This window comes from Pseudomonas frederiksbergensis (genome assembly GCF_003732665.1).
Lineage (GTDB): Bacteria > Pseudomonadota > Gammaproteobacteria > Pseudomonadales > Pseudomonadaceae > Aquipseudomonas > Aquipseudomonas frederiksbergensis_G.
In genome coordinates this window covers 400,286-441,055 of the sequence record NZ_MOBP01000005.1, presented here as the reverse complement: position 1 = coordinate 441,055, position 40,770 = coordinate 400,286, and the positions used below count along the sequence as shown (strand labels likewise).

Annotated in this window: 36 protein-coding genes and 1 pseudogene; 22 read left to right on the top strand and 15 right to left on the bottom strand. The window is 60.0% G+C overall.

Translation table 11 applies throughout. From position 1 onward, the window contains the following. Positions 1-199 (top strand): annotated as a pseudogene (locus BK665_RS34610) (hypothetical protein); the annotation flags it as partial. Between the two features lie 114 nt (positions 200-313). On the opposite strand, the gene msrQ reads toward BK665_RS34610, so the two are convergent. From msrQ to BK665_RS09845, 6 genes are all read right to left on the bottom strand, one after another. Continuing rightward, a complete protein-coding gene (gene msrQ, locus BK665_RS09870) occupies positions 314-934 on the bottom strand; it encodes a protein-methionine-sulfoxide reductase heme-binding subunit MsrQ (RefSeq protein WP_123404992.1) in 621 nt (206 codons plus the stop codon). Then, the gene (gene msrP, locus BK665_RS09865) at positions 934-1,947 is read right to left on the bottom strand and encodes a protein-methionine-sulfoxide reductase catalytic subunit MsrP (RefSeq protein ID WP_123404990.1); all 1,014 of its coding nucleotides are present in this window, start codon (positions 1,945-1,947) and stop codon (positions 934-936) included. The genes msrQ and msrP overlap by 1 nt, the downstream gene beginning before the upstream one ends. 63 nt (positions 1,948-2,010) lie before the next feature. Next, a complete protein-coding gene (gene pssA, locus BK665_RS09860; RefSeq protein WP_054055323.1) occupies positions 2,011-2,868 on the bottom strand; it encodes a CDP-diacylglycerol--serine O-phosphatidyltransferase in 858 nt (285 codons plus the stop codon). Positions 2,869-3,012: 144 nt separating this feature from the next. Further along, on the bottom strand, positions 3,013-4,029 hold the full coding sequence (ilvC, locus tag BK665_RS09855) for a ketol-acid reductoisomerase (RefSeq protein ID WP_123404988.1): 1,017 nt from the start codon (positions 4,027-4,029) through the stop codon (positions 3,013-3,015). Between the two features lie 48 nt (positions 4,030-4,077). Continuing rightward, a complete protein-coding gene (ilvN, locus tag BK665_RS09850; protein WP_003176102.1) occupies positions 4,078-4,569 on the bottom strand; it encodes an acetolactate synthase small subunit in 492 nt (163 codons plus the stop codon). Positions 4,570-4,571: 2 nt separating this feature from the next. Further along, the gene (locus BK665_RS09845) at positions 4,572-6,296 is read right to left on the bottom strand and encodes an acetolactate synthase 3 large subunit (protein WP_123405014.1); all 1,725 of its coding nucleotides are present in this window, start codon (positions 6,294-6,296) and stop codon (positions 4,572-4,574) included. Positions 6,297-6,697: 401 nt separating this feature from the next. Here BK665_RS09845 and BK665_RS09840 point away from each other — a divergent pair, with 401 nt between their 5' ends. Beyond that, positions 6,698-7,120, top strand: coding sequence for a DUF4124 domain-containing protein (locus BK665_RS09840; RefSeq protein WP_123404986.1), 423 nt, complete (start codon positions 6,698-6,700; stop codon positions 7,118-7,120). 110 nt (positions 7,121-7,230) lie between these two features. On the opposite strand, the gene BK665_RS09835 is transcribed toward BK665_RS09840, so the two are convergent. From BK665_RS09835 to mrcB, 3 genes are read right to left on the bottom strand one after another with little or no spacing between them, the layout of a single operon-like run. Then, the gene (locus tag BK665_RS09835; protein WP_123404984.1) at positions 7,231-7,566 is read right to left on the bottom strand and encodes a YqcC family protein; all 336 of its coding nucleotides are present in this window, start codon (positions 7,564-7,566) and stop codon (positions 7,231-7,233) included. Then, positions 7,566-8,303: a tetratricopeptide repeat protein gene (locus BK665_RS09830; protein ID WP_123404982.1), complete on the bottom strand. Its 738-nt coding sequence runs from the start codon at positions 8,301-8,303 to the stop codon at positions 7,566-7,568. Before BK665_RS09830 ends, BK665_RS09835 begins: the two co-directional genes overlap by 1 nt. 16 nt (positions 8,304-8,319) lie before the next feature. Beyond that, on the bottom strand, positions 8,320-10,644 hold the full coding sequence (gene mrcB, locus BK665_RS09825) for a penicillin-binding protein 1B (protein ID WP_123404980.1): 2,325 nt from the start codon (positions 10,642-10,644) through the stop codon (positions 8,320-8,322). A gap of 118 nt (positions 10,645-10,762) precedes the next feature. On the opposite strand from mrcB, the gene BK665_RS09820 reads away from it, so the two are divergent. From BK665_RS09820 to BK665_RS09805, 4 genes are all read left to right on the top strand, one after another. After that, positions 10,763-12,319 carry a bifunctional aminoglycoside phosphotransferase/ATP-binding protein gene (locus BK665_RS09820; RefSeq protein ID WP_123404979.1) on the top strand — a complete coding sequence of 519 codons (1,557 nt, stop codon included), beginning with the start codon at positions 10,763-10,765 and terminating at the stop codon, positions 12,317-12,319. A 91-nt stretch (positions 12,320-12,410) separates the two neighbouring features. Continuing rightward, complete coding sequence (locus BK665_RS09815; RefSeq protein WP_123404977.1) at positions 12,411-12,755, top strand: pentapeptide repeat-containing protein; 345 nt, start codon at positions 12,411-12,413, stop codon at positions 12,753-12,755. Between the two features lie 272 nt (positions 12,756-13,027). Beyond that, the gene (locus BK665_RS09810; protein WP_007971093.1) at positions 13,028-13,300 is read left to right on the top strand and encodes a TfoX/Sxy family protein; all 273 of its coding nucleotides are present in this window, start codon (positions 13,028-13,030) and stop codon (positions 13,298-13,300) included. 16 nt (positions 13,301-13,316) lie between these two features. Continuing rightward, complete coding sequence (locus BK665_RS09805) at positions 13,317-14,117, top strand: Crp/Fnr family transcriptional regulator (protein ID WP_123404975.1); 801 nt, start codon at positions 13,317-13,319, stop codon at positions 14,115-14,117. A 219-nt stretch (positions 14,118-14,336) separates the two neighbouring features. Here the strand turns inward: BK665_RS09805 and BK665_RS09800 are convergent, their stop codons facing one another. Genes BK665_RS09800 through BK665_RS09785 form a run of 4 tightly spaced genes read right to left on the bottom strand, consistent with a single transcriptional unit; the run spans position 14,337 to position 17,883 of the window. Beyond that, the gene (locus tag BK665_RS09800) at positions 14,337-15,188 is read right to left on the bottom strand and encodes a ChaN family lipoprotein (RefSeq protein WP_123404973.1); all 852 of its coding nucleotides are present in this window, start codon (positions 15,186-15,188) and stop codon (positions 14,337-14,339) included. Positions 15,189-15,209: 21 nt separating this feature from the next. Beyond that, positions 15,210-15,977: a heme ABC transporter ATP-binding protein gene (locus BK665_RS09795; RefSeq protein ID WP_123404971.1), complete on the bottom strand. Its 768-nt coding sequence runs from the start codon at positions 15,975-15,977 to the stop codon at positions 15,210-15,212. Further along, a complete protein-coding gene (locus tag BK665_RS09790; RefSeq protein WP_185076492.1) occupies positions 15,977-16,960 on the bottom strand; it encodes a FecCD family ABC transporter permease in 984 nt (327 codons plus the stop codon). Before BK665_RS09790 ends, BK665_RS09795 begins: the two co-directional genes overlap by 1 nt. A gap of 50 nt (positions 16,961-17,010) precedes the next feature. Continuing rightward, the gene (locus tag BK665_RS09785; RefSeq protein WP_123404968.1) at positions 17,011-17,883 is read right to left on the bottom strand and encodes a heme/hemin ABC transporter substrate-binding protein; all 873 of its coding nucleotides are present in this window, start codon (positions 17,881-17,883) and stop codon (positions 17,011-17,013) included. Between the two features lie 162 nt (positions 17,884-18,045). Here BK665_RS09785 and BK665_RS09780 point away from each other — a divergent pair, with 162 nt between their 5' ends. Continuing rightward, positions 18,046-18,363, top strand: coding sequence for a Rieske (2Fe-2S) protein (locus tag BK665_RS09780; protein WP_123404966.1), 318 nt, complete (start codon positions 18,046-18,048; stop codon positions 18,361-18,363). Here BK665_RS09780 and sfsA read toward each other — a convergent pair. Both sfsA and BK665_RS09770 read right to left on the bottom strand, forming a co-directional pair. Next, complete coding sequence (gene sfsA / locus BK665_RS09775) at positions 18,360-19,073, bottom strand: DNA/RNA nuclease SfsA (protein WP_123404964.1); 714 nt, start codon at positions 19,071-19,073, stop codon at positions 18,360-18,362. The genes BK665_RS09780 and sfsA overlap by 4 nt on opposite strands. Next, the gene (locus tag BK665_RS09770) at positions 19,073-20,245 is read right to left on the bottom strand and encodes a pyridoxal phosphate-dependent aminotransferase (protein WP_123404962.1); all 1,173 of its coding nucleotides are present in this window, start codon (positions 20,243-20,245) and stop codon (positions 19,073-19,075) included. The genes sfsA and BK665_RS09770 overlap by 1 nt, the downstream gene beginning before the upstream one ends. A gap of 334 nt (positions 20,246-20,579) precedes the next feature. Here BK665_RS09770 and dksA point away from each other — a divergent pair, with 334 nt between their 5' ends. The 15 genes from dksA to BK665_RS09680 all read left to right on the top strand — a co-directional run bounded on the left by dksA (position 20,580) and on the right by BK665_RS09680 (position 40,550). Then, entirely contained in the window at positions 20,580-21,020 is a 441-nt protein-coding gene (gene dksA / locus BK665_RS09765) for an RNA polymerase-binding protein DksA (RefSeq protein WP_007902025.1), read from the top strand. A 212-nt stretch (positions 21,021-21,232) separates the two neighbouring features. Continuing rightward, on the top strand, positions 21,233-22,126 hold the full coding sequence (gluQRS, locus tag BK665_RS09755; RefSeq protein ID WP_123404960.1) for a tRNA glutamyl-Q(34) synthetase GluQRS: 894 nt from the start codon (positions 21,233-21,235) through the stop codon (positions 22,124-22,126). A gap of 77 nt (positions 22,127-22,203) precedes the next feature. Further along, positions 22,204-22,380 carry a hypothetical protein gene (locus BK665_RS09750; RefSeq protein WP_003176118.1) on the top strand — a complete coding sequence of 59 codons (177 nt, stop codon included), beginning with the start codon at positions 22,204-22,206 and terminating at the stop codon, positions 22,378-22,380. After that, complete coding sequence (locus BK665_RS09745) at positions 22,364-25,318, top strand: sensor histidine kinase (protein WP_185076482.1); 2,955 nt, start codon at positions 22,364-22,366, stop codon at positions 25,316-25,318. Before BK665_RS09750 ends, BK665_RS09745 begins: the two co-directional genes overlap by 17 nt. Before the next feature lie 22 nt (positions 25,319-25,340). Beyond that, on the top strand, positions 25,341-26,777 hold the full coding sequence (locus BK665_RS09740; RefSeq protein WP_123404956.1) for a sigma-54-dependent transcriptional regulator: 1,437 nt from the start codon (positions 25,341-25,343) through the stop codon (positions 26,775-26,777). A gap of 740 nt (positions 26,778-27,517) precedes the next feature. Beyond that, a complete protein-coding gene (locus BK665_RS09735; protein WP_054616641.1) occupies positions 27,518-28,918 on the top strand; it encodes a polynucleotide adenylyltransferase PcnB in 1,401 nt (466 codons plus the stop codon). Between the two features lie 3 nt (positions 28,919-28,921). Continuing rightward, positions 28,922-29,407: a 2-amino-4-hydroxy-6-hydroxymethyldihydropteridine diphosphokinase gene (folK, locus tag BK665_RS09730; protein ID WP_123404954.1), complete on the top strand. Its 486-nt coding sequence runs from the start codon at positions 28,922-28,924 to the stop codon at positions 29,405-29,407. A gap of 360 nt (positions 29,408-29,767) precedes the next feature. Beyond that, a complete protein-coding gene (gene panB, locus BK665_RS09720) occupies positions 29,768-30,568 on the top strand; it encodes a 3-methyl-2-oxobutanoate hydroxymethyltransferase (RefSeq protein ID WP_123404949.1) in 801 nt (266 codons plus the stop codon). After that, positions 30,565-31,425 (top strand): pantoate--beta-alanine ligase, encoded by an 861-nt coding sequence (panC, locus tag BK665_RS09715; protein WP_123404947.1) that lies wholly within the window; start codon positions 30,565-30,567, stop codon positions 31,423-31,425. Before panB ends, panC begins: the two co-directional genes overlap by 4 nt. A gap of 195 nt (positions 31,426-31,620) precedes the next feature. After that, a complete protein-coding gene (gene panD, locus BK665_RS09705; RefSeq protein ID WP_003228271.1) occupies positions 31,621-32,001 on the top strand; it encodes an aspartate 1-decarboxylase in 381 nt (126 codons plus the stop codon). 228 nt (positions 32,002-32,229) lie between these two features. Continuing rightward, entirely contained in the window at positions 32,230-33,894 is a 1,665-nt protein-coding gene (gene pgi / locus BK665_RS09700) for a glucose-6-phosphate isomerase (RefSeq protein ID WP_123404945.1), read from the top strand. Positions 33,895-34,086: 192 nt separating this feature from the next. Beyond that, positions 34,087-36,024: an acetate--CoA ligase gene (acs, locus tag BK665_RS09695; protein WP_123404943.1), complete on the top strand. Its 1,938-nt coding sequence runs from the start codon at positions 34,087-34,089 to the stop codon at positions 36,022-36,024. 157 nt (positions 36,025-36,181) lie between these two features. After that, positions 36,182-37,198, top strand: coding sequence for a class I SAM-dependent rRNA methyltransferase (locus tag BK665_RS09690; protein WP_123404941.1), 1,017 nt, complete (start codon positions 36,182-36,184; stop codon positions 37,196-37,198). 116 nt (positions 37,199-37,314) lie between these two features. After that, a complete protein-coding gene (locus BK665_RS09685) occupies positions 37,315-40,254 on the top strand; it encodes a DUF748 domain-containing protein (protein ID WP_123404939.1) in 2,940 nt (979 codons plus the stop codon). Next, positions 40,254-40,550, top strand: a complete 297-nt coding sequence (locus tag BK665_RS09680) for a DUF2845 domain-containing protein (RefSeq protein WP_123405012.1) — start codon at positions 40,254-40,256, stop codon at positions 40,548-40,550. The genes BK665_RS09685 and BK665_RS09680 overlap by 1 nt, the downstream gene beginning before the upstream one ends. Positions 40,551-40,770 lie beyond the last annotated feature (220 nt).

Sequence of the window (40,770 nt, the reverse complement as noted above, 5' to 3'; positions counted from 1 at the left end):
CTTTCGTCTCAACCGAGGCGCGCATTCTACAGCAGCACCGGTTACTGTCAAGCGGTTATTTTCAGAAGTTTTCAAAGTTTCCTTTGCAACTTCAACCACTTGCGCTTTCGATCTCTCGTTAGCGGGAGGCGAATTCTACAGCGTTACTCGCTGCTGTCAACACCTCTTTTTCAACCCCTTTCGCGCTTCGATGACCTGAAGCAACTCACTGCCGAAACCTGCGTAACTCTTTGTTTACCAAGGAGTTTTCCGTTTAGACTGCGCCGGAAGTGGGGCGAATTATAGACTTCCAGAATCTGCCGTCAACCCTTAATTACGCCTTTCTTGCAGAAGGTGTCTTTTTAGCCGTTAAACGCGGGATTCGACGCGCTACAGGTGGTATCCGCAGCACTATCAGCAACGCCCCTATAGAAGCATAAACCGCCCACTCCTTCAGATCGGCGCGAACGATCCACAACATATGCAGCAAACCCAGCCCGAGAATCACATAGACCAGTCGATGCAATTTCTTCCAGCGCGCCCCCAAACGGCGCTGACTGTAGCGATTGGACGTCACGGCCAGTGCCAGCAAACACAGAAACCCCAGTGTCCCGACAATAATGTAAGGGCGCTTGCGCAGCTCAACGCCTAGCTGCGACCAGTCGAAGCCAAGAATGAACGCCGTATACCCACTCAAATGCAGGACGACATAGGCAAAGCACCACAACCCCAACTGCCGCCGGACAGCAATCCAACCCGCCCACCCGGTCAGCTTCTGCAAGGGCGTCATGCTTAACGTAACGAGCAGCAGGACAAGCGTGCCCAGCCCCAAGCGATCAACCAGGACTTTGCCCGGATCAGGTCCGAGCACATCCGCCCAGGCTTGATACAGCCAAAGAAGCGGCCAGACCGCGATAGCTACAAAGACAAAAACCCGCCAAACCGCAAAACGCATCAGTAGTTCTTCCGCAAATCGAGCCCTGTATATAGAGAAGCGACTTCATCCGAGTAGCCGTTGAACATTTGCGTGTCGCGCACATTCGGCTTGAACAGACCACTGGGCAAGCGCCGCTCCCGCGCCTGGGTCCAACGCGGATGATCGACCGTCGGGTTCACGTTCGCGTAGAAACCATACTCATCCGAAGCAATGCTCTGCCAAGTCGTCTTCGGCTGCTCGCTGACCAGACTGATGCGCACAATGGATTTAACACTCTTGAAGCCATACTTCCACGGCACCACCAAACGCAGAGGTGCGCCGTTCTGATTCGGCAGTTCACGGCCATACATCCCTACCGCAAGAATCGCCAACGGATTCATCGCTTCGTCCAGGCGCAGCCCTTCTACATAAGGCCAGTCGATCAACGCAAAACCGGATCGTTGCCCGGGCATGCTCTTCGGATCTTCCAGGGTTTCGAAGCGGATGTATTTGGCATTCGACGTTGGCTCGACTTCCTTGAGCAATGCCGAGATGGGAAAACCGATCCAGGGAATCACCATCGACCACGCCTCCACACAGCGAAGACGATAGATCCGCTCCTCCAGTTGGTAAGGTTTCATGAAGTCTTCCAGCGCATACCTGCCCGGCTTGCCCACCTCCCCATCCACCACCACGCTCCATGGCTCAGTCTTCAGTGCGCCAGCATTGGCCGCCGGATCACCTTTATGAGTACCGAACTCATAGAAGTTGTTGTAGTGGGTCGCATCCTTGAACGGGGTGATCGCCTCATCCTTGACGTTCACTGCCCCCCATTTAGTAGAAGGCAGTTTTTCGGCAAACCAGGACGGCGCCTTGCCAGGTTCGACATCGGCATAGCGCGCAGCCTCATCGGCGTTGGCCCAGCGAGGAAGCGTGCTCACGGCCAAGCCGGCCACGGCAGCACCGAGCACATTACGACGAGACAGATAGAAGGATTCAGGCGTAACGTCCGACTCATAGCAGTCGGACGCTTTGGGGACTTTAATCAGCATGGCTACTCCGCAGCATTGGAGGACAGATGCACCAACAGACTGCGGAGTATGAGGGAAATTACATCACTCGGCGTTTTTGTGCCGACGAAGACGCAACAGGTATTGAACCGGACCAGAGGCCGCATACCCGAGGAACACCAGCAGCAGAATGCGCGGCGGGTCACTGAACACAACGGCAAACACCAGCACCACTGCCAGGATCGCCACGAAAGGCACGCGTCCTTTCAAGTCCAGCTCCTTGAAGCTGTTGTACTTGATGTTGCTGACCATCAGCATGCCGGCAGCCGCAACCATCAAGGCCACCAGGAACGACATCTTGGAACCCTGGATGCCGTAATCGCTGAACGCCCAGACAATCCCCGCCACCACGCCGGCGGCAGCCGGACTGGCCAGACCGATAAAGTAGCGCTTGTCCGCAGTACCGACCTGAGTGTTAAACCGGGCCAGACGCAACGCCGCGCCCGCGACATAGATGAAGGCAACCATCCAGCCAACCTTGCCCATGTCACCCAAGGCCCAGCCGAACGCCAGCAACGCCGGCGCAACACCGAAGGCGACCATGTCCGACAGCGAGTCATACTCGGCACCGAAGGCACTCTGGGTATTGGTCATGCGCGCAACCCGGCCATCCAGGCCGTCGAGCACCATGGCGACGAAGATCGCGATGGCGGCGAAGGCGAAATACTTGCTCGCATTCACCGAGTCACCGGCGCTCAACGCAGCCTGGGCACTCATGGAGTTGATGATGGAATAGAACCCTGCGAACAGGTTCGCAGTGGTGAAAAGATTCGGCAGAAGATAGATACCACGATGCCGGACTTTACGACCTTCAGCGTCATGCCCTTCCTCGATGTGCTCATCGATGGGCAACAGACTTTCGGCGTCAGGAGCCTGGTTTGGCTCTTCGGGACGTTCGCTCATGGACATTACCTTGCAACAGGGTGGAAAGTTTCGACAGGTGTCTGGGACGACGGTTCGGCCGCAAACGATGCAGCTTTATACCAGAACCGGCGATCCAAACGAAAAAACGCGGCCTAGGCCGCGTTTTCCGTACAAGCGTGCGACTTAGTTTTTGGCTTTGTCGACGATCTTGTTGGCACCGATCCACGGCATCATGGAGCGCAGTTGCTCGCCGATGATTTCGATACCGTGAGCGGCGTTGTTACGACGCTTGGCGGTCATCGAAGGATAGCCGGTCGCGCCTTCGCTGATGAACATCTTGGCGTATTCGCCGTCCTGAATACGTTTCAGGGCGTTACGCATGGCCTGACGGGATTCGGCGTTGATCACTTCCGGACCGGTCACGTACTCGCCGTATTCAGCGTTGTTGGAGATCGAGTAGTTCATGTTGGCGATACCGCCTTCGTACATGAGGTCAACGATCAGTTTCAATTCGTGCAGGCATTCGAAGTAGGCCATTTCTGGCGCGTAGCCAGCTTCAACCAGGGTTTCGAAACCGGCTTTAACCAGTTCAACAGTACCGCCGCACAGAACGGCCTGTTCGCCGAACAGGTCGGTTTCGGTCTCGTCCTTGAAGGTGGTTTCGATGATGCCGGTACGACCGCCACCAACGCCAGCAGCGTAGGACAGTGCAACGTTTTTGGCGTTGCCCGAAGCATCCTGGTAGATAGCGATCAGGTCAGGGATACCGCCGCCTTTGACGAACTCGGAACGCACGGTGTGGCCCGGTGCTTTCGGCGCGATCATGATCACGTCGAGGTCGGAACGCGGAACAACCTGGTTGTAGTGAATCGCGAAGCCGTGGGAGAAGGCCAAGGTGGCGCCTTTCTTGATGTTCGGCTCGATTTCGTTCTTGTACAAAGCGGACTGGAACTCGTCCGGGGTCAGGATCATGACCAGGTCGGCAGCAGCAACAGCGGAAGCAACGTCAGTCACTTTCAGGCCGTGGGCTTCTGCCTTGGCAACAGTGGCCGAGCCTTTACGCAGGCCGACAGTCACGTCAACGCCGGAATCTTTCAGGTTGCACGCTTGAGCGTGGCCCTGGGAACCGTAACCGATGATGGCAACTTTCTTGCCCTGGATGATCGACAGGTCGCAGTCTTTTTCGTAATAAACTTTCATGAAATTCCCCTATATATCCAGGCCGTTCAGGCCATTCGCTAATTTGGTTTAGATGCTGAGTACTTTGTCGCCGCGAGCAATACCGGTTACGCCGCTACGGACGGTTTCCAGGATCGATGCGGTGCCAATGGACTGAATGAAGCTGTCGAGCTTGTCGCTTGTACCGGTCAGTTGAACGGTATACACGCTGGCGCTGACATCGACGATCTGCCCACGGTAAATATCGGTAGTGCGCTTGATCTCGGCGCGCTGGGCGCCAGTGGCCTTGACCTTGACCAGCATCAGCTCGCGCTCGATGTGAGCACTCTCCGACAGGTCGACCAATTTGACCACTTCGATCAGCTTGTTCAGGTTCTTGGTGATCTGCTCGATGACTTCATCGTGGCCAACCGTGGTCAACGTCAGGCGCGACAGCGTCGGGTCTTCGGTCGGGGCCACAGTCAGGCTTTCGATGTTGTAGTTGCGCTGCGAAAACAGGCCAACTACACGAGACAGAGCGCCGGGTTCGTTTTCCAGAAGCAAGGAAATAATGTGCCGCATGATTAAGTACGCTCCGTCTTGCTCAGCCACATATCGCGCATGGAGCCGTCTTTGATCTGCATCGGATAGACGTGCTCGCTGGTGTCGACCGAAACATCGATGATCACCAGACGATCCTTCATGGCGAACGCCTCTTCCATCTTCGTCTTCAAATCTTTCGATTCGGTGATGCGCACGCCGACGTGACCATAGGCCTCCGCCAACTTGACGAAATCAGGCAACGACTCCATGTAGGAATGCGAGTGGCGGCTGCCGTAGCTCATGTCTTGCCACTGGCGGACCATACCCAGAACACCGTTGTTCAGGATGACGATTTTCACCGGCAAGCCATATTGCAGACAGGTGGACAGTTCCTGGATGTTCATCTGGATGCTGCCCTCGCCCGTCACGCAGACGACGTCGGCATCCGGGAAGCTCAACTTGATGCCCATGGCCGCCGGAAAACCGAAGCCCATGGTGCCCAGGCCGCCGGAGTTGATCCAGCGGTTAGGCTTGTTGAACTTGTAGTACTGCGCGGCGAACATCTGGTGCTGACCCACGTCCGATGCAACATAGGCATCGCCTTTGGTCACTTCGCACAGGGTCTCGATCACGGTCTGCGGCTTGATGACGCTGCCGTCGCCCTTGTCGTAAGGGAACAGGCCGCGATCACCGCGCCACTCATCCACTTGCTTCCACCAACTGGCCACGGACTCCTTGTTCGGGGTCTCGCCGATTTCCTTGAGGATCGCGACCATTTCGGTCAGGACGCTCTCGACCGGACCGACGATAGGTACGTCGGCCTTGATGGTCTTGGAAATCGAAGCCGGGTCGATGTCGATGTGAATGATCTTGGCATTCGGGCAGAACTTCGCCGGGCCGTTGATCACGCGGTCATCGAAACGCGCACCGACTGCAAGGATCACGTCGGCATGGTGCATCGCCAGGTTCGCGGTGTAGCTGCCGTGCATGCCGAGCATGCCGATGAACTGACGGTCGGTGCCAGGGTAGGCACCCAAGCCCATCAGGGTATTGGTCACTGGCAGGTTGAGCATCTTCGCCAATTCGGTCAGCGGCGCGGAGCCACCACCGAGGATCACACCGCCGCCGGCGTACATCACCGGACGCTTGGCCGCCAGGAGCATTTCTGCTGCCTTGCGGATTTGCCCGGAGTGGCCGCGAACGGCCGGGCTGTAGGAACGCAGCTTGGCTTTTTTCGGGAAGATGTATTCGAACTTCTCGGCCGGGTTGGTCATGTCTTTCGGGATATCGACCACGACCGGGCCCGGACGACCGGATTGCGCCAGGTAGAAGGCTTTCTTCATGACTTCCGGGATTTCCGAGGCGTGCTTGATCATGAAGCTGTGCTTCACGATCGGCCGGGAGATACCGATCATGTCGGTTTCCTGGAACGCGTCGGTGCCTACCATGGTGCTAGGCACCTGGCCGGAAATGACCACCATCGGAATGGAGTCCATATAGGCGGTGGCGATACCGGTGATGGCGTTTGTTGCGCCAGGACCGGAAGTCACCAGTACCACGCCGGCTTTACCGGTGGCACGGGCATAGCCGTCAGCCATATGGGTAGCCGCTTGTTCGTGACGAACCAGGATGTGGGTCACTTCCGGTTCTTTGAACAGGGCATCGTAGACATGAAGAAGAGCACCACCCGGGTACCCGTAGATATATTTGACGCCTTCGTCACGCAAAAAGCGGACGAGCATCTCACCGCCAGATAAAAGCTCCACGTTGTTCACCTCTAAAACGCCAGAATACCGCCCACTCACAAGAGGACGGGTCTTAATAGGTTTACTTCTCGGCAGAGCATGAGCGACGGTGGTCGCCGACTACGTCAGCACTGACTGAGCAAGTATTGGGATCGTCCCAAGTGTTGCGGGCCTTTCCCACCCAGCGCGAGGTAACGCGTTGCGGGTGTAACAGGTCGGCGCGGGTATGCGCCTCATGATCTGCCGAGTGGGTCTGCTTCTGGCAGTCCCTCTACAGCGGACTTTGGATTCTTCTGTTTCGTCCTCTGCAAGTCAAGCCGTGTATGTGCTTTATTGTGAGTAAGCACATGAGAACGCAAGAAAAAACCCGTAAACCGCGAGTGTGTTAGCTTCAATTGCGCAACTTATGACAAGGAAATGGCATGCGTACCCTCTTCTTCACCGCCGGTCTGCTGATCGCCCTGAGCCCTTTGTGCATGGCCGCGCAGATTTACAAGTGGGTCGACGCCCAAGGCGTGACACACTTCGATGCCCTGCCGCCCCAAGGCCAGCAAGCGACCACCGTGGTGACGCCCGCCCCGTCCGCCGGCAAACCGCCCGCGCCGGAACGCAGCAATGTGCTGGGTGATCAGCAGGCCATCGATAAGAACGTGAAAAAGCAGGTCGCCGCGCAGCAGGCCCAACTCAAGGCGTTCTGTGAGCAGGCGCGGACCAACCTTGCTCAGCTACAGAACAATCCGCGACTACGGGAAGAAATTGACGGTGAGATGCGCCGCCTGACCGACCAGACACGTCAGGAGCGCATGACCGAAGCACAGAAACAAATCGCCGATAACTGCCAATAACCCCCCCTGTAGGAGCGAAGCTTGCTCGCGAAGGCGGCATCACACTCAACAAATGTGCTGAATGTTATGCCGCCTTCGCGAGCAAGCTTCGCTCCTACAAGGGGTCGGTGTTAGCGGGAGGCGGTGATCAGCAGGTCGAACTCTTTGAGCAAGACTTGCAGTTGCCGATCCTTGCCCTGGACATTACGAGCGGCGAAGACCATCTCGGCCATCTCCTGAATGCCCGACGCATTGGGCAAAGGCAGATCCTGTTCGAGGATCGCCTTCATGCGCGGCAGGAATATCCATTGCAGCCATTGCTCGAAGTCCAGGGTGTCGACCGAAAACGGTTCGACGCTGGACAGCGCTTCAGCACTGGGCGAGACCTCGTCCCACCAGCCCTGAATCCGCAGCTCACGCTCAATCAGCAGCAACTGCTCGGCAATCCTTGGGAAACGTGCATCCATCACAGCGCAACCTTGGCCTTTTGACGGGCCTGGGCAGCGCCAGCGGAATCGCCCTGTTTCTCACGGGCCTGGGCGATCAATTCCCACAGGCTGGCCTGAAGATCCGGACGACCACTGGCGAACGTCAGACCACGACGGGCGAACTGCTCGGCTTGTGGTGCATCGCCCTGGGCCATGCGCACCTGCGCCAGGCGATAAAGCACTTGCGGCTCACGGGGCGCCACGCGCTGGGCACGCTCCAGGCTGGAGGACGCGCCGTTAAGGTCGCCACCGGCCTGTTGCTGTTGCGCGGTCGTCAGCAAAGCGAGGACCGGACCGTCCAGTTGCTCATCCGCCGACAAACCACCACCCGTACTGGCCGAAGGAATCCCGCTCGGCGTCGACGGCATGCTGTAGCTGCCTTGATTGATCGGCGCGGATTGAACCGGCGACGTGTCAATCGGGCCTGGCGTAATCGGCCCCGGGGTGATCGGCGAAGTGCTGATCGGCGCCGAACTCACGGCGCCACCGCCAGGGACCATCACCACCACGCCGGTATCACCTTGCGGGATCGCCTGAACCTGGCCTTGTACAGGACGCTTCACGGTCGTCTGACGGAAACCGCCATTCGCCTGAATCCGCTCGCTGTTGGATACCGCGCTGCCGGAATCCACAACCGGAATCGAACCCCGTTGTACGGTGGAGCAACCGCTGAGCAAAGCCACGGCGGTAACCGCTGGAATCAACCACTTGTTCACGTGAAACCCTCTTTGCTTAATTCATCCAGCCCTTGACCCAATCCATCACCGTTTCGCCGGAAGCGGGAGTTTCCCCACCACAAGCGGCGCCGGGAGGCGGTTCGCTGCCGCGAATATACGGCATCTGCACCGCACCTGGGCAGTTGGCATCAGAGCCTTGCCCGGTGCGCGAATCAACCCAGGCCTGAACGATGTTGTCCGGCTGCGGCATGTCCAGCGGCAGCGGGTCGGCCTTGCGCATGAAACTGGTCCAGACCTGCAACGCACCGGTCGCACCGGTGAACGGCGTCTTGCCGTTATCGTCGCGCCCCAGCCAGACCACCGCCAGCAGATCCTGGCTGAAACCGGCGAACCAACTGTCACGGGAATCGTTACTGGTCCCGGTCTTGCCCGCCAGGGTCAGGGTTTTCGGCAATACGTTATAAACCGAGCTACCCGTACCTTCGCGCATCACCCGCTGCATGGCGCTCTGAATCAGGAAAATCGACGCCGGATCGAACCGTTGCTGAATCTGGAACGGATAACGCTTGAGCGGCTCGCCCTCGGCGGTCAGTACGCTGCGAATCCCGCGCATCGGTGTGTTGAACCCACCGTTGGCCAGGGTCTGGTACATGGTCGCCACTTCCATCGGCGTCATGCCACCGGCGCCCAACAGCATCGACGGGAACGCCGGGAATTCGCGGGTCACGCCCAGGCGGGCCAAGGTCTTGAGGACATTCGGCACGCCCAGCTCCAAGCCCAGACGCGCCGTCGACAAGTTGTAGGAATGCGCCAATCCCTGGTACAGAAACACGGTGCCGTGGGAACGGCGATCATAGTTCTGCGGCTTCCAAACCTGACCGTCCGCGCCCTTCACCGAGAAGGATTCGTCCGACAGCCAACTGGTCAAACTGTACTGGCTCGGCTTTTCAAGTGCGGTCAGGTATACCGCCGGCTTGATCAACGAACCGATCGGCCGTACCGCATCCAGCGCCCGGTTGAAACCGGCAAAACTCGCCTGGCGACTGCCGATCATGGCCTGGACTTCACCGGTTTCCGGGTTGGTCACGACCATGGCCGCTTCGACGTCATCCGAACCTTTGCGCCCGGCCAGGCGTTTGAAGGTGTCGTTGACCGAGGCTTCGGCCTTCATCTGCAGGATCGGGTCGAAACTGGTGAAAATCCGCAGGCCTTCTTCGGTCAAGTCTTCGTCGCGATAGTCTTCGCGCAACTGACGCTTAACCAGATCGATAAAGCCCGGGAAGGAGCTGTCGGCCAGTTTGCCGCGAGTGGTCACGCCCAGTGGCATGGCTTTCGCCGCAGCGACTTGCTCGGCGCTGGCGACGCCCTGTTGCTCAAGCACATCGAGCACCAGGTTGCGTCGCTCCAGCGCTCGCTCAGGATTGCGACGCGGGTTGTAATAGGACGGTCCCTTGACCATGCCCACCAGCAACGCGACTTGATGCAGTTTCAGCTCGGACAATGGCTGGCCGAAGAAGAACTGGCTGGCCAGGCCAAAACCGTGCACAGCGCGCTGGCCATCCTGACCGACGAACACTTCATTGAGGTAAGCCTCAAGAATTTCCCGTTTGTCGTAATGCAACTCCAGCAGCATCGCCATCATGGCTTCGGTGAGTTTGCGGGTCAGGCTGCGTTCGCTGGTCAGGTAGAAGTTCTTGACCAATTGTTGCGTCAGCGTACTGCCGCCCTGGGTCATCTTGCCGCCGGAGGTGTTGACGTAGACGGCCCGGGCAATCGACTTCGGCGACACACCCCAGTGGTGATAGAAATCCCGGTCTTCCACGGCGACCAGGGTTTCCAGCAGGTACGGCGGGACCTGATCGATTTTGATCAGGATCCGATCTTCAAGGTTTTTCGGGTAAATGCCGCCGATCATCAGCGGCTCAAGGCGCACCACCGACAGCTTCGAACCGTTGGTCGCCGAGAGTTCGGCCACGTAGTCGCCGGAGAACCGCACGCGCACGGGCTGCGGTTTCTCCAGGCCTTCATAGAACTGGAAGCCACGGGTGTTCAGGTCGACGGTGTTGCCGTTGACCGCCGCCGCGCCGGGTCCGTTGCTCACGGCTTCGCGTCGGTAGCCCAAGGCGTCGAGTTCGGTGAGGAAATCGTCCTTGCTCAGCTTCTGCCCGGTGAACAGTTCAAGCGGGCGGGCGTACACCTTGGCCGGAATGGTCCAGCGCTTGCCGGAGAATTTTTCCTGGACGATGGCATCCAGGTAAACCGCGAACCCGGCGAGCACGACGAGGCCGACCAGGCTGAGTTTAATGGCCCAGCTCAACCACGGGCTAAGGCCCTTGGAAGGTGGTTTTTTTTTGCTGCGAGGGGATCGAGTACGAGTCATGGCGGCGGATTATACGCACTTTATTCATACTCAACAGGAGCCTGCCGAGGTTTGCGTCCGGCGGACTTGCGGCCATAATGGCGGCCGTGAATTTTCCCCAGACTCTGAAGGATCGCCTGTGAGCCAGTCCCTGATTGCCGCCCTGCAAAACCCGGCCCTCTACCCGCATCCCGTTGAGGGGTTCCAGGTTATCGAGACCCATATCTCCTGGGTCATCCTCACGGGTCCCTTTGCTTATAAAGTGAAGAAACCGGTGAATTTCGGTTTCCTCGACTTCACCAACCTCGATGCTCGCGAACATTTCTGCGGCGAAGAGCTGCGTCTGAACCAACGCCTGACCAACGATTTGTATCTGGAAGTGTTGCCGATCACTGGCAGCGCTGAAGCACCACAACTGGGCGGTGATGGCCCGGTCGTCGATTTCGCCCTGAAAATGCGCCAGTTCCCGCAAAGCCAATTGCTCAGCACCCTGCAAGCCAACGGCGAACTGACCACCGCGCACATCGACGAGATGGCCGCGCAAATCGCGCAATTCCACCTCACCGCACCGAAAGTCCCCGCTGAACACGAAGCCGGCACCCCGGACGCCGTGATGGCACCGGTGCGCCAGAACTTTGAACAGATCCGCCCGTTCCTCAGCGATAAAGCCGACCTGCTGCAACTCGACGCCCTGCAAGCCTGGGCCGAAAGCAGCTTCGAACGTCTGAAGTCGCTGTTTAACCAACGCAAGACCGAAGGTTTCATTCGCGAATGCCACGGTGACATCCACTTGGGCAACGCCACCGTGATCGACGGTAAGGTCGTGATCTTCGACTGCATCGAATTCAACGAGCCGTTCCGCTTCACCGACGTCTACGCCGACACCGGTTTCCTCGCGATGGACCTGGAAGACCGTGGCCTGAAAAGCCTGGCCCGCCGTTTCATCAGCCAGTACCTGGAGCTGACCGGCGATTACCAGGGCCTTGAGCTGCTGAACTTCTATAAAGCCTACCGCGCCCTGGTTCGCGCCAAGATCAGCCTGTTCAGCATGCCGGCCGAGGCCGATCCGGTGCAGCGCGCCACCACCCTGCGCCAGTACCGCAACTACACCAACCTGGCGGAAAGCTACAGCACCATTCCTTCGCGTTTCCTGGCGATTACCCACGGCGTTTCCGCAGTCGGCAAGAGCCGCGTGGCCATGCGTCTGGTCGAAGCCCTGGGCGCCGTTCGCCTGCGTTCCGATGTCGAACGCAAGCGTCTGTTCGGCGAGCAAACGGTTCAGAACGATCCCCATGCCGGCATCTATAGCGCTGACGCCAGCGCCACGACCTACACCCGCCTGCATGACATCGCCGCCATCATCCTGCGCGCCGGTTTCCCGGTGGTGATCGATGCCACTTACCTCAAGCGCGATCAGCGTGACGGCGCGGCAAAAATTGCCGAAGCCACCGGTGCACCGTTCCTGATCCTGGACTGCAACGCGCCGCAAGCCGTGATCGAGACCTGGCTGGCCCTGCGTCAGGCAGACAAAAAGGATCCGTCCGACGCCAACCTAGCCGTTATCGCCGACCAGCAAGCCAGCCGCGAAGCACTGACCCCGGCCGAGATCCTGTGCAGCAAACGGGTTCAGACCAACGAAAGCGGGACCCTGGACACGGTCGTGGCGCAGATTCGCCAACGCATGCCAGGTCTGTAAAAAACTATTTCAGCCGTGGAGCCTTCACCGGCTTCACGGCTGTCAAATAGTGGCACTATACTGGCGTCATAAAACCAACAGGTGATGTGACATGAGCCAGCCGAAACTTCTCGACACCCCGCTTTATGCCTTGCTGCACAAAGACGACATCACAGGTTTCAACAAAGAACGCCCTCTAGACGGCCCGATCAATATGGTCGGCGGCGATTTCCGTGGTCTCGACCTGCGTGAACTGAACGCCGATGGCGTCGACTTTACCGATGCCTACTTCCGTTCCGCCGATTTGCGCGGCATCGACTTTCGTAATGCGTCCCTGGAAGGCGCGAGCCTAGCCCATGCGCAAATCTCCGGCGCTTACTTCCCGCCCGAGCTGAGTGCCGACGAGATTCTGATGTCGATGAACTTCGGGACACGCCTGCGTTATCGCACCCGCTAAAAACCTGACACGACGCAATTTCTGTGGGAGCGGGCTTGCTCGCGAATGCGGTTTAACCTTCAACATTCATTTCGCCTGCCACGCCGCTTTCGCGAGCAAGCCCGCTCCCACAAGGGATTGTGTCGCCCTCCTCTACTGCATTCGCAGCCCTTCGAACGCGCCGCTTAGAAGCTTTTGCGTCGAATCCGACCAAACAATCACGCTTTTCCTACTGATGGCTACACTCCTCAAAGGCTCGCCCACGCACCGTTCGGCCGTCGCAAGGAGGCTTGATGAATGATGAACTGCAACACCTGAAGAATCTTGGCAAGACGTCGGCACAGTGGCTGCATGCCGTGGGCATCCACAGTGCCTCGGACTTGCGTCGCCTGGGGGCGGTGGACGCTTATCGGGCCGTGCGCACGCGCGGGTTCCGGGCGTCCAAGGTGTTGCTGTACGCAATCGAAGGCGCCCTGATGGACGTGCACTGGAACGACATCCCCGCCGAACGCAAGGAAGCGCTGAACAAACAACTGGAAGCGATCTCTTCACGCCACAAGAATTGAACAGGCGCACTTCGCCATGTACTTGCTCGGGGAACAACCGGCCTACGCCGACACACTGATCAATCGCCTGCAAAGTCTTCCGGCCCGATTGCTGGAGGGGTTATCGCCCTGCGGTCCGGCGCTTGAGTTTGCTGCCGCTGACGACCTCGCGCCGTTGCTGCCGGGCGATCAACTGTTTGTGCTCGACAATGGCTTGCTGCAGGGCTCTGTCGCTCAGCGCAGCTTGTTCTATTTGCATGAAGGCGATCTGGTCGGCCTGCGCCAGGATGTCGAGCAGCCCAACTGCCGCTTGCACAGCGACAGTCCGTTTTCGTTGACTCCCTACCGGCGCACCGAAGTGTTCCAGCATATTTATGCCGAACCGCAGCGTGCGGAGTTGTTCCTGCAATACCTGCTCGGCCAGACCGCCCTGCTCTGCGATGCGGTCACGCGCCTGAAGCCGCCCGAGTTTCGCACCACCCATGGCTTTCAACGCGTGGCCAGTGGCGAAGTGCTGATCCGCCAGGGCGATGAGGCGGACCACGTATTTGTCATCATCGAAGGCCACGCCGAGGCCTTTGTCGACGGGCATAAAGTCGGCGATGTGCCCAAGGACGAGATTTTCGGCGCCATGGCGGTGTTCACCGGCGAGAAGCGCAACGCCAGCGTGATCACCCGCGAACCGAGTACGGTGATGCTGATTCCCAAGGATCACTTTCTGAGCCTGACCCAAAGCAATCCGAAAATCGCCCACAGCCTGATCGAGAGCATGGCGCGGCGTATCGACCTGCTGAATAAGCAGGTCACTCAACTGAGTTCGGTTAAATTTCCAGGCTGAAGCCCAATGGTTATGGGGCTTTCAGGCGAATTTAAAATTAATGGGAAAACAGCGGTTGACTTGGTAATGAGAATCGCTATGATTATCACAACTGGTCGCGAGACTGGTCGATATTCTGAAAAGCCCTTGGTTCGGACTCTCAGATTATCTCCTCATCAGGCTAATCACGGTTATTTGACCCGGCTCTTGCCGGGTCTTTTTTTGCCTGTGAAAAAGTGCTTACTGGCGCATCTGCTTGCGCATCTCTGCGCAATAATCCGGCGCCGGCGTGGCAGGCGTGTACCAGACATAATCGGCCATGGCCGGTGTGACCGCGCTACCCTGCTGCGCCAGCATCAACACCGTGGGCGCTTCAGGCGCGCCCAGGTCCAGCACATGCAGCGGCACGCCCACATCCTTGCGCGCATGGTAGGCACCGGCAAAGAACAGTGATGGCGTCGGTGCCGCGATCAATCGCTCGGCCATGCGCCGATCACGTTGTTGCTGCACCGCCAGCATCGCCGGCATTTGCGACTGGGGCAGCAGGCCGCAATGGGAGCCGCTGATTTGCTCCAGCAGTTCTTTCTTGACCGACGGCGCATTGCTGCGTGAACCGCCCACGGGCTTGGGCTGGGTGTAGAAACCACGAACTTCGCTGTTGTCCAGATTGGCCGCCAGTAACGGATAGGGTTGGCCCAGGGCAAACCGCACAATCGGCCCGTACATTCCCCAGTCCCAGCCCGATTGCCAGGCCAATGCGCCGGGCAGATCAACCGGGGGTGTCGAGGCCTGGCGCACGTCATTGACACGCAGTTGTTGATCCGGCGTGAGCATTTCCAGCAGCAGGCTACCTTGCGCCCGCTGCTGACCCAGCGCTCGCAACAACCACAATTGCAGTTGATGGTGATCGCGGTTGTCGTGCTGTTCGCCGACGATCAGCCGTGACGACTTGGCCAATCTTGTAAGCAGTTCTTGCGCCGTCAGCGACTGGCCATTGTGCAAGTCGCGAATCTCGCCGCTGATCGGTGGCGGCGCGGACACATGCTGACAAGCACTCAGTAACAGCACCGCCAGCAGCAAAATCCCTCGCATGTTCTCACCTCGATGAATGACTCAGCGGGCGATGATCAGCGGATGCCCACGCTCCGGGTGCGGTTGCACCAGTACTTCCAGGCCGAACACTGCTTTGAGCGGTTCCGGACGCAACACTTGCTGCGGCGTATCCAATGCCACCGGGCGCCCGCCTTCGAGCAGCAAGATGCGGTCACAATAACGCGCCGCCAGGTTCAGATCATGCAGGATCACCAGCACCGCCGCACCGCGATCGGCAAATTCGCGCACCGCTTGCAGGGTGGTGTGCTGATGCAGCGGATCGAGCATCGAGGTCGGCTCATCCAGCAGCAACGTCTGCCCCGCCTCCCCCGGCCATAGCTGCGCCAGCACCCGGGCCAGATGCACGCGCTGACGTTCGCCACCAGACAGGGCCAGATAACTGCGAGCGCTCAGATGCCCGGCATCGGCGGCGGCCAATGCGGCGGCGACGATTTCGTCATCGCGCACCCGGCCACTCTGCCAGGGCAAGCGCCCCATGCCGACCACTTCTTCGACGCGGAAGGCAAAGTCCAGGGTCGACACTTGCGGTAACACTGCCAGTCGTTGGGCGCGCTGGATACCGGTGCAGTCCCGTAACTCCTGCTGGTCGAGCCAAACATGTCCCTCATCCGGATGCAGCTCCCCGCACAAGGCACCGAGCAACGTACTTTTGCCGGCGCCGTTCGGGCCCAGCACGCCGAGGACTTCCCCCGGGTTGAGTTCGAGCGTGATGCCCGCCAGCACGGTTTTGCTACCGCGACGGATCGACAGGTTTTCCGTGCGCAGCATCAGGCAGGCCTCCTGAGCAGCAGAAATAGAAAGAACGGTGCGCCGATGAAGGCGGTGACGATACCGATCGGCAACTCGGCCGGCGCCAGGGCCAGGCGCGCCACCAGATCGGCAAACAACAACAGACTCGCCCCCGCCAGCACCGAGGCCGGCAACAGCACTTTGTGATCCGGCCCGGCCAACAGCCGCACCAGATGCGGCACCACCAGCCCGACAAAACCAATCATCCCTGCCGCCGCCACCGCCGCGCCAACCCCCAGCGCAGTGCAGAACACCAATTCGCGCTTGAGCCCTTCGACATCGATGCCCAAGTGACCGGCCTCCGACTCACCCAACAGCAATGCATTCAGCGCCTTGGCCCGGCGTGGCAACCACAGCGCCACACCGGCCGTCACCAGCAGCAACGGCCAGAGCCGCGAGTAACTGGCGCCGTTGAGACTGCCCAGGTTCCAGAAGGTCAGCGTGCGCAGGGTCGCGTCGTCCGCCAGGTAAGTGAACAAACCCACCGCCGAACCGGCCAGTGCCGTCAGCGCGATCCCCGCCAACAGCATGGTCGCGACATTGGTCTGCCCATTACGTCGGCCCAGTCGATAGACCAACGCGGTCACGCCGAGCCCACCGAGAAACGCACACAACGACAAAAGATAAGGCCCGAAGGCTTCCGGCAAACCGCCAAACGCGGAGCCGCCGACAATCGCAATCGCCGCGCCCAGCGCCGCACCACTGGAAACCCCGACCAGCCCCGGATCAGCCAAAGGATTGCGAAACAACCCCTGCATCGCCACCCCGGACAACGCCAACACACCACCCACCGCCAGCCCCAGCAATGTTCTTGGCAGGCGAATCTGCCCGAGAATCAGTTCAGCCTGCTCCAACCCGTCCGGAGCAATCGGCACGCCGATCAGCCGCAACGCCGCCCGCAACGTATCGAGCAGCGGCAAGCTCACCGGCCCAAGGGCCAGGGACAACCAGATCGCCAGCAAACACAGCAGGCTCAAGCCAATAAACAGTGCGCGAGGTTTAACCAGGGTGGTCATTGGCCGCTCGCGCCGGGATAAAAACCGTCAGACAGTTTTTTCAGCGCCTCGGGCAAGCGTGGCCCCAACCCGCCCACCAGCAACGTCGGGTCGAGCTCCATCACTCGCCCATTCTTGGCTGCGCGGGTCGAGGACAGGATCGGGTTTTCCTTGAACAACGCCGCCCGGGCCGCGTCACCGGTCAATGCGCGATCGGCAAACACCAGCACTTCGGGGTTCAGGCTGGCCAGGGATTCATTGGAAAAAGGTTTGTAGCCGGTATGGGTCGCCAGATTGTGGCCCCCAGCCTGTTGCAACAGCCAATCGGCGGCAGTGTCCTTGCCGGCGATCATCGGTTTGCCGCCCATATGACCGAGCAACAGCAACACACCCGGCGCTTTCTGCTTGAGCTGCGCCTGGGTGACCCGGGACTTTTGCTGATCCAGTTGTTGTTGATACGCCTGCCACGCTTGCGAAGCCTGATCCTCGGCACCGAGTAGCTTGCCCAGATGCTCAAGGTTGCTGTGCAACGCCGGCAAATCCGCCTGCGCCGAGAACAACTCAACCTGAACCCCGGCGTTGCGAATCTGCGAGAGTATCGGCGGGGGCCCCATTTCCTCGGTGCCGACCAGTATCTGCGGGCGTAAGCTCAAGATGCCTTCCGCCGACAACTGCCGCTGATAACCGATGCTCGGCAGCGTCTTGAGGGATTCGGGATGTTGGCTGGTGGTATCGACGCCCACCAGTTTCGACTCGCCACCCAAGACGCTGACCCATTCCGTCAGGGCGCCGCCGGCACTGACCCAACGTTGCGGCAGTTCGGCCGCAGCCGCCTGATGGCTGACGAGGAGTCCGACACACACGGCAACAACGCGGGGGCTCAGGCGCATAAACAGCTTCCTTGAAAGGTTTTCCCGGGCATCGGGCGGACAGGCCAAGTATCCTCGGCACACCGCACGCGCCCCAGGGCGGGCGTCCATTTGATAATTGTTTGCATTTGCACGTCAAGCCCGGACATCTCTCGTCACGGGCCGAGACGCTTGAGGATAGTCATGAAGTTTCTTTGCCCAGGCTCGGAGTTGGCCGACGCCAGCAGCCGCGGTTTCGACATCGACGGTCAAAAGCTCTTCGCCGTACGCCGGGCGGGTCAGGTTTACGTCTATATCAACCGCTGCCCGCACCGGGGCGTCGGCCTGGAATGGAAGCCCGACCAGTTCCTGGACCCGAGCAACAGCCTGATCCAGTGCGCCACCCATGGCGCACTGTTTCTGATCGAAGACGGCGAATGCGTCGCCGGCCCGTGTGCCGGGCAATCCCTGACCGCAATCCCCAGCCGCGAAGACGCGCAAGGGATCTGGATCAGCCTTTAACCGTTGAGCAGCACGTCAAGACGTCGATCCACCACCATCCCTTCGTGGCTAAGTTGCACGCCATAAGCCAGCACCTCAACGCCACTCGCCACCGCCTCGCGCAACGCGGCGGCGTAGGCCGAATCGATTTCTTCGGCAGGACGCACGGCCTCGATGCCACTGAGATTGACGCAATACAACTGCACCGCACGAATCCCGTCCCGGGCCAGATGCGCCAATTCGCGCAAATGCTTGGCCCCACGCTGTGTCACCGCGTCGGGAAACGCCGCCACCGCTGTCCCGTCATAGCCCAGGGTGACGCTTTTGACTTCCACGTACGCCGGCCCGCTCGGGTAATCGAGGCGGAAATCGATACGGCTGCTTTCCTGACCGTAAGCCACTTCGCGTTTCAGCTCCGTAAAGCCGTTCAGTTCGGTGATCACGCCCGCTCGCAGCGCTTCTTCGATCAAGCCGTTGGCCCGCCCGGTGTTCACGCAGAACAAGCGCCCTTGAGGGGTTTCGCCGATTTCCCAGGTGCCGGGTAACTTGCGCTTGGGGTCGTTGGAGCGACTGAACCAGACCTGCCCGCCCTCGACCTGGCAATTGAGCATCGAGCCGGTGTTGGGGCAGTGAATGGTCAGCAACTCGCCGCTAACGGTTTCGATATCGGCGAGAAAACGCTTGTAGCGGCGGATCAAACGACCTTCTTCGAGGGGAGGATGAAAACGCATCAGCCTTGCCAGCTCTTCAAGCCGCGCGCGATGCGCTCCACCGCTTCCTGCAAACGCGGCAGGCTTTGGGTGTAGGCAAACCGCACGTGATGCCCGGCCTGATAACGCCCGAAGTCCAGGCCCGGAGTGATCGCCACGTGTTCGGTTTCGAGGAAGTGTCGGCAGAACGCGAAGGCATCACCGCCGAACTGGCTGATATCGGCGTACAAGTAGAACGCGCCCTCAGGTTCCACGGCGATGCCGAAACCGAGTTCACGCAGGGCTGGCAGCAGGAAATCGCGACGACGACCGAATTCGGCGCGGCGCTCTTCCAGGATGGCGATGGTGGCGGGTTCGAAGCAGGCCAATGCAGCGTGCTGGGCCATGCTCGGCGCGCTGATATAGAGGTTCTGCGCGAGTTTTTCCAGTTCGCCGACCGCCGCTTCGGGCGCTACCAACCAACCGAGGCGCCAACCGGTCATACCGAAATACTTTGAAAAACTATTCAGGACGAAGGCGCTGTCGTCGACTTCCAACACACTGGCCGCGTCGGTGCCGTAGGTCAGACCGTGGTAGATCTCGTCCACCACCAGATGCCCGTGGCGTTGCTTGATCGCCGTCGACAAACCGGCCAGTTCATCACGGGTGAGGATGGTCCCGGTCGGGTTGGCCGGCGAGGCCACCAGGGCGCCGACGCTGTCGTGATCCCAGTGGCGCGCCACTAGGTCCGGGGTCAGTTGATAACGCACATCCGGACCGACCGGCACCAACTGCGCCGCACCTTCCACCAACCGCAGGAAATGCCGGTTGCACGGGTAGCCCGGGTCCGCCAGCAGCCAGTGTTTACCCGGATCGACCAGCAAGGCGCTGGCCAGCAACAACGCACCAGAGCCCCCCGGCGTCACCAGGATGCGCTGCGGATCGATGTTCAGCCCGTAACGCTGCTGATAAAAGCCGGAAATGGCCTCGCGCAGTTCGGGAATGCCCCGGGCGGCGGTGTAGCGGGTTTTGCCGGCGGTCAGTGCAGCCTGGCCGGCCTGAATGATCGGCTCGGCGGTAGTGAAGTCCGGCTCGCCGATCTCCAAGTGGATCACGTCGTGGCCGGCGGCTTGCAGTTCATTGGCCCGCGCCAGCAGCGCCATGACATGGAACGGTTCGATCGCACGACTGCGCGCACTGTAGGGCTGAGCCATTAGCCTTCCTTCAACGGGGAAAAAGAATCGATTCTACCCATGCACTGGAACGAGCGAGAACCTAAAGCGGTCAGAGCCGTTATAACTCCCGGCCTAAACGACCCGAGCGCTCCCGCCAGGTTTGACTAAAATCAATATTTGATCAGGGCTCCAACACCACCAGTCAAGGTTTTGCAATCATTTGCAAGCACCATGGGCCACTACCGCGACATCCGGGAGTAGCGCGCCCCGTTTTGATCTGGTAAGTTCGCCCGCTTGCAGCCGCAGGGCCGGCAGGTGTCGGTGATGGAGCAATCCTGCGCAATGGATTACAAGAGTAGAGGCGGTCCATTTCATGCCCACCCAAGCAAAGCAGCAAAACCAGTCGATCAGCGGCTTCGAACCCTACAAAGAAGTTAAGGGCGAGGAGTACATGGGCAAACCCATGCGCGCTCACTTCACCAAGATCCTGAATAAGTGGAAACAGGACTTGATGCAGGAAGTCGACCGCACGGTTGATCACATGAAAGACGAAGCGGCCAACTTCCCTGACCCGGCAGATCGTGCCAGCCAGGAAGAAGAATTCAGCCTTGAATTGCGCGCCCGTGACCGTGAGCGCAAGTTGATCAAGAAGATCGACAAGACGCTGCAATTGATCGAAGACGAAGAATATGGCTGGTGCGAGTCCTGCGGCGTCGAGATCGGCGTCAAGCGACTGGAAGCCCGCCCTACCGCCGACATGTGCGTTGACTGCAAGACCCTGGCGGAAATCAAGGAAAAGCAAGTCGGCAAATAATCTCGACTTGAACCAAGAACGGAGCGTGCGAACGCTCCGTTTTTGTTTCTGCAATTCACCCCGGCATAAATCCTGTGGAAATTCTGTGGGAGCGGGCTTGCTCGCGAAAGCGGTGTGTCAGTCAACATAAGTGTTGAAACTGATGGCCCCTTCGCGAGCAAGCCCGCTCCCACAGGTGGCCGGCGCACGACTCGACGACGTAACATCATTCCATGACTGCCACCGCCTCCCCCTACATCGGCCGCTTCGCCCCCACGCCCAGCGGCCATTTGCACTTCGGTTCGCTGGTCGCCGCCCTGGCCTCGTACCTCGACGCCCGCTCCGTGGGCGGTCGCTGGTTGATGCGCATGGAAGACCTCGACCCGCCACGGGAAGAACCCGGCGCCCAGGCGGCGATCCTCAACGCGCTGGAAAGCTACGGTTTCGAATGGGACGGCGAGTTGGTCCGCCAAAGTGATCGCCATGATGCCTACGCTGAAGTGCTCAATCGCCTGTTCAACCATGGCCTGGCCTACGCTTGCACCTGTTCGCGCAAGCAACTGGAGCCGTATCACGGCATTTATCCGGGCCTGTGCCGCAATGCCGGGCATGGCACCGAAGACGCCGCCATCCGCCTGCGCGTGCCGGAGCTGGAATATCACTTCATCGACCGGGTGCAAGGCGAGTTCCGCCAGCACCTGGGCCGGGAGGTCGGGGATTTTGTGATTCGCCGGCGCGATGGACTCTACGCCTATCAACTGGCCGTGGTCCTCGATGATGCCTGGCAGGGCATCACCGATATTGTGCGCGGCGCCGACCTGCTCGACTCCACGCCACGCCAGCTCTACCTGCAAGAACTGCTCGGGCTGCGCCAACCGCGTTACCTGCATGTACCGCTGATCATTCAGCCGGACGGCAACAAACTCGGCAAATCCTACCGTTCGCCGCCATTGGCCAACGATCAGGCGACGCCACTGTTACTGCGGGCTCTGCGGGCGCTGGGGCAAAATCCGGGCAGCGAACTGGCCTACGCCACGCCCCGGGAAGTGCTGGATTGGGGCATCGCCCACTGGGATGCCGCTCGGATCCCGCGCACACTGACCCTGCCCGAAGCGCAACTGCAGTGATGGCACTTGCAGTCGCGCCGCCATCCGTTACCATCGCCGCACGTTTTCGGGCACGCGCATAAAAAAGAGAGGCCGGGATGTACATCTATCGCTTGGTCCTGCTTTTGGTAGTGGGGATTTACCTGTTCTCCCCGGCCATCATGGATTGGTGGATCGACGCCACTGGCGCCTGGTATCGCCCTTATCTGCTCTGGCTGATTCTGATCGTCGTGACCTTCATCCTGCAGAGCCAAAAAGATGCCGATGAGCTTTAGCCTGACCCAGATGATCCTGATCAGCGCCGCGTACCTGGCGGTGCTGTTCGGCGTTGCCTGGATCAGCGAACGGGGCATGATCCCGCGCGCGATCATTCGCCACCCGCTGACCTACACCCTGTCGCTGGGGGTTTACGCCAGTGCGTGGGCGTTCTACGGCACGGTCGGTCTGGCTTATCAGTACGGCTACGGTTTTCTCTCCAGCTATTTAGGCGTCTCCGGCGCGTTTTTGCTGGCGCCGGTGTTGCTGTACCCGATCCTGAAAATCACCCGCACCTATCAACTGTCGTCGCTGGCGGACCTGTTCGCTTTCCGCTTCCGCAGCACCTGGGCCGGCGCGCTGACCACGATTTTCATGCTGATCGGCGTGCTGCCGTTGCTGGCGTTGCAGATTCAAGCGGTGGCCGACTCCATCAGCATCCTCACCCGCGAGCCGGTGCAGCACCGCGTGGCCCTGAGTTTCTGCGCGCTGATTACCCTGTTCACGATTTTCTTCGGCTCGCGGCACATTGCGACGCGGGAGAAACACGAAGGCCTGGTGTTCGCGATTGCCTTTGAATCGGTGATCAAGCTGATCGCCATCGGCGGCGTTGGTTTGTATGCGTTGTACGGCGTGTTCGACGGTCCGCAACAGCTGGAATTGTGGCTGCTGCAAAACCAGACCGCCCTCGCCGCTTTGCACACGCCTTTGCAGGAAGGCCCGTGGCGTACGCTGCTGCTGGTGTTTTTCGCTTCGGCGATCGTGATGCCGCACATGTACCACATGACCTTTACCGAAAACCTCAACCCGCGCTCACTGGTCAGCGCGAGTTGGGGCTTGCCGCTGTTCCTGCTGCTGATGAGCCTGGCAGTGCCGCTGATTCTCTGGGCCGGGCTGAAACTCGGCGCCACGACGAATCCGGAATATTTCACCCTCGGCATCGGCATCGCCGCCAACAACAAGGCGTTGGCGCTATTGGCATATGTCGGTGGTCTGTCGGCGGCCAGCGGTTTGATCATCGTGACCACCCTGGCGTTGTCCGGGATGGCGCTCAACCATTTGGTGCTGCCGCTGTATCAGCCGCCGGCCGAAGGCAATATCTACCGCTGGCTGAAGTGGACCCGCCGGGCGCTGATCGTCGCGATCATCATGGCCGGTTACGGTTTCTACCTGCTGTTGGGCGCGGAACAGGATCTGGCCAACCTCGGCATCGTCGCTTTCGTGGCGACTTTGCAGTTCTTGCCGGGGGTGCTTTCGGTCCTTTATTGGCCGACCGCCAACCGTCGCGGTTTCATCGCCGGTTTGCTCGCAGGGATCCTGGTGTGGATGGTGACCATGTTGATGCCGCTGGTGGGCAATCTGCAGGGTTTCTACATTCCGCTGCTGAACATGATCTACGTGCTGGACGACACCAGTTGGCACATGGCGGCGATTGCCTCGCTGGCGGCCAACGTGCTGATGTTTACCCTGATCTCGCTGTTCACCAACGCCAGCCCGGAAGAGGCCAGCGCCGCCGAAGCTTGTGCGGTGGACAACGTGCGTCGCCCGCAACGTCGGGAACTGCACGCCGCCTCACCCCAGGAATTCGCCACGCAACTGGCCAAGCCCCTGGGCGCCAAGGCTGCGCAGAAAGAAGTCGAACAGGCCCTGCGCGATCTCTACCTGCCCTTCGACGAGCGCCGGCCATACGCCTTGCGCCGTTTGCGTGACCGCATCGAAGCCAACCTCTCTGGCCTGATGGGGCCGAGCGTTGCCCAGGACATGGTGGAAACCTTCCTGCCTTATAAGGCCGGCGGCGAAAACTATGTGACCGAAGACATTCACTTCATCGAAAGCCGTCTCGAGGATTACCACTCGCGCCTCACGGGCCTGGCCGCCGAACTCGACGCCCTGCGCCGCTACCACCGCCAGACCTTGCAGGAACTGCCGATGGGCGTCTGCTCCCTGGCCAAGGATCAAGAGATCCTGATGTGGAACAAAGCCATGGAGGAACTGACCGGGATCGCCGCGCAGCGGGTGGTCGGTTCGCGCTTGAGTACGATTGGCGATCCGTGGAAAGAATTGTTGCAAGGTTTTATCAACCTGCCCGACGAGCACTTGCACAAACAGCACCTGGCCCTCGATGGCCAGACCCGCTGGCTGAACCTGCACAAAGCGGCCATCGATGAACCCCTGGCGCCGGGTAATAGTGGTTTGGTGCTGCTGGTGGAAGACCTGACCGAAACCCAGATGCTCGAAGACAAACTGGTGCATTCCGAACGCTTGGCGAGCATTGGCCGTTTGGCGGCGGGGGTGGCCCATGAAATCGGCAACCCGATCACCGGCATCGCCTGCCTGGCGCAGAACCTGCGCGAAGAACGCGAGGAAGACGCCGAGCTGACGGAAATCAGCGGGCAGATTCTGGAGCAGACCAAACGCGTGTCGCGCATCGTTCAGTCGTTGATGAGCTTCGCCCACGCCGGCAGTCATCAGCACAGCGATGAGCCCGTCTGTCTGGCGGAAGTGGCCCAGGATGCCATCGGCCTGCTGGCCCTGAACCGGCGCAATTTCGAAGTACAGTTCTACAACCTGTGCGACCCCGATCACTGGGTCGAAGGCGATCCCCAGCGGCTGGCCCAGGTGTTGATCAACCTGCTCTCCAACGCTCGCGACGCCTCACCGCCGCACAGTGCGGTGCGGGTCAAAAGCGAAGCCGGCGAACACACGGTCGATCTGATCGTGGAAGACGAAGGCAGCGGAATTCCGAAGAACATCATGGATAGATTGTTCGAACCCTTCTTCACCACCAAGGATCCTGGCGAAGGCACCGGTCTGGGCCTTGCACTGGTCTATTCCATCGTTGAAGAGCATTATGGACAAATCACCATCGACAGCCCGGCTGATGTACAAAGCCAACGCGGCACCCGTATCCGGGTGACCTTACCGCGTCATGTCGAAGCGACGTCCGCTGTGAACTGAGACCGTCGAGAGTATCGAATCAATGCCGCACATTTTGATCGTCGAAGACGAAACAATTATCCGCTCCGCCTTGCGCCGCCTGCTGGAACGTAATCAGTACCAGGTCAGCGAAGCCGGATCCGTGCAGGAAGCACAAGAGCGTTTCAGCATTCCCACGTTTGACCTGATCGTCAGTGACCTGCGCCTGCCTGGCGCCCCGGGCACTGAATTGATCAAGCTTGGCCAGGGCACGCCGGTGCTGATCATGACCAGTTACGCCAGCCTGCGTTCGGCCGTCGATTCGATGAAGATGGGCGCGGTGGATTACATCGCCAAGCCTTTCGACCACGATGAGATGCTTCAGGCCGTCGCACGCATCCTGCGTGATCGCCAGTCATCCCCTGCCGCCGGTGAACCGGTGATCGGCAAAGCCGCCAATGGCGCGGCGAAACCGGGGGTCGATAACAGCAATGGCGAGATCGGCATCATCGGCTCCTGTCCGCCGATGCAAGACCTGTACAGCAAGATCCGCAAAGTCGCGCCCACCGATTCCAATGTCCTGATCCAGGGCGAGTCCGGTACTGGTAAAGAACTGGTGGCTCGCGCCCTGCACAATCTGTCGAAACGCGCCAAGGCGCCGATGATTTCGGTGAACTGCGCGGCCATCCCGGAAAGCCTGATCGAGTCCGAACTGTTCGGCCACGAAAAAGGTGCGTTCACTGGCGCCAGCGCCGGGCGTGCCGGGCTGGTGGAAGCGGCGGACGGCGGCACCTTGTTCCTCGACGAAATCGGCGAACTGCCACTCGAAGCCCAGGCCCGCCTCCTGCGGGTGTTGCAGGAAGGTGAAATTCGCCGAGTCGGTTCGGTGCAGTCGCAGAAAGTCGATGTGCGCCTGATCGCCGCGACCCACCGGGACCTCAAGAGCCTGGCGAAGATCGGCCAGTTCCGTGAAGACCTTTATTACCGTCTGCACGTGATTGCCCTGAAACTGCCGGCCCTGCGCGAGCGCGGTGCTGACGTCAACGAAATCGCAGAGGCTTTCCTGAAGCGGCAGAGCGCGCGGGTCAACCGCACCGATCTGAAGTTTGCTCCGGATGCCGAGCAGGCGATTCGTCACTACACCTGGCCGGGTAACGTGCGCGAGCTGGAAAACGCGGTCGAACGCGCGGTCATCCTGTGCGAGAGCCCGGAAATCTCCGCCGAGCTGCTGGGCATCGACATCGAGCTGAGCGATCTGGACGACGACGATTTCATCGGCCTGCCGCCACAGCAAGGCAACGCCGCCGGTAACAACAGCCATGAGCCGACCGAAGACCTGTCCCTGGAAGACTACTTCCAGCACTTCGTCCTTGAGCATCAGGACCACATGACCGAAACCGAACTGGCCCGCAAACTCGGGGTCAGCCGCAAATGCTTGTGGGAACGTCGCCAACGCCTGGGCATTCCACGGCGCAAAACCGGGGTGGCCAGCGAAAGCTGAACGTCACCTGTCCGGTGTGCGGGTAACAAGTGACTTCGTGAAAAAACTGTTACCCCAGTCTTTTCACGTAACAGAAGCCGGGGCTTACGGTAACGAAGCCCCGGTTTTTTTTGGCCCCGAAAAACCTGGCTACCCGGCCTAACCCCTTGTTTTGCTGGGCCTCGCAAAAGTTGGCACGCACCCTGCTATATGCTTAGTACAAGAACAATAACAAGCAATGCACAAGACAATAAAAATAAGACGAATCGACTCACGCACAATAAAAACAAGACGGCGAGAGGCGCAGCTAACTGATTCTTTTGGAGAGGCGTTGTATTTGGGGCTTGCCCCACGACCAGGCCGAGAACAACAAAAACTGTCCTAAGACAGAGCCTGAACTGGTTGGATCGCAAGATCACTGCAACACAGCGACCAAAGCAATCCGTTTGCTCTTGGCTCCCGATTGGGAGGGTCATGAAGGAAAAACTTCATGGCGAGGGCACTTAACAAAAACAAAAAGCCCGAAACCAATAATAAAAATAGAGCATGCAACTACTTCTTGGGGAGCTTCGGCTCCCCTTGTAGTTTCTGCGATTTGATAAAAAACACCCCTGCGCATCCTTCGCTTGCAGCTTAAAGCTTGCGGCTTACAGCTCATCTTTGCTGTCTCCTACACCATCCCCCGACTAAATGCTAGAATCCCGGCCCATCATGCGGTCATTCTTCGTTATGGCCGAACATTCCTTCAAACAGTGCATCCCATGCTGAAGAAGCTGTTCCAGTCATTCCGTTCTCCCAAGCGTCATACGCAACACATCCGCAGCACGCCTGAAGTGCTCAACAGCGGCCAACATTCGCTGCAGAAGGGGCAATTCAGCCGCTACGCGGTGAATATTGTCGAACGCCTGCAGAACGCCGGTTACCAGGCTTACCTGGTCGGCGGTTGCGTGCGCGACATGATGCTCGGCATCACGCCGAAAGATTTCGACGTCGCCACCAGTGCCACCCCTGAACAGGTACGGGCCGAATTCCGCAATGCGCGGATCATCGGTCGCCGCTTCAAACTGGTGCACATTCACTTCGGCCGCGAAATCATTGAAGTCGCGACGTTCCGCGCCAATCACCCGCAAAACGATGAAGAGGAAGACAGCAACCAGTCTTCCCGCAACGAGAGCGGGCGCATCCTGCGCGACAACGTCTACGGCACCCTGGAAGAAGACGCGCAACGCCGCGACTTCACCATCAACGCCTTGTATTACGATCCGGTCAGCGAGCGCATCCTCGACTACGCCAACGGCGTACACGACATCCGCAATCACCTGATCCGCCTGATCGGCGACCCGAAGCAACGCTACCAGGAAGACCCGGTACGGATGCTGCGGGCCGTGCGTTTCGCCGCCAAGCTGAATTTCGGTATCGAAAAACACAGCGCTGCGCCGATCCGCGACCTGGCGCCGATGCTGCGCGAGATTCCGTCGGCACGTCTGTTCGAAGAAGTACTCAAGCTGTTCCTCTCCGGCCATGCCGCGGACACCTTTGAGATGCTGGTCGACTTGCAGTTGTTCGATCCATTGTTCCCGGCCAGTGCCGAGGCGCTGGAATACAACCCGACGTACACGCACACGCTGATCAGTGAAGCGCTGATCAACACCGACCTGCGAATCAAGCAGAACAAACCGGTGACCCCGGCGTTCCTGTTTGCAGCCTTGTTGTGGCCTGCCCTGCCGGCACGCGTGTTGCGTCTGCAGGAACGCGGCATGCCGCCGATTCCGGCGATGCAGGAAGCGGCTCACGAGCTGATCGCCGAACAATGCCAGCGCATCGCGATTCCGAAACGCTTCACCATGCCGATCCGCGAGATCTGGGACATGCAGGAGCGTCTGCCACGTCGCAGCGGCAAGCGCGCCGACCTGTTGCTGGACAACCCGCGGTTCCGCGCCGGTTACGACTTCCTGCTGTTGCGCGAAAGCGCCGGCGAGCAGACCGATGGCCTGGGCGAATGGTGGACGGATTATCAGGACGCCAATGACAGCGAACGTCGCGACATGATCCGCGACCTCAGCGGCAAGGATGACGGCACCGGTGCACCGCGCAAGCGTCGTCGCAGCGGCGGCGCCAAGCGCAAACGCGCCGCCGGCGCCCCGAGCACCACGGGCGAGTAAGCCATGGAACGCATCTACATCGGCATGGGCAGCAATCTGGCTGACCCCGCCGAACAGTTGCGCAGCGCCGTCGAGGCGCTGGCGCGGTTGCCCCGGACCGAACTGATCGGGGTTTCCGCGTTTTACCAAAGCGACTCGTTACTGCCCGGCCAACCGCGCTACACCAACGCCGTCGCCGCCCTCGACAGTTCCCTCGCACCGCTGGAACTGCTCGATGCGCTGCAAGCCATCGAGAACGAACAAGGCCGCGAACGCCTTGAACGCTGGGGGCCGCGCACGCTCGATCTCGACATCGTGCTGTTTGGTGATCGCTTGATCGACGAGCCTCGGCTCAAGGTGCCGCATTACCACCTGCAGGAACGTGCCTTCGTGCTGTATCCGCTGGCCGAACTGGCGCCGCAGGATCTGCGGTTGGCCGATGGTCGAATCCTCAGCGAATTGATCGCTGCCTGCCCGTTCATAGGGCTGGAACGCTACCCTCAAAACTGACAAAAATCCCCTGTGGGAGCGGGCTTGCTCGCGAATGCGGTGTGTCATTCAGCACCAATGTTGACTGACCCACCGTATTCGCGAGCAAGCCCGCTCCCACATTTGTTATGTGGTGCCACAAAATCTGCTGAATCGCATCAGTTACCCCGGTAACACCCCCACCGTAACAACGCGGTAACACACACAATTGACTTCCCGAGTCCTCCTCACGACTATAGGCGTCCCGCTGCCGCCAACGCGGCGCTAAAGGGCGCAATCCAGGCCTTATAAGCACGACAAAAGACCGTGCGCCTGAGTAAATGAAGAATCACGCGCGTTACTCGCAGTAGTTTCCATAGCGCCTGAACGAGGATTTTTTACATGCCAGCCATCACCCTGACCACGCTCCAGAGCCTCAAGCAGAAAGGTGAAAAAATCACCATGCTGACCTGCTATGACGCGACCTTCGCCCACGCCTGCAACGAGGCCGGTGTCGAAGTGCTGCTGGTGGGCGACTCCCTCGGCATGGTTTTGCAAGGTCACGACAGCACCCTGCCCGTCACCACCGCTGAGATGGCCTACCACGTGGCCGCCGTCAAACGCGGCAATGCCGACGCCCTGATCCTCGCCGACCTGCCCTTCATGGCCTACGCCACCACCGAACAAGCCATGATCAACAGCGCCCTGCTGATGCAGGCCGGTGCGCACATGGTCAAGGTCGAAGGTGCATTGTGGCTGGCGGACTCGATCCGCCTGCTGGCCGAACGTGGCGTGCCGGTGTGCGCGCACATGGGCCTGACCCCGCAATCGGTCAATATCCTGGGCGGTTATAAAGTCCAGGGTCGCAGCGAGAACCAGGCACGACAGATGCGCGCGGACGCCATCGCCCTGGAACAGGCCGGTGCCTCGATGTTGTTGCTGGAGTGCGTGCCGAGCGAACTGGCACTGGAAATCACTCAGGCCGTAGGCATTCCGGTGATCGGCATTGGCGCCGGCAGCGGCACCGACGGCCAGGTCCTGGTGCTGCACGACATGCTGGGCCTGTCCATCACCGGCCGCGTGCCGAAGTTCGTGAAGAATTTCATGAATGGCCAGGTGAGCATTCAAGCCGCGTTGAGCGCTTACGTCGCTGAAGTCAAAGCCGCCACTTTCCCAGGTATCGAACACGGATTCTCTGCATGAACACCGTCAAAACCGTCCGCGAACTGCGGGCTGCCGTCGCCCGTGCCCGGGGTGAAGGCAAGCGCATTGCCTTCGTCCCGACCATGGGCAATCTGCACAGCGGTCATGTCGCACTGATTACCAAAGCCGCGCAACGGGCGGATTTCGTGGTCGCGAGCATCTTCGTCAACCCGCTGCAATTCGGCGCCGGCGAAGACCTCGACAAGTATCCGCGCACCTTGGCCGCCGACCAGGAAAAACTGCTCCAGGCCGGTTGCCACTTGCTGTTCGCCCCCACCGTCGAAGAAATGTACCCCGACGGCATGGCCGGCCAGACCCGCGTCAGCGTCCCGCAACTGTCCGAAGGCCTGTGCGGCGCCAGCCGTCCGGGGCATTTCGAAGGCGTGGCGACCGTGGTCAGCAAGCTGTTCAACATGGTCCAGCCGGACCTGGCGATCTTCGGCCAGAAAGACTTCCAGCAACTGGCGGTGATTCGCGCGTTGGTACATGACCTGAACATGCCGATCCAGATCATCGGCGAACCGACCGTCCGCGCTGCCGATGGCCTGGCCCTGTCGTCGCGCAACGGCTTTCTCAGCGAAGAACAACGTGCGACCGCGCCGGTGGTGTATCGCACGCTGTCGACGATTGCCGAGGCGATTAAACAAGGTGAGCGTGATTATCCGGCGCTGATCGACGGGCAGATTAAACAGCTCGAAGCGGCGGGTTTACGTGCCGATTACCTGGAAATCCGCCACGCCGTGACCTTGCGTCCGGCCACCCCGGAAGATCGGGACCTGGTGATTCTGGTGGCGTCGTTCCTCGGGACGACGCGGTTGATCGACAACCTGCACCTGAACCTCGACGGGCACGCCTAATCACCGCTTTCCCCCTGTGGGAGCGGGCTTGCTCGCGAATGCGGTGTATCAGTCGACATCTCTGTTGAATGACACACCGCATTCGCGAGCAAGCCCGCTCCCACATTGGTTTGTGGTGATATTCGGAGCGTATTGCCGCCCTCAAAGCCTTCGGGCAAACTGCCCGCCGTTCGATTCCGACCAGGGAAAACCCTCATGCACGCCATCATGCTCAAGGCCAAGCTGCACCGCGCCGAAGTCACCCACGCAGTTCTCGATTACGAAGGTTCTTGCGCCATCGACGGCGAATGGCTGGACTTGTCCGGCATCCGTGAATACGAACAGATCCAGATTTATAACGTCGACAACGGCGAGCGCTTCACCACCTACGCGATTCGTGGCGAGGAAGGTTCGCGCATGATCTCGGTCAACGGCGCGGCGGCGCACAAGGCAAAGGTCGGTGACCGGGTGATCATCTGCGCCTACGCTCATTACAGCGAAGCCGAACTGCTCAACTTCAAGCCGCGCATGCTGTACATGGCGCCGGGCAACGAGCTGAGCCACACCAGTAACGCCATCCCGGTTCAGGTTGCCTGATCGCCGCATCTGTCCGTCTGTCGGGGCATTTGCGCTTTGAATGTTAAAAAAGTACAGAAAACCAGTCATACAAAGCGAAGACAGATCCGCATGCGAGGTTTACTGTTACCGCCCTGCGCTATTTAATCGTCTCCAAGCAGATTGCCCGCCATGTCCCACCCAGCGGTCGGGACATTCCGGGATCTTCAGTGTCTTAAAGGCAGTTCAAGTAAAAGGAAAATCGCAGCGATGGCGTACTACCGCACTCCTCACGACGTTACCGCTCTGCCCGCCTGGCAAGCGTTGAAAGACCACCGCCAAGCCATGCAGGATTTCAGCATGCGCGAAGCCTTCAATGCCGACCCGCAGCGCTTTACCCAATTCACCCTCAGCAGCTGCGGTCTGTTTCTCGATTATTCGAAGAACCTGATCAACGCCGAGACCCGCAATCTGCTGGTGGGCCTGGCCAACGAAGTCGACCTCAAGGGCGCGATCAAAGCGCTGTTCGACGGCGAAATCGTCAACTCCTCCGAAGGCCGTCCGGCACTGCACACTGCATTGCGCCGCCCGGTGGGCGACAAGTTGTCGGTCAACGGCGTCAACGTGATGCCGGAAGTGCACAAGGTGCTGAACCAGATCACCGACCTCGTGGGCCGTATCCACGATGGTCTGTGGCGCGGTTACACCGAGAAGCCGATCACTGACGTGGTGAACATCGGCATCGGTGGCTCGTTCCTCGGCCCGGAACTGGTGTCCGAAGCGCTGCTGTCCTACGCCCAGAAAGGTGTGCGCTGCCACTACCTGGCGAACATCGACGGCAGTGAATTCCACGAACTGACCATGAAATTGCGCGCCGAGACCACGCTGTTTATCGTCTCGTCGAAATCCTTCAACACCCTCGAAACCCTGAAAAACGCCCAGGCCGCCCGTGCCTGGTATCTGGCCCAGGGTGGTTCGGAAGCCGAGCTGTATCGCCACTTCATCGCGGTTTCGAGCAACAATGCCGCAGCCGTAGCCTTCGGTATTCGTGAAGAGAACATCTTCCCGATGTGGGACTGGGTCGGCGGGCGTTACTCGCTGTGGTCGGCCATCGGTCTGCCGATTGCCCTGGCCATCGGCATGTCGAACTTCAAGGAACTGCTGTCCGGTGCCTACACCATGGACCAGCATTTCCAGAGCGCTCCATTCGAACAGAACATGCCGGTGCTGCTGGCCTTGCTGGGTGTCTGGTACGGCAACTTCTGGGGCGCGCAAAGCCACGCGATCCTGCCGTACGACCACTACCTGCGCAACATCACCAAGCACTTGCAACAACTGGACATGGAATCCAACGGCAAGAGCGTGCGCCAGGACGGCACGCCGGTGTCCACCGATACCGGCCCGGTGATCTGGGGCGGCGTCGGCTGCAACGGTCAGCACGCTTACCACCAGTTGCTGCACCAGGGCACCCAGTTGATCCCGGCCGATTTCATCGTGCCGATCGTCAGCTTCAACCCGGTGTCCGACCACCACCAGTGGCTGTACGCCAACTGCCTGTCGCAAAGCCAGGCACTGATGCTGGGCAAAACCCTGGCCGAAGCCGAAACCGAGTTGCGCGACAAAGGCTTGAGCGAAGAAGAAGTACAGAAAATCGCACCGCACAAGGTGATCCCGGGCAACCGTCCGAGCAACACCCTGGTGGTCGAGCGCATCAGCCCTCGTCGCCTCGGCGCGCTGGTGGCGATGTACGAACACAAAGTCTTCGTGCAAAGCGTGGTCTGGGGCATCAACGCCTTCGACCAGTGGGGCGTGGAGCTGGGCAAAGAGCTGGGCAAAGGCGTCTACAACCGCCTGGTCGGCAGCGAAGAAACCCCGGCTGACGATGCTTCCACCCAAGGCCTGATCAACTACTTCCGCGGTCGTCACCGCGGCTGATCTGACGCCACACCGCTCTACCCTGTGGGAGCGGGCTTGCTCGCGAATGCGGTGGATCATTCAGCTTAAATGTTGACTGACACACCGCTTTCGCGAGCAAGCCCGCTCCCACACTTGTTTAGCGCATGACTTGAACCCGTTGGGCACTCGGCGCATCTTAATCTTGTCGCAAAACAAGAATAAGGAACCGTCATGTTCGATATCAGCACGTTCCCCAAAGCCGATGCCGTGCGCCGGGCTGCGAATTTGAGTCAAGACGACTACCAGCGCCTCTACCGACAATCCATCGAACACCCCAGCACCTTCTGGGCCGAACAGGCCACGCGTTTTCTCAACTGGAGCGCACCGTGGCAAACCGTCCAGCGCTATAACATCAAGACCGGAGAGGCCAGTTGGTTTGCCGGGGGCAAGCTGAACGTCAGTTACAACTGCATTGACCGTCACCTGGAAAAACGTGGCGATCAGACCGCAATCATCTGGGAAGGCGACGATCCCGTCGAATCCGCCCAGATCACCTACAAAAAACTCCATCACAACGTCTGTCGCCTGGCCAACGTGCTGAAAAGCCGTGGCGTGAAGAAAGGCGATCGGGTGTGCATCTACATGCCGATGATCCCCGAAGCCGCCTACGCCATGCTGGCGTGCGCGCGGATTGGCGCGGTGCATTCGGTGGTGTTTGGCGGTTTCTCCCCGGATTCCGTGCGCGACCGGATTCTCGACGCCGATTGCCGCACCGTGATCACCGCCGACGAAGGCGTGCGCGGCGGCAAGTTCGTACCGCTCAAGGACAAGGTCGACAAAGCGCTGGAGAGTTGCCCGAATGTGAGCACGGTGATCGTGGTCGAGCGCACCCAGGGTGAAGTGAACTGGGTCGAAGGCCGGGACATCTGGTATCACCAGGCCCTGCGCGACGTCAGCGATGATTGCCCGCCAGAACCAATGGACGCCGAAGACCCGCTGTTTATCCTCTACACCTCCGGCAGCACCGGCAAACCCAAAGGCGTGCTGCACACCACCGGCGGCTATTTGCTGCAAGCGGCAATGACCTTCAAGTACGTGCTCGACTACCGCGACGACGAAGTGTTCTGGTGCACCGCCGACGTCGGCTGGGTCACCGGCCACAGCTACATCGTCTACGGCCCGCTGGCCAACGGCGCGACCACGCTGATCTTCGAAGGCGTACCGAGCTACCCCACCAGTTCGCGCTTCTGGCAGGTCATCGACAAACACCACGTCAACATTTTCTACACCGCGCCCACCGCCCTGCGCTCATTGATGCGCGAAGGCGCCGAGCCGTTGAAGGAAACTTCCCGCGCCAGCCTCAGATTACTCGGCAGCGTCGGTGAGCCGATCAACCCGGAAGCGTGGGATTGGTACTTCAACGTCGTGGGCGAGCAGCGTTGCCCGATTGTCGATACCTGGTGGCAGACCGAAACCGGCGGGATCATGCTCAGCCCGTTGGTCAGCGCCCAGCGGATCAAACCGGGCTGCGCCACCCAGCCGATGTTCGGCGTGCAACCGGTGCTGCTCGATGAAACGGGCAAGGAAATCACAGGCGCCGGCAGCGGCGTGCTGGCGATCAAATCGAGCTGGCCGGCGCAGATCCGCAGTGTCTACGGAGACCCGCAGCGCATGGTCGAAACCTACTTCAAGCCCTACCCCGGCTACTATTTCACCGGCGACGGCGCACGGCGCGATGAGGATGGCGACTACTGGATCACCGGGCGCATCGACGACGTGATCAACGTCTCCGGACACCGCATCGGCACCGCCGAAGTGGAAAGCGCCCTGGTGCTGCACGACAGCATTGCCGAGGCCGCGGTGGTCGGTTACCCCCACGACGTCAAGGGCCAGGGCATCTACGCTTTCGTCACGCCCATGAATGGCGCCGAGCCCAACGATGAACTGAAGAAAGAATTGCTGGCCCACGTCAGCAAGGAAATCGGCAGCTTCGCCAAACCCGACCTGATTCAATGGGCGCCGGCCTTGCCGAAAACCCGTTCGGGCAAGATCATGCGGCGGATTCTGCGCAAGATTGCCTGCAACGAACTGGACAGCCTGGGCGACACCTCGACCCTGGCCGATCCGAGCGTGGTCCAGGACCTGGTCGATAAGCGTCTGAATCAATAACACCCTGCGCGGCCCTCATCGGCCGCGCTTTCTTTTAGCCACTGAGTCGACACAAATCCCCTGTGGGAGCGGGCTTGCTCGCGAAGGGAGCACCTCGGTCCTGTGCCAAGCTGTTAAACTCCCGCGCCAAATTCCCTCCTCCTGCAAGGCGCCCAGCATGTCTTCCTTGAATCAGGCGCTGCGCGCCGCCCTCGATCATCGCCAGGACCTGCTTGCCGAACTGCACCAGCAAGGCACCGATTGCTATCGCCTGTTCCATGGCAGCCAGGAGGGCGCCGGTGGCCTGACCATCGACCGCTACGGTCCGCAACTGCTGGTACAGAGTTTCCACCAATCCCTGGAGCGAGAGGCACTGCTGGAACTGCACGGCATCATCAATCAACACCTGGGCTTCGATACCCTGCTGGTCTACAACGACCGCTCCCGGGGCAATTCGCGCATCGACCGCGAAGACACCGTTTACCGCGCCGACGAAGCCGCGCTGCAAGACCTGGTCGGCCACGAATGGGGCCTCAACTACCGGGTTCGCGGCCGTCATGCCGGGCAAGATCCGCTACTGTTCCTCGACCTGCGCAACACCCGGGGCTGGGTCAAGGAGCACAGCCAGAACAAAAGCGTGCTCAACCTGTTCGCCTACACCTGTGGCGTCGGCCTGAGTGCGGCGGCCGGTGGCGCCAGCGAGGTGTGCAACCTGGATTTCGCCGAGGGCAATCTGGCCGTTGGCCGCGAGAACGGCCTGCTCAACCCGCAGTTGCCGAGCATGGAATTCATCCAGTCCGATTACTTCCCGGCGACTCGTCAACTGGCCGGGCTGCCGATCAGTCAGCGGCGCGGGCAAAAACTGCCGAGCTATCAGCGCCTGGAGCAGCGTCAGTACGATCTGGTGCTGCTCGACCCTCCGGCCTGGGCCAAGAGCGCATTCGGCACCGTCGACCTGTTGCGCGACTATCAGAGCCTGCTCAAGCCTGCCTTGCTGACCACCGCCGACAACGGCGTGCTGATCTGCTGCAACAACCTGGCGAAAGTCAGCATGGACGACTGGCGCGAGCAGGTGCTTCGCTGCGCCGAGAAGGCCGGGCGGCCGGTGCGTGAGTGGTCGGTAATGACCCCGGGCGCAGATTTTCCGTCGCGGGATCAACAGCCACCGCTGAAGACCCTGATCCTGCAACTCTGACCACCCAGGAAATTTCCTACGCTTCTTTCCGAACAATCCTGAACCGGGCGAGTACTTCGGAACCGAAATCGCGTGCCATACTCCAAGGCACTCCGACCAGACATATGAAGCCGCACATGCCCAAAGGATTGATTCGCGCTATCGGCGCCCTGTTGACTGCTCTGGCCCTCTACAGCCTGCTGGGATTTCTGATTTTGCCGGGCATCGCCTTGCGGATCGCCAACCAGCAGTTGGCCATTTACGCCACCACGCCCGCCCATATCCAGCGGATCGAACTCAATCCCTTCAGCCTTGAAGTCACCCTGTGGGGCCTGGTCATCGGCGAGCCGGGCAAGGAGCAGGTCGGCTTCGAACGGCTTTACGCCAACCTGCAAATCGACAGCCTGTGGACCAAGGCGCTGCACCTGTCCGATATCGAACTGGACAAGCCCAAGACCGAAATCCTCTTTGCCAAGGACGGTAAGCTCAACCTGCTCGGCCTGTTCAAGATTCCCGCCAGCGAACCGACCCCGGCCGACCCGAATGCCAAACCATTCCCGCTGCGGGTCGAGCGAATCAAACTGGCCGGCGGCTATGTGCACTTCCAGGATGCCCGCCCCAGCGAGCCCATCGAATTCCTTTACGACAAACTCGATTTCGAGCTGAAGAACCTCAGTACCCTGCCCGACGACAACGCCGACATGACCTTGGTCGCGGCCGGCCCGGAAGGCGGGCAGATCGACTGGACCGGCAACTTCAGCCTGATTCCGATTGCCTCCGAAGGTAAGTTGAAAGTCACCGACGGCCAGATGAAAGTCTGGTGGCCGTACGTGCGCGATGCCCTGCCGCTGGCCCTGGAAAACGGCGTGCTGAACCTGAGCACCGACTACAAACTCAACCTGGCCAAGGAAACCGAACTTCTACTGAGCAACGTTGCAGTCAGCGTCGCGCCATTCGCCCTCAATGCACCGGACGGTCGGCCGCTGGTGAAACTCCAACGCCTGGACGTCAGTGACACCACCGTCGATCTGGCCAAGCAGCAAGTGGTGGTTGGCAAGATTCGCAGCAATAAACTCGAAACCTGGGCCGCCCTCGAAGCAGACGGGCAACTGGACTGGCAGAAACTGTTCGCCAGCCAACCTTCCAAAGCCGCCGTGAAAGCCAAAGCCGAACCGGTAACGACCCCGGCAGCAGCCGACTCACCAAAACCTGAGCCCGCGCCCCCCGGCAAACCGTGGCAGGTATTGCTAAAAGACGTGCAACTGCGCGATTACCAAGTGCACCTGGCCGACCGCAAGGCGCAACCACCGGTCGCCCTTGAAGTAGGCCCGCTGAACCTGGACCTGCAAAACTTCGACAGCCTCAATGGCTCGCCTTTCAACCTCAAACTCGACACCGGCATCGGCAAGCAGGGCAAGATCACCGCGGACGGTCAGGTCAATCTGGCACCGGTCAGCGCCAAGCTGAAGGTGCAGACCAAGGACATCGACCTGCGGGTCGCCCAGTCCTACATCACCCCGTTCATTCGCCTGGAACTGCGCAGCGGCATGCTTGGCAGTGATCTGGCGGTGGACCTGAAAAGCACCGATCCATTGGCGTTCAGCGTGACCGGCCGCGCTCAGGTCGATCAACTGCACACCCTCGACACCCTCAAGACCCGCGACTTCCTGAAGTGGCAGCAACTGGTGCTTGAAGGCGTGAACTATCAGCACGGCGATAGCCTGTCGATCGACAAGGTCAACCTGTTCCAGCCTTATGTGCGCTTCATGATCAACGATGACCGCACCACCAACGTCGATGACCTGCTCGTTCCGCAACCACCCGACGCCGGCGCCAAGACTGCCACCAAACCCGCAGCCGGCAAGGACAAACCCCTGGGCATCCACGTTGGCGGCGTTGCGATCAATGACGGTTCGGCCAACTTCGCCGACTTCAGCCTGACCCCGAACTTCGCCACCGCCGTCCAAGAGCTCAACGGTGCAATCGGCACCATCGACAGCCGTCAGGCGAAACCGGCCAGTGTCGACATCAAGGGCAAGGTAGACCGTTACGCGCCAGTGACCATCAAGGGCGCGGTCAACCCGTTCGACCCGATGGCCAGCCTCGATATCGCCACCAGCTTCAAACGGGTCGAGCTGACGACGCTGACGCCCTACTCCGGCAAATTCGCCGGCTATCGCATCCGCAAGGGCCGGCTCAATCTCGACCTGCACTACTTGATCACCAAGGGCCAGCTCAAAGCCGAAAACAAAGTGGTGGTCGAGCAACTGCAACTGGGCGAGAAAGTCGACAGCCCGGACGCCACGAGCCTGCCGCTGAAACTGGCGATCGCTCTGCTCAAGGACGTCGATGGCAAGATTTCCATCGAACTGCCGGTAACCGGCGACCTGAACAACCCGCAATTCAGCGTCATGCCGATTGTCTGGCAGACCCTGCGCAATCTGATCGTCAAGGCTGCCGCCGCACCGTTCAAGATGATTGGCGGCTTGATCAGTGGCGGCGGTTCGGAAGACTTGGGCACAGTATCGTTTGCACCGGGTTCCAGTGACCTGAGCAAGGAAGCCGAAGCGTCGTTGATCAAGCTGTCCGGCGCCCTCAAGGAACGTCCGGCCCTGCGCCTGGAAATCGAAGGCACCGCCGCGCAAAGCAGCGACGGCCCGCTGATCGCCGAGCAACGCCTGGAACGGGAGTACCAGTACAACTACTACAAAATGCTCCAGCGTCGTGGCGACAAGGTTCCGGCCCAGGCGTCGATGCTGCAGGTGCCGGACGGCGAGAAAGGCCCGCTGCTGGAAGGCATTTACCGCACCCGCCTCAAGACCCAGCCGCCCGCCGAATGGAAAGACCTGGGCAAGGAAGAACGCACTGCGAAAATGCGTGCGGACGTGATCAAGTTCTGGAGTTCCAGTGACGTGCTGTTGCGTCAACTGGGCCAGGAGCGCGCCAGCAGCATCAAGGACTTCCTGGTGGACAAGGCACAGATGGCCGATGACCGCGTGTACTTTATCGACGCCAACCTGGGCGAAGCGCAAAGCGACGGTCGGGTGATTACACCGTTGCACCTGGATGCCGAATGATGATCAAACAATTGCTGATCGGCCTGACCCTGGCGATGGCTGCCAGTCAGGCCAGCGCAGCCGATACCTTGCGTTGCGGCAGCCAGTTGATCAGCGTAGGGGACCGGTCCAGCGAGGTGTTGCAGAAGTGCGGAGAACCGGTCAGCCGCGATCTGTTGGGCTACAAACGCAGCGCCAATCGACGGGAAGAATTTCAGGTCGAGGAATGGACCTACGGACCGAATGGCGGGATGTACCAGTACCTGCGGTTTGAAGGTAACCGGTTGAAAGAAATCACCAGCAAGCGCGGTAACTGAACCACCAAATCTACAACTCAAACACCACCCATGTGGGAGCGGGCTTGCTCGCGAAAGCGTCGTCAGTCGATATCAATGTTGCCTGACACACCGCTTTCGCGAGCAAGCCCGCTCCCACAGTGGTTTTGTGTATCCCACAATAGAACAGGCCCCCGACACGAATGTCGGAGGCCTGTAATGGCCACATCCTTATGGCCGTCGCATGAACTCTCCAGAGGCG

What these genes read in the sequence shown, in the direction of transcription:
- msrQ (WP_123404992.1), bottom strand. Translation starts at nt 934, where the DNA reads ATGCGTTTTGCGGTTTGGCGGGTTTTTGTCTTTGTAGCTATCGCGGTC.
- msrP (WP_123404990.1), bottom strand. Translation starts at nt 1,947, where the DNA reads ATGCTGATTAAAGTCCCCAAAGCGTCCGACTGCTATGAGTCGGACGTT.
- pssA (WP_054055323.1), bottom strand. Translation starts at nt 2,868, where the DNA reads ATGAGCGAACGTCCCGAAGAGCCAAACCAGGCTCCTGACGCCGAAAGT.
- ilvC (WP_123404988.1), bottom strand. Translation starts at nt 4,029, where the DNA reads ATGAAAGTTTATTACGAAAAAGACTGCGACCTGTCGATCATCCAGGGC.
- ilvN (WP_003176102.1), bottom strand. Translation starts at nt 4,569, where the DNA reads ATGCGGCACATTATTTCCTTGCTTCTGGAAAACGAACCCGGCGCTCTG.
- BK665_RS09840 (WP_123404986.1), top strand. Translation starts at nt 6,698, where the DNA reads ATGCGTACCCTCTTCTTCACCGCCGGTCTGCTGATCGCCCTGAGCCCT.
- BK665_RS09835 (WP_123404984.1), bottom strand. Translation starts at nt 7,566, where the DNA reads ATGGATGCACGTTTCCCAAGGATTGCCGAGCAGTTGCTGCTGATTGAG.
- mrcB (WP_123404980.1), bottom strand. Translation starts at nt 10,644, where the DNA reads ATGACTCGTACTCGATCCCCTCGCAGCAAAAAAAAACCACCTTCCAAG.
- BK665_RS09815 (WP_123404977.1), top strand. Translation starts at nt 12,411, where the DNA reads ATGAGCCAGCCGAAACTTCTCGACACCCCGCTTTATGCCTTGCTGCAC.
- BK665_RS09810 (WP_007971093.1), top strand. Translation starts at nt 13,028, where the DNA reads ATGAATGATGAACTGCAACACCTGAAGAATCTTGGCAAGACGTCGGCA.
- BK665_RS09805 (WP_123404975.1), top strand. Translation starts at nt 13,317, where the DNA reads ATGTACTTGCTCGGGGAACAACCGGCCTACGCCGACACACTGATCAAT.
- BK665_RS09800 (WP_123404973.1), bottom strand. Translation starts at nt 15,188, where the DNA reads ATGCGAGGGATTTTGCTGCTGGCGGTGCTGTTACTGAGTGCTTGTCAG.
- BK665_RS09795 (WP_123404971.1), bottom strand. Translation starts at nt 15,977, where the DNA reads ATGCTGCGCACGGAAAACCTGTCGATCCGTCGCGGTAGCAAAACCGTG.
- BK665_RS09785 (WP_123404968.1), bottom strand. Translation starts at nt 17,883, where the DNA reads ATGCGCCTGAGCCCCCGCGTTGTTGCCGTGTGTGTCGGACTCCTCGTC.
- BK665_RS09780 (WP_123404966.1), top strand. Translation starts at nt 18,046, where the DNA reads ATGAAGTTTCTTTGCCCAGGCTCGGAGTTGGCCGACGCCAGCAGCCGC.
- sfsA (WP_123404964.1), bottom strand. Translation starts at nt 19,073, where the DNA reads ATGCGTTTTCATCCTCCCCTCGAAGAAGGTCGTTTGATCCGCCGCTAC.
- BK665_RS09770 (WP_123404962.1), bottom strand. Translation starts at nt 20,245, where the DNA reads ATGGCTCAGCCCTACAGTGCGCGCAGTCGTGCGATCGAACCGTTCCAT.
- dksA (WP_007902025.1), top strand. Translation starts at nt 20,580, where the DNA reads ATGCCCACCCAAGCAAAGCAGCAAAACCAGTCGATCAGCGGCTTCGAA.
- gluQRS (WP_123404960.1), top strand. Translation starts at nt 21,233, where the DNA reads ATGACTGCCACCGCCTCCCCCTACATCGGCCGCTTCGCCCCCACGCCC.
- BK665_RS09750 (WP_003176118.1), top strand. Translation starts at nt 22,204, where the DNA reads ATGTACATCTATCGCTTGGTCCTGCTTTTGGTAGTGGGGATTTACCTG.
- BK665_RS09745 (WP_185076482.1), top strand. Translation starts at nt 22,364, where the DNA reads ATGCCGATGAGCTTTAGCCTGACCCAGATGATCCTGATCAGCGCCGCG.
- BK665_RS09740 (WP_123404956.1), top strand. Translation starts at nt 25,341, where the DNA reads ATGCCGCACATTTTGATCGTCGAAGACGAAACAATTATCCGCTCCGCC.
- BK665_RS09735 (WP_054616641.1), top strand. Translation starts at nt 27,518, where the DNA reads ATGCTGAAGAAGCTGTTCCAGTCATTCCGTTCTCCCAAGCGTCATACG.
- folK (WP_123404954.1), top strand. Translation starts at nt 28,922, where the DNA reads ATGGAACGCATCTACATCGGCATGGGCAGCAATCTGGCTGACCCCGCC.
- panB (WP_123404949.1), top strand. Translation starts at nt 29,768, where the DNA reads ATGCCAGCCATCACCCTGACCACGCTCCAGAGCCTCAAGCAGAAAGGT.
- panC (WP_123404947.1), top strand. Translation starts at nt 30,565, where the DNA reads ATGAACACCGTCAAAACCGTCCGCGAACTGCGGGCTGCCGTCGCCCGT.
- panD (WP_003228271.1), top strand. Translation starts at nt 31,621, where the DNA reads ATGCACGCCATCATGCTCAAGGCCAAGCTGCACCGCGCCGAAGTCACC.
- pgi (WP_123404945.1), top strand. Translation starts at nt 32,230, where the DNA reads ATGGCGTACTACCGCACTCCTCACGACGTTACCGCTCTGCCCGCCTGG.
- acs (WP_123404943.1), top strand. Translation starts at nt 34,087, where the DNA reads ATGTTCGATATCAGCACGTTCCCCAAAGCCGATGCCGTGCGCCGGGCT.
- BK665_RS09690 (WP_123404941.1), top strand. Translation starts at nt 36,182, where the DNA reads ATGTCTTCCTTGAATCAGGCGCTGCGCGCCGCCCTCGATCATCGCCAG.
- BK665_RS09685 (WP_123404939.1), top strand. Translation starts at nt 37,315, where the DNA reads ATGCCCAAAGGATTGATTCGCGCTATCGGCGCCCTGTTGACTGCTCTG.
- BK665_RS09680 (WP_123405012.1), top strand. Translation starts at nt 40,254, where the DNA reads ATGATCAAACAATTGCTGATCGGCCTGACCCTGGCGATGGCTGCCAGT.